Source organism: Alsobacter ponti (assembly GCF_024294805.1).
Taxonomy (GTDB): Bacteria; Pseudomonadota; Alphaproteobacteria; order Rhizobiales; family Beijerinckiaceae; genus Alsobacter; species Alsobacter ponti.
This window is the reverse complement of the sequence record NZ_JANCLU010000014.1, coordinates 57,672-113,088: the sequence shown is the minus strand read 5'-3', so window position 1 is coordinate 113,088 and position 55,417 is coordinate 57,672. Positions and strand designations below refer to the sequence as shown.

The window sequence follows — 55,417 nt, the reverse complement described above, 5'->3', positions numbered from 1 at the left end:
CGCCTCCAGCCTGGTGGAGATGGCGCTGGGCGTGGCCATCGGCGCGGTCACCTTTACCGGCTCCGTCATCGCCTTCCTCAAGCTCGACGGGCGGATGAGCGGCAAGCCGATCCTGCTGCCGCAGCGCCACGTCATCAATGCGGCGCTGGGCGCGGCGCTGGTGCTGGCCATCGCGCTCTTCGTCACCACGGAGAGCCACGGGCTGTTCTGGCTGATCGTGCTCGGCAGCTTCGCGCTCGGCGTTCTGATCATCGTGCCGATCGGCGGGGCGGACATGCCGGTCGTCGTGTCGATGCTCAACTCCTACTCCGGCTGGGCGGCGGCGGGCATCGGCTTCACGCTGGGCAACCTGGCGCTGATCATCACCGGCGCGCTGGTCGGCTCCTCGGGCGCGATCCTGTCCTACATCATGTGCAAGGGCATGAACCGCAGCTTCATCTCGGTCATTCTCGGCGGCTTCGGCGGCGAGACCGCGGCGGCCGGCGCCGGCGAGAAGGAGGCCCGGCCGATCAAGCAGGGTTCGGCCGAAGACGCCGCCTTCATGATGAAGAACGCCTCCAAGGTGATCATCGTGCCGGGCTACGGCATGGCGGTGGCGCAGGCCCAGCATGCGCTGCGCGAGATGGCCGACCTGCTCAAGAAGGACGGCGTCGAGGTCAAGTACGCCATCCACCCGGTGGCGGGCCGCATGCCGGGCCACATGAACGTGCTGCTGGCCGAGGCCAACGTGCCCTACGACGAGGTGTTCGAGCTGGAGGACATCAACTCCGAGTTCGGGCAGACGGACGTCGCCTTCGTCATCGGCGCCAACGACGTCACCAACCCGGCCGCCAAGACGGACCCGACCTCGCCGATCTTCGGCATGCCGATTCTCGACGTCGAGAAGGCCAAGACGGTGCTGTTCGTGAAGCGTGGCATGGGCTCCGGCTACGCCGGAGTCGAGAACGAGCTGTTCTTCAAGGACAACACGCTGATGCTGTTCGCCGACGCCAAGAAGATGGTCGACGAGATCAACAAGTCCCTCGCCCACTGAGCGGACTCTTCTCCAACCGATCGACCGACGGCCGGGCTCGCGCCGGCCGTCGCCGTTTCAGGCGCGCGCCGGACGTCAGCGGGACGGCGTGTCGGGCACCCACACATAGCCCTCGTCGTCGACGATGTGGCATTCGCGCAGCCCGTGCGGCTTGTCCATGCTCCCGGCCATGACGACGAAGCCAAGGGCGCGCGCCGCCGCCTCGGCGGCGTCGGGGTCGCGGCCGTGCAGCCGCAGTTCGGCCCCCACGCCGCGCGCGTCGCCGGCGGCGAGGCTGCCGTGCAGGGGGTGATCGCGATAGGTGTGGTCGGCGTGCAGCATCCACTCCGCCGCCCCGCGCCGCAGCACCGCGAAATCGGCGTCGCCGTAGACCAGCGTGGCGTCCAGCACCTCGCGGGCGAATTGCAGCGCGCGCGCCATGTCGCGCACCAGCAGATTGACGGAGAGGCCGGTCAGCGACCGGCCATAGGCGTCGGCCGGCATCCACGGCTCGCCCGTCCGCAGCTTCATCGCGCTCGTCCCCTCTCCCCGCGGGCGGGATGATGGGCGGCGACGCGGGCGGGGTCAACGCGGGCGCACGCGATCGCGCGGGCCGCACGGCGCGTCCGTGCTGGCAGTGAGGATTGTCAGGAGCATTGGGCGACGGCGCGACGGCCGCCGCCGCGGGGCGGCGTCAGAAGATGTTCCGGCCGCCGCCGCCGAGGCGGGCGAGGCCCTGCTTGGCCACCGCGTTGTTCTGGTCGATGGTGAGCGCGCGCTGGTAATTTTCCTGCGCCTTGGCGCGGTCGCCCTTGCGCTCGTAGGCGACGCCCAGCCCGGCCCAGCCGTCCGCGTTGCGATTGTCGACGTTAAGCGCGGCGTTGTAGTCCTCGATGGCCTGGTCGTACTTGCCGACCACGACGAGGCTCTGCGCGCGGGCCATGTAGGGCGCGCCGGCGAACGGGTCGCGGTCGATGGCCGCGTCGAAATCGTTGATCGCCTGCTGGTGCTGGCCCTGACGCTGATAGATCAGTCCGCGCGCGTGGTAGCCCTGCGCCGATTCGGGGCTGAGCTTGATGGCGGCCGACAGGTCGACGAAGGCCTGGTCGAAATTGCCCTGCGACCGCAGCAGGTTGGCGCGGCCGAGATAGGCCGGGCCGTAGTTGGAATTGGCCTGGATGGCGCGGTTGAAGTCGGCCAGCGCCTGGTCGTTGCGGTTGATCTGGCGCAGCGCCAGCGCGCGGTTGGTATACGCCGCCGCGTAGTTGGGATTGATCTCGACGGCGCGCGAGAAGTCCGCGATGGCGTCGCTGAACCGCCCGATGCGAGCATAGGCCGCGCCGCGCGTGTTGTAGGCGTTGGCGTCTGAGGGGTTGGCCTTGATGACCTCGCTCAGCGACGCAATGTTGACGGCCTGGGCGCCGGACTTGTCCTCGACGATCTCGGCCACGCCGGCCCCCGCGTTGACGCCGGTTCGCCCGCCGAACGAGTCGCAGGCGGAGAGCAGGCCGGCCACGGCCAGCAACGCCAGGGCTGCGGCGGCGCGGCGGCCGCCCCGCAAGGCGGCGTCATGGCGATCGGGGGACGCGGGAGCGGGAGAACGGCGGCGCATCGGATCGGTCCACCTGGATCTGCGGCCACACGGGGGCGCGGCCTGTTCCAAACGTTCAGGCGCCCAGCGACCGTCGGTCGGGGCGCCTGTCGGGCGTCTGAAGCGGGGCGAACCCCGGCGCGCTCAGCGCGCGGCGACCTTCGGCTTGGGAGCGGGCAGCAGACCCTCGCGCTGGGCGCGCTTGCGGGCCAGCTTGCGCGCGCGGCGGACGGCCTCGGCCTTCTCGCGGGCCCGCTTCTCGGACGGCTTCTCGTAATGCCCGCGCAGCTTCATCTCGCGGAAGATGCCTTCGCGCTGCATCTTCTTCTTGAGAGCCTTGAGGGCCTGATCGACGTTGTTGTCACGAACGAGAACCTGCACGCGGTCTTTCCCGTATCTTGAGTGAAAGCGATGAGGCGGGGCGTCCGAGCGGGGCGCTGCGCCAAGAGCCGGTGCGATAGCAGAAAGCGGCGCCGGTGTCCACTTGCCGCCCGCAAAAAATGCGCGGCTCGCGCTGAGGGAGCGCCGCCGGCGGCATCAGCCGCGCAGCACGCGCGTGACATGGCCCATCTTGCGGCCGGCCCGCGCCTCCGCCTTGCCGTAGAGGTGCAGATGGGCGTGGCCGTCGCGCAGCATGTCGAGCCAGCCCGCCGCCTCGTCGCCGACGAGGTTGCGCATCTCGATTCGGCCGAGCCGTGCCGGCGAGCCGAGCGGCCATCCGGCAATTGCGCGCACGTGCTGCTCGAACTGCGACGTCTCGGCCCCCTCGATGGTCCAGTGGCCGGAATTGTGGACCCGCGGCGCGATCTCGTTGACGAGAATGCGCTCGCGCCCGTCCTCTGCGAGCGCGAACATCTCGACGGCGAGCACACCCACGTAGTCGAGCTTCGTCGCGATGCGGGCGGCGTGCTCGACGGCGACGCGCGACGCCTCCGGCCCGAGCGCGGCCGGCACCGTCGTGAGCGCCAGGATGTGGTGGCGATGCACGTTCTCGCACACGTCGAAGGCGGCGACCGTGCCGTCCGCGCCGCGCGCCGCGACGACCGAGACCTCGCGCTCGAACGGAACGAAGGCCTCCAGGATCGCCGGCTGCATGCCGATGGCGTTCCACGCCTCTGCGAGATCGACGCCGGGCCTCACCATCGCCTGGCCCTTGCCGTCATAGCCAAAGCGCCGGGTCTTCAGCACGCTCGGGCGGCCCAGCTCCGCCGCCGCGCGCTCCAGGTCGGCGAGGCTGTCGACGGCACGATAGGCGGGCGTCGAAAGGCCGATGGCGTTGACGAAGTCCTTCTCGGCCAGCCGGTCCTGCGTGGTGGCGAGCGCGTTTGGGCCCGGCAACACCGGGACGCGAGCCGACAGGAAGGCCGCCGTGGCGGCCGGCACATTCTCAAACTCGTAGGTGACGACCGCGACGTCGGCCGCGAAGGCGGCCAGCGCCGCCTCGTCGTCATAGGCGGCCACGGTGCTGCGCGCCGCCACCTGGAAGGCGGGGCTCGCTTCGTCCGGGCAATAGACGTGACAGTCGAGCCCGAGCGGAGCGGCGGCCAGCGCCAGCATGCGCGCCAGCTGTCCACCCCCGAGAATGCCGATGCGGTCGCCGGGCTTCAGCATGTCAGGCCTCGTCGCTCGGCCGCTCGGCCACCGAGGCGGTCTGCCGGGCGCGGTACTCGTCCAGCCTCGCCGCGACGTCGTCGTCGGACACGCCGAGGATGGCGGCGGCCAGCAGGGCCGCGTTGACCGCGCCGGCCCGGCCGATGGCCAGCGTGCCGACCGGGATGCCGGCCGGCATCTGTACGATGGAGAGCAGGCTGTCCTGTCCCGACAGCGCCTTGGACTGCACGGGCACGCCCAGCACGGGCAGGCTGGTCATGGACGCCGCCATGCCGGGCAGGTGCGCGGCGCCGCCCGCGCCGGCGATGACCACCTTGAACCCTTGGGCCTTGGCCCCCTTGGCAAAGGCGACCAGCCGGTCGGGCGTGCGGTGCGCGGAGACGATCAGCGCCTCGTGGCCGATGGCCAGCGCGTCCAGCGTCTCGGCGGCGTGGCGCATCGTGTCCCAGTCCGACTGGCTGCCCATGATGATGGCGACTGGTCTGCCCGCCGCGGCCATTCGGTGCCTCCGTTTGACGCGCCCCGCGCGCGACCTTAAATTGAGGGCGCGGAGTATAGAGGCCGGCCTTTGAGGCGCAAGCGCCCGCCGCGCGTGTTTAAGATTCCATACTTTAGGTCTTTCCGGAGCCGATTTGAGCGACTTCCCCTCGGACGCGGTCGTTTCTTCCGACCAGATCATCGCCCGCCTGAGCCAGTCCCTGCGCGACGCCGAGGCGCGCATTCGCGAGCTCGAGAGGCTGGTCTACATCGACGAGCTGACGCGCGTCCTCAACCGCCGCGGGTTCCGCCAGGAGCTGGCGCGCTGCGCAGCCTACGCGACGCGCTACGAGGAACCCGCGACGCTGGTGCTGCTCGACGTCGACAGCTTCAAGCAGGTCAACGACACCTACGGACACCCCGCCGGCGACGCCGTGCTGGCCCAGGTCGCCAACGTGCTGAACCGGACGGTGCGCGCGTCCGACATCGTCGCCCGGCTCGGCGGCGACGAGTTCGCGCTGATCCTGATGCACGCCCAGCCGGAGGGCGCGCGACGCCTGGCCGACAACCTCCAACGCCGCGTGCGCGAGGCGCCGGCCAGCTGGGGCGGCCAGATCATCCCGGTCGAGGTCACGGCCGGCGTCGCGCCGATCCTGCCGAACCGCGCGCCGGAAGAGGCCATGGAGGCCGCCGATCGCGACCTCTACGCCGCCAAGCGCAGCCGCAAGGCGCTCGCTGTCTGATTTCGCGCGCGCCGCTCAGGCGATGATGTCGGGCGTCAGCTGGTCGGACAGCGCGATGATCCTGTCCTTCAGCCAGAGCTTTCGCTTCTTCAGCCGCTGGATCTGCAACTGATCGGCGGCGGTGATGCCTTCGAGGGCGTTGATCGCCGAATCCAGATCGCGGTGCTCCTCCCGCAGCATCGCCAGCTCGGACATCAGCTGTTCGTCCTGCGGTTCGCTCGGTGTGTTCGTCATCGCGGGTGCTGCACTGCATAAAGGGCGGCGCGACCGGCCGTCCAACCCCGTCACTATGGCCGCGCCGCCGGGATGCGGCAAGCTGTCTCGGTCGTCCGCGCAAGCCCCTGAACCTCCACGCGCTCAGTCGCGAGCGCGACGGTGGAGAGAGGGCGCGATGCACGCAAGAAGGGGTTTCGTCCCCGGCCGGCCTGTGGCAGGATGGTTTCGCAAGCAACCAATGGGAGGTTTTGCATGGCCTTACAGTCCCATCTTGCAGAGCTCGAGCGGAAGCATCAGGCGCTCGAAAAGGAGATTGAATCCGAGACTATTCGCCCCGCGGGTGACGATTTCAGGCTTGCCGAACTGAAAAGACGCAAGCTCCAATTGAAGGACGAGATCGAGAGACTGCGACAAGACATGAGCCAGCCCACGCTTCATTGAGGCGGCTCGATTCCCGGTGACATCCGGCCGCCGCGGCGACGCGGCGGCCTTTTTTGTGACGCCGGTCAGACGGCGAGCGCCATCTCGCGCAGCCGGAACTTCTGGATCTTGCCCGTCGAGGTCTTGGGCAGCTCGGCGAACACGAAATGGCGGGGGCACTTGAAGCCGGCGAGGTGCTGACGGCACCAGGCGGCCAGTTCGTCGGCCGTCGCCGCGTGCCCCGGCTTCAGTTCGACGAAGGCGCACGGCGTCTCGCCCCATTTCTCGTCCGGCTTGGCGACCACTGCCGCCGCCTGAACGGCCGGGTGCTTGAATAGCGCGTCCTCCACCTCGATGGAGGAGATGTTCTCCCCGCCCGAGATGATGATGTCCTTCGAGCGGTCCTTGAGCTGGATATAGCCATCCGGATGCTTCACGCCGAGGTCGCCGGAGTGGAACCAGCCCCCGGCGAACGCCTCGCGGGTCGCGCCGGGGTTCTTCAGATAGCCCTTCATCACCACGTTGCCGCGCATCATCACCTCGCCGAGCGTCTCGCCGTCGGCGGGCACGGGCCGCATCGTCGCGGGGTCGAGCACGTCGAGCCCGTCGAGCGCGAGGTAGCGCACGCCCTGGCGGGCCTTCTTGGCGGCCTGCCCGGCGCTGTCGAGCGCGTCCCAGTCGGCGTTCCAGTCGTTCACGACCGAGGGGCCGTAGGTTTCGGTGAGCCCGTAGAGATGCGTGACGTTGAAGCCCGCCGCCTTCATTTCCGCGAGCACGGCCTCGGGCGGAGGGGCGGCCGCCGTGAAGAACTCGACAACGCGCGGCAGCATCCGCTTCTCGGCCTCGGGCGCGTTCAGCAGCGTCGACATGATGATCGGTGCGCCGCACAGATGCGTCACCCCGTGGTCGGCGATGGCGTCGAAGATGGCGCGGGCGCGCACCTGGCGCAGGCACACATGCGTGCCGGCCACCGCCGAGATGGACCACGGGAAGCACCAGCCGTTGCAGTGGAACATCGGCAGCGTCCACAGATAGACGGGGTGCTTGCCCATGCCGCAGGTGACGATGTTGCCCGTCGCCAGCAGCGCCGCGCCGCGGTGGTGGTAGACCACGCCCTTGGGGTTGCCCGTCGTCCCCGACGTGTAGTTGAGCGCGATGGCGTCCCACTCGTCGCGGGGGAAGCGGCGGACATGGTCCTCCGTTCCCGAGGCCAGCAGCGCCTCGTACTCCATGGAGCCGATGCGCTCGCCCGGCCCGGCATATTCGGGGTCGTCGTAGTCCACCACCACGGGCTTCACCTTCGCCGCGGCGAGGGCCTGCGCCATCACCCGACTGAACTCGCGGTCGGCGATGACGACCTTGGCCTCGCCGTGATCGAGGGAGAAAGCGAGGATCGCCGGGTCGAGCCGCGTGTTCAGCGTGTTGAGCACGGCGCCGGTCATCGGCACGCCGTAGTGGCACTCCAGCATGGCGGGCGTGTTGCCCAGCATCACCGCCACGGTGTCGCCCTCCCCCACGCCCAGCGCCTCCAGCGCCGAGGCGAGCCGGCGAGCCCGGGCATGGAACTCGCGATAGGTGCGCCGCAGCGCGCCGTGAACGATGGCGACCCGGTCCGGATAGACGTCCGCGGCGCGCTCGAGGAAGGTCAGCGGCGTTAGCGGCTGGTAGTTCGCGGGATTCTTGTCGAGATCAGTGTCGTACGACGAACGAGCCATGGCGGAGCCTCCCTCGAGGGCGGACGCTAGCGCTCCGGCTCGCGCCCTTCAATGCTCTCGCCGGGTCAGCCGTGCAGCAGCTCGCGCACCGCGTCGGTGACGAGGCCGAGGCCGACCAGCAGCGTCAGTCCGTACACCACCATGTAGAAGCGCGTCGCGTCGATACGCTGGATCAGCCAGACGCCGCCGAGCGTCGCCACGATGGCGATCGGGAACAGCGCCGCCGATGAGGCGAGGTTTTCCGGCGAGAATTGCCCCAGCGCCAGATAGGGCACCGTTTTCAGCGCGTTGGTGGCGGCGAAGAACATGGTGTTCGTGCCCGCGTAGAGCGCCGGCGACAGGCGCAGGGGCATCACGTAGACCTGGAACGGCGGCCCGCCGGCGTGGGCGACGAAGCTCGTGTAGCCCGCCACCGCGCCCCAGAACACGCCGGGCGCGGGCTTGCCCGGGACAGGCGCCGGCTCCGTCTTCAGCGGCCGGCGACGCCAGAACATGGCGACGAAGACCACCGAGATGAGGCCGACGATGAGCCGCACCACCGCCTCCGACACCTGCGCGGCGATCAGCCAGCCGAAGCCGATGCCGAGGATCGTGCCCGGCAGCATGATGGCCAGCAGCCGCTTGTCGAAGGTGCGCCGGTAGGCCCACACGCTGACCATGTCCTGCACGATGAGGATCGGCAGCATGATGGCGGCGGCCTTGACCGGGGAGACGGCCAGCGAGAGCATCGACATGCTGAGCAGGCCGAGGCCGGAGAACCCGCCCTTGGACAGGCCCATCAGCACGACCGCCGGCACGGCGACGAGATAGAAGAACGGTTCGGAGATCAGAGGAAACACGGGGGAGTCGATCCAGAGGCGGGGCCGCGAATTTGCGGCCCCTCGCGCCGGCGTTCAAGCCGCGTTCTTGCATGGCTTCCCCCGGCCGAGCGGGGTCGACGAAGGGCGAACATCGAAAGTCGCTCCTGACGGGTCGGGGCGCGGGTGATACCTGATGGCAAACCGCCCCGCCGACGCGGCGGCGTGCGAACAGCGTTGTCGAGGGAGAGCGACATGACCCCAGGGAATGCAAGCCGCTACGGCGACACCTACGCGCGCTGGAAGGCGGACCCGCAGGCGTTCTGGCGGGAGGCGTCGCGGGCGATCGACTGGATCAAGGCCCCCGACGCGGTGTTCGACCCCGGGGCCGGGCCCTATGGCCGCTGGTTCCCCGACGCCACCTGCAACACCTGCTGGAACGCCGTCGACCGCCATGTCGCCACCCGCGGCGCGCAGCCGGCGCTGATCTACGACAGCCCCGTCACCGGCGACAAGCGCACGCTCACCTTCGCCGAGCTGAAGGGCGAGGTCGAGACGCTGGCCGCCGTGCTCCAGGAGCTCGGAGTCGTAAAGGGCGACCGCGTCATCGTCTACATGCCGATGATCCCGGAAGCGGTGCTCGCCATGCTGGCCTGCGCCCGCATCGGCGCGATTCACTCCGTGGTGTTCGGCGGCTTCGCCGCCAAGGAGCTGGCGACACGCATCGACGACGCCGCCCCCAAGCTGATCCTCACCGCCTCCTGCGGCATCGAGCCGAACCGGATCGTGACCTACAAGCCGCTGCTCGACGAGGCGATCTCGCTGTCCGCCGCGCCGCCCCAGTCCGTGCTGCTGCTGCAGCGCAAGCAGGCGCAGGCCACCATGGTCGAGGGCCGCGACCATGACTGGGCGACGCGCGTCGCCGACGCCAAAGCCGCCGGCCGCGCCGCGCCCTGCGTCGAGGTGGCGGCGACCGATCCGCTCTACGTGCTGTACACGTCCGGCACCACCGGCAAGCCCAAGGGCGTGGTGCGCGACAACGGCGGCCACATGGTCGCGCTGGCCTGGTCGATGGGGAATCTGTACGGCGCGCGGCCCGGCGAGGTGTTCTGGGCCGCTTCCGACGTCGGCTGGGTGGTCGGCCACAGCTATATCGTCTATGCGCCGCTGCTGGTCGGCTGCGCCACCGTGGTCTACGAGGGCAAGCCGGTCGGCACGCCGGACCCCGGCGCGTTCTGGCGCGTCATCTCCGAGCACGGCGTCTCCATCCTGTTCACCGCGCCGACCGCCTTCCGGGCCATCAAGAAGGAGGATCCGAAGGCCGAGCACCTGAAGCGCTACGACCTGAGCCGCTTCCGCGCGCTGTTCCTGGCGGGCGAACGAGCCGACCCTGACACCGTGCAGTGGGCCGAGGACATCCTCGGCACGCCGGTCATCGACCACTGGTGGCAGACCGAGACCGGCTGGGCCATCGTCGGCAATCCGCTCGGGCTGGGCGCGCTGCCGGTGAAGCACGGATCGCCGACCGTGCCGATGCCGGGCTACGACGTGCAGATCGTCGACGAGGGCGGCAAGCCGGTGGGGCCGAACACGATGGGTTCGATCGTCATCAAGCTGCCGCTGCCGCCGGGCGCGCTGCCGACGCTGTGGCACGCCGACGACCGCTTCCGCGAGAGCTATCTCGCCGCCTATCCCGGCTACTACACCACCTCCGACGCCGGCTTCGTCGACGAGGACGGCTACCTGTTCATCATGGGCCGCACCGACGACATCATCAACGTCGCCGGCCACCGCCTCTCGACCGGCGGCATGGAGGAGGTGCTGTCCTCGCACCCGGACGTGGCGGAATGCGCGGTGATCGGCATCAAGGATTCGCTCAAGGGCGAGCAGCCCTGCGGCTTCGTGGTGCTGAAGAGCGGCGTCAACCGCTCGCCGCTGGAGATCGAGAAGGAGATCGTGCAGCTCGTCCGCGACAAGATCGGCCCGGTCGCGGCGTTCAAGATCGCGATCACCGTCAACCGCCTGCCCAAGACGCGCTCGGGCAAGATCCTGCGCGGCACGATGAAGAAGATCGCCGACGGCGACAGCTGGTCGATGCCCGCCACCATCGACGATCCGGCGGTGCTCGACGAGATCGCCGAGGCGCTGCACCAGAAGGGGGTCTGACCCCCGCGCGTGTGAGGCGGGCCGGCGGGCTCGCGGCCGCTCAGGCGGCCGGCGACCTGGCGGCGCCGGCCATCTTGCCGGCGATGGCCCAGTAGACCCAGCCGGCGACCGCGCCGGTCAGGAACAGCAGCAGCAGCAGCTTCGTCTCGGCGCTGTCGGGGCCGTGGGAGGCCGCGTGGCCCAGCCAGGCGATGGCGGCGGTGAGCAGCCCCGCCGCGCCGGAGTACCAGACGAACGAGCGCAGTCCCGCCACCTCGCCGATGATCGCGGCGAGCACCGGCGGCAGCACCACAAGGGCGGTGGCGACCGTCCAGAACGCGAGCGCGACGGCCGACCAAACCCGGTCGGGGGCATCAGAACTGACCAGCGCGGCGAAAAGGGCGAGCATCCCGCCCAGCGAGAAATCCGCCGCCAGCTCGCGCGTCGCGGGGACGAAAAGACCGGCCACGACGAGGAACACGACCCCCGCCGCGATCGAGGCCGCCAGCCCGACGAGGATGACGAACAGGCGGCGCAAGGGTCAGGCCTCCGAGCCGAGGAACAGGCCTTCGGGGCCGATGCCGCTCTCCGCCATCATGCGGGCGCGGGCGCGCAGCTTCTCGGTCTCGCTCTTGAGCTGGCCGCAGGCGGCCAGGATGTCGCGGCCGCGCGGCGTGCGGACCGGCGAGGCGTAGCCGGCGCGAAACACCACCTCCGAGAACGACTCGATGCGCTCCCAGTCCGAGCACTCGTAGCGCGTGCCGGGCCACGGGTTGAACGGGATGAGGTTGATCTTGGCCGGGATGCCCTTGAGCAGGCGGACCAGCTCGCGCGCGTCGGCGAGGCTGTCGTTGACACCCTTCAGCATCACGTACTCAAACGTGATGCGGCGCGCGTTGGACAGCCCGGGGTAGGACCGGCAAGCCTCCAGCAGCTCGGCGATCGGGTATTTCTTGTTCAGCGGCACCAGCTCGTTGCGCAAATCGTCGCGCACCGCGTGCAGGCTGATCGCCAGCATCGAGCCGATCTCCTCGCCGGCGCGCGGGATCATCGGCACCACGCCCGAGGTCGAAAGCGTGATGCGCCGCCTGGAGAGCGACAGGCCCTCGCCGTCGGACACCACCTCCATGGCGTCGCGGACGTTCTCGAAATTGTAGAGCGGCTCGCCCATGCCCATCAGCACGACGTTCGAGACAGCCCGCTCGGCGTCGGGGATCAGGCCGTCGGTGGGGCGGGACGCGCCGGGCCAGTCGCCCACCCGGTCGCGCGCCACCATGAGCTGCGCCACGATCTCGGCCGTGGTCAGGTTGCGCACCAGCTTCTGCGTGCCGGTGTGGCAGAACGAGCAGTTGAGGGTGCAGCCCACCTGGGACGACACGCACAGCGTGCCGCGGTCCGCCTCCGGGATGTAGACCGCCTCGATCTCCGCCCCGCGATCATGGGGGCCCGTCGAGGCCATGCGGATCAGCCACTTGCGCGTGCCGTCGCGCGAGACCTGTTCGGACACGACCTGCGGTCGGTCGAGCGTGAACCGGCGAGCCAGCTCGGCGCGCAAGCCTTTGCCGACATTGGTCATGTCGTCGAACGAGGCGGCGCCGCGATGGTAGATCCAGTGCCACAGCTGGCCGACCCGCATGCGCACCTCGCGCTCGGGCACGCCGACGCCGCGCAGCGCCTCGGCGAGTCCCTGGCGGGTGACGCCGACCAGCGACACGGGGCCGGCGGTCTCGACCCCGGCGGGAGGAATGGACGGCGACGCAGCCGGAGCGCGCGCCGCGAGGGCGTCTGTCATGGGCGAAGGCATGGAGCGTGGTTCCTGTGGCGCGCTCCATAGCACGACAACCGTGGCGCGCCTATGGCGGGCGCCGGAATCACCCTCCGGGACGAATGCGCGCTCAGGGGCATTCCTTGCGCACGCGGTCCAGCGCCTGCGTGGCGCCGGCCAGCGAATAGCGGTCGGTCGACTCGTTGCCACGCACCGACGACACCTTCACCGTCAGGCTCTGCGCGCGGCGCATCGCCTCCACGAAGGCGGCGTCCTCGGCCGCGTTCTTCACCCAGGCGGCCGAGCCCTTGGTGACGATGGCGAAGTGCTGCGCGCCGAAGCTGGCCGACCCTTCGCCGCCGTCCTTGGCGGGGAAGCCGAGCACGAAGCTGACCTCGTTGCGCACGCCCTCCGCCGGCCGGGTGGAGATGAAGAGATAGCCGGCGTCGCGCTTCAGCGTGGCCGGGGCGCGATCCTTCGGCTGGGCGAGCGCGTAGCAGACCTTGCCCTTGGCGGTGTCGGACGCGTACGCGCCCCAGTCGCCGAACTTCTCCAGCAGCATCGGCTGGCCGCCGCCCGGCGCGGACGGCTTGGCGGCCGCCGCGGGCTTGGCTCCGGCCGGCGGTTTGGCCGCGGCGGCGGGCTTGGCCGGTGTCGCCGCCGGCTTGGCGGGGGTGCCGGGCTTCGTCGCCGTCGCAGGCTTGGCCGGCGTGGCGGGCGGCTTCGTGGTGTTCTGCGCGGCGGCGGGGCCGACGGCGACGGCGAGGGCCAGGGTCAGGCCGGCGGCGCTGGCCAGGAAGGAGGACGAAAGGGAGCAAGTCATCGGTTTACTCTGACTCCGGCGCGCGGGGGCGCGATTCCGGCTTGGAAACGCCGTTCTGACCAGACACATCGAATATGGTAAAATTTCCCTGAATGTGGCGCTTTCGGTTCCGTCCGGGCTGCAATCGTGCGAGCATGGCGGGGACGGTGCGGTCTCCCCCAGATCTGGCGTTCGCCCCGGGTGATGTTCGCGGGGGACGGGCGAAGCATGGATTTGAGGACTGCCGATTGACGTCCCACGCTGAACTGGCGGCGCTCGTGGCCGCGGTCGCGCAACGGCGCGACCGGGAAGCCTTCGTCCGCCTGTTCGACCATTTCGCGCCGCGTCTCAATTCCTATCTGCAGCGGCTCGGCTCGCAGCCGACGCAGGCCGAGGAACTGACCCAGGAGGTCATGGTCACGCTGTGGCGCAAGGCCGACCAGTTCGACCCCACCCGCTCCTCCGTGCCCACCTGGCTCTACCGAATCGCCCGCAATCGCCGCATCGACAGTCTGCGCCGGGCCCGCATCGAGTTCCTCGATCCGCTCGACGAGGCGATGGAGATCGGCGAGGACCCCGACACCGACGGCGCGCTCGACGCGGCCCGGCGCGAAGACCGCCTGCGGCGGGCGCTCGGGAGCCTGCCGGCCGAGCAGCTCGAGCTGGTGCGCCTCGCCTTCTACAGCGGCCTGTCGCACACCGAGATCGCCGAGCGCGAAAACTTGCCGCTGGGAACCGTGAAGTCGCGCATCAGGCTCGCCTTCACGCGGCTGCGGCGATTGCTGGAAGCCGATGGAGTGGTCGAGGCGGGATGATGCGCGCCGTTTTGTGCAAGGAGTTCGGGCCGCCGGAGAGCCTGGTCGTCGCGGAGCTGCCGGAGCCGACGCCGGGCCCGGGCGAGGTCGTCGTCGCCATCGCGGTGGCGGCGCTCAATTTCTTCGACACGCTGATCATCGAGAACCGATACCAGTTCAAGCCCGACCTGCCGTTTTCGCCGGGCGCCGAGTTCGCCGGCCGGGTCGTCGCGCTCGGGAAGGGAGTGCGTCCGGACTGGCTGGGCGCGCGGGTCGCCGGATTCGCCGGCTGGGGCGCCTGCCGCGAAAAGCTGTCGGTCGCCGTGGACAGGCTGGCGCGCATCCCGGACGGGCTGTCGGACGAGGCTGCCGCCGGGCTCTCGGTCACCTACGGCACCACGCTCCACGCGCTGGCGGACCGGGCGCGGCTGCGGCCGGAGGAGACGTTGGCCGTGCTCGGCGCGGCGGGCGGCGTCGGCATCGCGGCGGTGGAGATCGGCAAGCTGATGGGCGCGCGCGTCATCGCCTGCGCCTCATCGCCGGAGAAGCTGGAGGTCGCGCGCCGCCATGGCGCCGACGACCTGCTCGACTACGCCGCCGGCGACCTCAAGGAAGGCCTGCGGCGCCTGACCGGCGGCGCGGGCGTGGACGTGATCTACGATCCCGTGGGCGGCGCGCTGGCCGAGGCCGCGCTGCGCTCGATCGCGTGGAAGGGTAGGTTTCTGGTGGTCGGCTTCGCGGCGGGCGAGATCCCGAAGCTGCCGCTCAACCTCGTCCTGCTCAAGGGCTGCGACGTGCAGGGCGTGTTCTGGGGTGCGTTCACGGAGAAGGAGCCCGAGGCCAACGCCGCCAACGTCGCAAAGCTGCTCGCCTGGGCCGGCGAGGGCCGCATCGCCACGGCCGAGTCCGCCGTGTTTCCCCTCGAGGAGACCGGCAGAGCCATCCGCCTCATCGCCGACCGCAAGGCGACCGGCAAGGTGCTGGTGCGGATGTAACGCGGCCCGGGTCGGCCGCCCGCGAACGTCTCGCTACACCAGCGGGTAGGCCGCCTCGACGACGTAGGGGCCGCCGCCGACCGAGGCGCGCGAGGAGAACAGCACGAAGCGGTCGGCGGTGAAGCTGCGGGTGGGGAAGCGGCCGCGGGCGGAGAGGAAGTCGGCGGCGTGCCAGGGCGAGGTGTCGCGCAGGCGCGCCAGCGTGACATGTGGCGTGAACTTGCGCTTGTCGGGCGGCAGGCCGATGCGGCGCACCAGGCGCTCCTGCTCGGCCTGCAGCTCCACCAGAGCCGGGGTGGGCGCGATCCTGGCCACCAGGGCGCGCGGCTTGTCGCCGCCGAACACGTCGAGCCCCTCGATGGTCAGCGTCAGCGGGCGGCGGCGGCGAATGTCGCCCAGCAGGGACCACACGTCGCGAGCCGCCGATTCGTCGATGTCGCCCATGAAGCGCAGAGTCACGTGATAATTCGTCTCGTCGATCCAGCGCGCGCCCGCGAGACCGCCCTTCATGATCGACAACGATGCGGCGACATCCTGGGGAACTTCGAGACCGGTGAAGAGACGGAGCATGGCGCTGTCCCCTTGGTTTCGGGCGAGGCGGCTAACGCCGTCCGGCCCCGGAAAACCGAAATCGAGGGCTCCAAACGGAGCCTCGACCGTTGCGGTCGGGTCGAATCTGCCCGCGCCCGCCGTGATTCTCAACCCCGCCGCGCTCCGCGGAGTTGCGCCGGCGGGTTGCTTTCCACCGCGCGGACAACCCGATGCAAGAGCCGTGTACGGTCGCGGACCGTCCGGGTCGCCTTCAGCGCGCCTGGGCGGCGTATTCGGCGTTGGGGCGCATGTCGACGGCGGAAGCCATGCGGTTCGACATGTTGAAGAAGGCGGCGACGGCGGCGATGTCCCAGATGTCGCGGTCCGAGAACCCGGCCTGGCGCAGGGCGGCGCGGTCGGCCTCGACGATCTCGTGGGAGGCGCGGGTCACCTTGGTCGCGAAGGCGAGCATGGCGACATGGCGCTGCGACAACTCGGCGGCGCGCCAGTTCATCACCATCAGTTCGCCCAGCTGCGGATCGCCGGAGAGCTGGCGGACGGCCGCGCCGTGCGCGGTGAGGCAGTAGAAGCACCGGTTCTCGGCCGACACCGCGACGGCGATCATCTCGCGCTCCAGCTTGGAAAGGCCGGAGGGCGCGAGCATCAGGTCGTTGTAAAAGGCGGCGAAGGCCTCGAGCTTGGCGTTGTCGTGCGCGTAGGCGCGCAGCACGTTGGGCACGAAGCCGATCTTCTCCTCGCACTTGGCGAAATAATCGCGCATCGCGGGCGACAGCTCGGCCAAATCCAGCGCGAGCGCCATGGGGCGGTGATTGTCCTGGGGCGCGGGTTTTTCCCCGGTCTGCGGCCTGTCCTTCGCCATTTTCCTCGCTCCGACACCGATCATTGTCATGGTTTCGCACCTCGAGCCTGACTAGCATGGGCCCGGGCCACCGTGGAGACACCTTGGGGCCGGGGCGCAACCGCGTCCATCCAGGGGGAAGGGAACCGAACCATGCTGATCCGCGACAAGGATGAGCGCCGCGTACTGACGGCCGCCGTGCTGGAGGCGCTGGCGCGCCTCGACCCCGCCGTGCCGCCGGACTTCGTCGATTCGCTGTTCGGGCGCGTCGCGATGGAGGACCTCGCGCAATACGAGGCCCCGACGCTGGCCGCCTTCGCGGCCTCCGCCTTCTCGCGCCTCGCCGAGCGGCCGCCTGGCCATGAGGACATCCGCCTCACCGACGCCACCGCCCGCGTCGGCGGACGCCAGCACGACATCACCGTGCTGGAGGTGGTCAACGACAACATGCCCTTCCTGCTCGACTCGACGCTGGCCGAGCTGACCGAGCGCGGGCTGGAGATCCGCTTCGTCACCCACCCGATCGTGGCGGTGGAGCGCGACTCGGAGGGCCGGCTGCTGCGGTTTGCCGGCGAGGCGCTGGCCGGCGCGCAGGCCGGGACTCGCCGCGAAAGCCTGATCCAGGTCCACCTCGAACGCCTGTCCCCTGAGACCCGTGCCGCGTTGGCGGAGTCGCTGGCGCGCGTCTACGCCGACGTGCGCGTCGCCGTGCGGGACTGGGCCGCCATGCGCGGGCGCATCACCGAGGCGGTGCATGCCTATCGCACCAGCCCGCCGCCGCTGCCGGCCGACGAAATCGCCGAGGCGGTCGCCTTCCTCGACTGGCTGGCCTCGGACCACTTCACCCTGCTCGGCGTGCGCGAATACCGCTTCCCGGAGGGCGACATCCCGGCGGACCCGGTGGAGGGCACCGGCCTCGGCATCCTCTCCAACCCCACCGTGAGGGTGCTCAAGCGCGGCAAGGAACTCGTGGTGATGACGCCGGAGATCCGCGCCTTCCTCGAGGAGCCGGCGCTGCTCATCGTCACCAAGGCGAGCGTCAAGTCGCGCGTCCACCGCCGCGCCTATCTCGACTATGTCGGCGTCAAGCTGTTCTCGCAGGACGGGAGGCTGGCGGGCGAGCTGCGCGTGGTCGGGCTGTTCACGGCCAGCGCCTACACCAGCACGACGGCCGAAATTCCCTATATCCGCCACAAGGTGGCGCGAGTGATCCGCCGCGCCGGGCTCGACCAGGCGAGCTATTCCGGCCGCGCCCTGCTCAACGTGCTGGAGAGCTACCCGCGCGACGAGATCTTCCAGATCGACGTCGACACCCTGCTCGCCTTCGCCACCGACGTGCTGAGCCTTTACGAGCGGCCGCGCGTCCGCGTTCTGGCGCGCATCGACAGGTTCGACCGCTTCGTCTCGGTGCTCGTCTACGTGCCGAAGGACCGCTACGACACCGCCGTGCGGATCCGTATCGGCGAGGTGCTGGCGCGGCTCTACGAGGGGCGCGTGTCGGCCGCCTACCCCGCTTATCCCGAGGGGCCGCTGGCGCGCACGCATTTCATCATCGGGCGCGACGGCGGCGCCACGCCGCAGGTCGACCGCGCGCGGCTGGAGGCGGCCGTCGACGCCGTCACCCGCACCTGGGGCGACGCCCTGCACGAAGCGCTGCTCGAGACCACCGACGCCGGCCGCGCCCGCGCGCTCGCCGCCCGCTACGGCTCCGCCTTCTCGGCCGGCTATCGCGAGGCGTTCGGCCCCGCCGCCGCCATCGCCGACATCGGCGTGCTGGAACGGCTGAGTGACGAGCGCCCGCAGGCGGTGCGCATCGGCCGCCGCGAGGGCGACGAGCCGAGCCGGGTATCGCTGAAAGTGTTCAGCCGCGGCCGGCCCATGCCGCTCTCCGAGCGCGTGCCGCTGCTCGAGAACCTGGGCTTCAACGTGCTCAACGAGCGCACCTATCGCGTCAGCGCGCCCGAGCCCGACGCGCCCACGGCGTGGTTGTACGACATGGCGCTGGAGCGCGCCTCCGGCCAGGCGGTCGATCTCTCCGGGCTGCGCGGGCGCATCGAAGCGGCGCTGATGAGCCTGTTTCGCGGCCGCGCCGAGTCGGACGGCTTCAACGCGCTGGTCGTCGAGGCGGGGCTCGGCTGGCGCGACGTCGCCATCCTGCGCATGCTGTCGCGCTACCTCCAGCAGGCGCGCGTGCCGTTCAGCCAGGACTACATGTGGTCGACGCTGGTGAAGCACGCCGGCACGGCGGAGCGCATCGTGGCGCTGTTCCACGCCCGCTTCGACCCCTCGCCCGAGGCGGAGGCCGGGCGCGACGCCAGGCAGGCGCAATTGCGCGCCGAGATCGAGGCGGCGCTGGGCCAGATCGACAGCCTGGACGAGGACCGCATCCTGCGCCGCTTCGTCAACCTGGTCGAGGCGGCGGTGCGCACCAGCTTCTTCCAGCTGCGCGACGACGGATTGCCGCGGCGCACGCTGGCGATCAAGTTCGAGAGCGCGCGGGTGGAGGACCTGCCGCTGCCGCGCCCGCTCTACGAGATCTTTGTCTACTCGCCGCGCGTCGAGGGCGTCCACCTGCGCTTCGGCAAGGTGGCGCGCGGCGGGCTGCGCTGGTCCGACCGGCGGCAGGATTTCCGCACCGAGGTCCTCGGGCTCGTCAAGGCGCAGCAGGTCAAGAACGCCGTCATCGTGCCAGTGGGGGCGAAGGGCGGCTTCGTGCCGAAGCGCCTGCCGCCCGCGAGCGACCGCCAGGCCTGGATGGCCGAGGGCGTCGCCGCCTACCGCGAGTTCGTCGGCACGCTGCTCGACCTTACCGACAATCTCGCCGACGCCGGGCCGACGCCGCCGCCGCGCACCGTGCGCCACGACGGCGACGACCCCTATCTCGTCGTCGCGGCCGACAAGGGCACCGCCACCTTCTCCGACATCGCCAACGCGCTGTCGATCGAGCGCGGCTTCTGGCTGGGCGACGCCTTCGCCTCCGGCGGCTCGCAGGGGTACGACCACAAGAAAATGGGCATCACCGCGCGCGGCGCGTGGGAAGCCGTGAAGCGGCATTTCCGCGAGATGGACGTCGACATCCAGTCGACGCCGTTCACCGTGGCGGGCGTCGGCGACATGTCGGGAGACGTGTTCGGCAACGGCATGCTGCTGTCGCGCGCCACGCGACTCATCGCCGCCTTCGACCACCGCGACATCTTCCTCGATCCGGACCCCGACCCGGAGACCTCGTTCGCCGAGCGGGCGCGCATCTTCGCGCTGCCGCGCTCGTCGTGGCGCGACTATGACGCGTCGCTGATCTCCGAGGGCGGCGGCGTGTTCTCGCGTTCGCTGAAATCGGTGCCGCTGTCTCCCGAGGCGCGCGCCGTGCTCGGCATCGAGGCCGCCGAGGCGACGCCCGCCGAGGTGATGCGCGCTATCCTCAAGGCGCCGGTCGACCTGCTCTGGTTCGGCGGCATCGGCACCTATGTGCGCGCCTCGACCGAAAGCGACGAGGCGGCCGGCGACCGCGCCAACGACGCCCTGCGCATCACCGGGGCGGATGTGCGCGCCAGGGTGATCGGCGAAGGCGCCAATCTCGGCGTCACCCAGCTCGGCCGCATCGAGGCCGCCCGCAAGGGCGTGCGGCTCAATACCGACGCCATCGACAACTCGGCCGGCGTCAACACCTCGGACGTCGAGGTCAACATCAAGATCGCGCTGGCCGCGCCCGAGCGGGAGGGCCGGATCGACGAGGCGGCGCGCAACGCCCTGCTCGCCGCCATGACCGACGAAGTCGGCGAGCTGGTCCTGCACAACAACTATCAGCAGACGCTCTCGATCTCGCTCACCGAGCAGCGCGGGGTCGAGGAGATGGGCTTTGCCCGTCGCCTGATGCAGGCGCTGGAGGGCGCCGGCCGGCTCGACCGTGGCGTCGAGTTCCTGCCCGACGACGCGGCCCTGTCCGAGCGGCAGCGCAGAGGCGAGGGCCTGACGCGGCCCGAGATCGCCGTGCTGCTCGCCTACGCCAAGCTCGCCCTCCACGACGCGCTGATCGCCAGCCCGGTGCCCGACGATCCCTACCTCGCGACCGAGCTGACGCGCTACTTCCCCGCGACCCTGGTCCAGCGCCTGCCGGACGCGGTGGCGAGCCACAGGCTGCGCCGGGAGATCGTCGCGACCCAGCTCGCCAACGCCATCATCAACCGCGGCGGGCCGACGCTGGCGACGCGCATCGCCGACCAGACCGGGGCGGACGCGCCAAGCGTCGCCAGCGCCTATGCGGCGGCGCGCGACAGCTACGACCTGCAATCGCTCGACGAGGACATCGGTGCGCTCGACGCCAAGGTGCCCGGCGCGCTGCAGATGCGGCTCTACCGCGCCGCGCAGGACCTGATGCTGTCGCGCCTGGTCTGGTTCGTCCGCCACATCGATTGGGCGAGCGAGACGCTCGACGTCGTCGTCGGCCGCTACCGGGACGGTATCCGCGAGGTGGCCGCCAGCCTCCCGCGGACGCTGGAGCCCGCGCTGGCGGCGGCGATGGCCCGCCGCGTGGCCGACCTGTCGCGCGAGGGGGTGCCGGAGGAGTTGGCGCAACGCATCGCCATGCTACCGGCGCTGGAGGCCGCGCCCGACATCGTGATGGTCTCGGCCGCCACCGGAAAGCCTGTCGCGGAGATCGCCGCGACTCATTTCGCGGTGGCGACGCGGGCCCGTCTGCCGGAGATCGTCGCCGCCTCGCGCGACGTCAAGCCGGGCGACTACTACGACCGGCTGGCTCTCGACCGCGCGCTGGCCACCATCGAGTCCGCCCACCGGGCGCTGACGATGGAGGTGGCGGCCGCCGCGCGGGGCTCCGGGACGGAAGCCGTGGCGGCCTGGGCGGCGGGGCGTGGCGCGGCGGCGGAACGCCTGCTCGCCAATGTCGAGACCATCGCCGCCTCCGGGCTCACGCTCTCGAAGCTCACCGTCGCGGCGAGCCTGCTGGGAGACCTGGTGCGGCCGTGACGCCCGCGCCGAAGGCGGCTGCCGCCACGGCGTCGATCTCGGCGGCGACCAGCTCCGCGTGGGTATGGTGGGGCATGTGCCCCGCCCCGGCCAGCAGGGTCAGCCGCGACCCGGCGATCTGCCGCGCGATGGCGCGCGAATGCAGCGTCGGCGACACGGTGGTGTCGGCCTCGCCGTGTACGATGGCGGTGGGCGCCGCGATTTCGTCGTATCGTTCGAACTGCGCCGTGACGTGGCCCAGCAGGTCCGCCACGTCCTGCGCGTTGGCGCGGAACTCGGCCGGGCGCAGCACCAGCCACGTGGCCCCGCGCGCGGCGTAGTCCGGCGGCGGCGCGTCGGGATGGAACACGCTGGCGACGGAAGGCTTCAGCAGGGCGGAACCGACCGGGGCGGCGATCGCACCGGTGAAAACGCGGCCCGTGAGCGCGCTCGCCGCCGGTCCGTAGTACCAGGAGACGCCGCCCGGCCACGGATGCGTCACGGGTGCGACCAGCACCAGCCCCGCCACCAGCTCCGGACAATCCAGCGCCAACCTTGTGGCGAGCGCGCCGGACCAGCTGTGCCCCACCACGATGGCGCGCTGCACGCCGAGCCGCCCGAGCGCCTCCCGGATCAGCGCCGCCTGCCGGGCGGGAGCGGCGTCGGCCCGCCCGCCCGGCCGGTCGCTCCAGCCGTGGCCCGGCCGGTCGAAGGCGAGCACGCGGTAGCGCCCGCGCAGCGAAGGGGCGAGAGCCATTGCCATGTCGCGGGCGTTGCCGGACGCGCCGTGCAAGAGCGCCACGACAGGCGCGTCGGCGCGCGCGCCGGGAATGTCGATGACATGCAGCCGACCCCCGGTCACCTCGACGAAGCGGCCGTCCGGCGTGTAGGCGCGACGGGTCCAGGCGACGAAGCCGACCGTGTAGAGCGCTCCGGCGGCAAGCGTGACGATGGCGCCGGCCGCCAGTTCGGCGAGGAGCGTCATCGGGCGGGTCCGGCCCGGGTCAGATGTCGCGCCCCTCGACGTCGGGAGCCATGCGATCGACGGCTTCCTTCAGATCGGGCATGTGGGGGTTCACCGCGAGCGCGCGTCGAAAGGCGTCGAAGGCGCGCTTGTCGTCGCCATTGTTGCGCAGGATGGCGCCGATGCCGGCCAGCGCGCCGAAATGGCGCGGCTCCAGGATCAGCACCTGCTCGAGATCAGCCATGGCGCGCGTCGTATCGCCCATCATGAAGAACACCGTGGCGCGCTTGTTCCAGCCCTCCGCCCAGTTGGGCTGAAAGGCGACTACCCGGTCGAGCAGTTCGATGGCGAGAGGCTGATCGCCGCCCTGCAAGGCCTCCAGGGCGCGGCTCATCAGCAGGTCGGCCGTGTCGCTGCCCGAGCGCAGCCAGCGCCGCTCGATGGCGCCGACGATGCCCTTGGCCTCGACGGGATCCTTGGTGGCCTGCAACCGGGCGAACAGGTCGTCGAGGGTGAAGGGCCGTGGGCGCACCGGGGCGGCCTTCTCGGCCGCGGGCGGACGCGCGCGCGATGGCGGCGGGGCTTCCGCTTGAGCGGCGGCGAGGTCGAGCGTCGCGCCGAGCGCAGCCGCCGACAGGCCCAGCCGCAGGGCCGAACGCGCGAGCAAGGAGAACGGACGCCTCATACCGACAAGTGTAGGGCGCGGCGCGCGTCTGTCAAAAGCCGCGCGTTCACCTCCGCGCGAGCGGGTGCAAGACGAACGAAAACAGGGCGCCGCGAAGGCGCCCTGCCCGTGATCGACCGGAAGCCTGGCTGCGGCCGGGCGTCAGCCCTGGCGCGCCTTGTAGCGCTTCTGGGTCTTGTTGATGATGTAGACGCGGCCCTTGCGGCGCACGATCTGGTTGTCGCGATGGCGCGTGCGCAGCGACTTGAGGGAGTTGCGGATCTTCATCGGTCTCGTCTCGTGTTCAATCCGGCCGCGGAGGACCTGAGCATTCGTCGGGCCCTTCTAGGGAGAGAAGCCCGCAAAATCAAGCCGCAAAATGGGGCGCGGCCGGCGCGGCCCACAGCGGCGGGGCGGCGAAGCCCGGCCTCAGCCGCCCGCCCCCGGGTTGGCGGCGCGGTCCTCGGGGCTCTGCCAGACGCGCAGATAGTCCAGCTCGAAACGCGCCTCGGCCGGCGTGTTCTCGTTGGTGGGTCCCGGCCACTTGCCGCCGACGGCGAGGTTGACGAGCAGGTACATCGGCCCGCGCAGCCCCTCCGGGGTGGGCGCCGAGCCCATCTCCTTGCCGTCGAGATAGATAGTCACCTTCTGCTCGGTCCAGTGCAGGCCGTAGATGTGGAAATCCGCCGCGAGGTCCTGCGTCTCGCGACGCACCAGCAGCACGGCGCGCTTCTCGCCCCCGTCCACCGCATGGATGGTGGAGTTGAGGAAATTGGTGCGCTGGCCGAACACCTCCGCGATGTCCAGCTCGCCCAGCGAGCCCTTGTCGCTACGCAGCATCCACACGGCCGGCCACATCGAGCGCCCGCGCGGCATCTTGGCGCGGAACTCGACGAAGCCGTAGCGGAACCGGAACGAGCGGTAGCTGGTCAGCAGGCCCGACGTGTAGCGCATCCCGCCGAGGTCCTTGAGCAGGTTGTCAGGGGTGCGCCGGGCGACGATGGAGAGCACGCCGTTTTTCACCTCGAACGGGTCGATGCCGGGCGTGACGCCCGACTCCGTCTTGTAGGTGGGGTCGACGTAGAGCTGCTCCTCCTTGTTCGGCGCCATGGTGCGCGCGCCCCAGAAATAGGTCGTGCTCCAGCGTCCGCCTTGGCCGATCGACACCTTGGGCGCGTCGAACTCGTCCTGGAAGGAGAGGCTCATCCCCTTGGTGATGTCGGGATTCGACGACGTGAACTCGGCCGGCGAGGCGGGCGCCGGCGGCATGGCGCGCGGCTGCGGCTGCGGGCGCGCCTGCGCCAGCTCCACTTGCGCGGCCGGAGCGGCGACCGCCGGCGGCGCGGGCTGCGCCAGGGCGAGGACCAGGTCGAGCATCACGAAGCCTCCGGTGGCGGGGCCACCGCCGGAGCGGTGGCGCCGTGGATGGTGTCATATTCCCGGCTGTCGTAGCCGACCAGTCCGGCCAGCATGCCGGCCCCGAACGCCGCCCCCGACAACGCCTCGGCCAGCCGGCGGCGGCCGAACGGCCAGGCTATCGCCGCGTGGGCGAGGCCGAGGCCGGTGCGCGCCACGCCCTTGCCGGCGCGCAGCGCCAGAGCGGCGGGGCCGTCGCGCTCGATGCGGCTGACCAGCGCCAGCGTCGCGCCGACGCGGAAGCGCCGGCGCAGCAGGTAGGCGAGGTTCGTCCGGCTCGCGGGCACGCTCTCCCAGGCGATGGCGCGCGGAGCGGTGTGGATCGCCACGCCCGCCCGCAGCGCCCTGATGAAGAAATGCTGGTCCTCGCCTCCGGATCGGTCGAAGCGTCCGTCGAAACGCAGGCCGAGCCGCCGCAGCACGACCGTGGCGATGAGGACGTTACCGCTATAGCCCCATTGCAGCGTCTGGCCTTCCGGAAACGGGCCGAGCTCCAGAAACCGACCCTGGGCGAACCAGTCCGGCGTTCCCGCCTCCAGTTCCGACAGCACCGGGCCCTGCACGATCTCCGCGTCGAGCGCGCGGGCCGTGGCCACCAGCTCGTCGAGCCATTCCGGGACGGGGCGCTCGTCATCGTCGAGAAAGGCGACGTAGTCGGCCTCCTCCGGCACGAGATCGAGGCAGCGATTGCGTGCGCTGGCGACGCCGCGCCGGGTCTCCACCGCGTAGCGCAGCGGCCACGGGAAGCCTGCGCGCTCCGCCTCGACCGCCGGCCCGGCGGAGCCCGATGCGTCGTTGTCGACCACAATAGCGCTGATCGCCGCGCCGCCGCTGCGCGGGAACACCTGGCCCGCCAGCGCCCGCAGCGCCCGCGCCGCGCCCTCGGGACGGCGAAACGTCGTCATGCAGACGGCGACGCGGACCTCGCGGTCCGCGCCCTGCGGCGAAAGCCCGTTCATGGCGCCGGCGCCCGCGCGGCGCGCGAACGCACCGCCAGCATCACCCCCACCGTGACGAACAGCGTCCAGATCAGGTCGTTGCGGAACAGGATGCGCGACTCGGTGAGATTGGCGACCAGGAAGAACGCCATGAACACCAGCGGAAACGTGGCGTAGAACCGCCGTTCGCCCGAAAGCAGCAGGCGCAGCGCCCTCGCCGTCGAGACGACGTAGGCGGTCACCACCAGCGCCACCAGCACGACGCCGCCGTTGAGCAGCGTCTCGGTGATGCCGTTATGCGAATAGAACGGCCGGTAATGGACGACGCTGGCCACGAACTCCACCTGCGAGGAGAAAGGGATCCAGAACGCCTCGTAGCCATAGCCCAGCAATGGCCGGGCCCCGACATATTGCAGCGTGATCTCCCACAGGGGCAGGCGGCCGGAGATGTCGGCGCTGCGTCCGACGAGCTGGAAAAACGGGTCGAGCCCGTCGACCACCAGCACTTCCAGCACCAGCAGGGCCAGCAGCCCGAACCCGGCGAGGGTGAGCGGAATGGTGCGCCCGGGCGATTTCTGCGCCAGCCGCGCCCACAGCATGACGCAGACGAGCAGCGCCATGTTGACGAGAGCCGTGGCCGAATGCGCCTTGACCAGCGCCAGCAGCGTCGCGGCGAGCGCCGCCATGAAGAACACGCGCAGGGGCCCGCGCGTCAGCCCGATGGCGTAGATGAGCACCACGGCGCCAATGGCCGCGCCGGCGCCCAGGCTGTTCTTGTGGACGTAGAGCCCGCTCCATGCCCCGGCCCACACGCCGTCCATGACGCCCTTGCTCGGCACGGCCAGCGCCAGCACCGTGCTGCCGAGGCCGGCCAGACCGTAGATCAGGCCCAGCACGACGATCAGCTGGCGCATGTCGAAGCGCATGGCGAGATAGAAGCCGAGCAGGCCGGTGCCGAACACCGCGATGGCCGGCGAGAGCGTCGCGCCGCGGTTGACCGACCAGTAGAGCGAGGCCAGGGGGAACGCCAGCAGCACGAGGAAGAGCGGGGCGGCCAGCGCCGTGCCCGTCAGGCCTCGCCGCCGGCCGACGGAGAGCACCAGCAGGCCGGCGTAGAACGCCGCGAACACGCGCGCCGCAGCGGGCGAGGCGTTGGCGCCGCCGAAATCCATGTCAGACCGGAAGAAGACCTGCAGCACCTGCGTGGCGAAGACGACCCCGCCACCCACCAGGAACGCGAGTTCGAGCGTGCTCGTCCCCGGCCGACGCGCCACGGCCGGAGCGCCGATGGGCAGCGCGTAGCTCATCGCGCGGTCCGCCTCGCGCGGTCCTTCGCGCGCGGCCTGCGGAGGGTGAGGATCATGCCGGTTCGTCTCTCGACCTTTCCGGATGGTTTGGGCGGCTGGCTCTGCCGAAGCGCGCAGCGCGCCATCAGCCAGACGGCGTGCAGGTTGGTGACGAGGTAACGCTTGAACAGGCGGCGCGGTTCAAGCCAGACCCGCCAGGCCCATTCCAGACCGGCCTTCTGCAAGGCCTCGGGCGCGCGCGGGTTCTTCTCGGCCAGCCAGTCGAAGAGCCCGCCGCAGGTCTTGATCCAGGTGATGCGGGGCAGGCGGTCGCGCGCCAGCAGCGCGAAGGCCTGCTCGCGCGGAACGCCGAGGCCGATCCACAGCACGTCGGGCGCGGCGAGGCGGATCTGCTCGATGACCTCGTTGGTCTCGTCGTCGCTGAAATAGCCGTCGCGCCCGTCGACCACGAGGCCCGGATAGCGTTCGCGCAGGCGCTGTTGCGCGGCGCGGTTCTCGTCCGGCCGCGCGCCGAGCAAATAGAAGCGCAGGCCGTGCGGCGCGCCGGCGCGCGCGGCATCGTGCACGAAGTCGGTCGTGGCGACCCGCTCCGGCAGCGCCGGGCCCGGCTGCAGGCGGGAGGCGAACACCAGCGACATTCCGTCCGCGTCAACCGCGTCGAAGCGGTCGACCAGCGCTCGAAACCGGGCATTGCTCGCATAGAGCGACAGCACGTTGCCGTTCGCCGAGGTGAGCAGCCGTGGCGGCAGGCCGACCCGGCGGCGTGTGCGCCAGTCGTCCATCAGCGTCTCCGCCCACTCGGCGCGGCTCAGCACGGTGATGCGCAGGCCGCCGACACGGACGCGCAGAGGCTCGGCGCTGCCGCGCGGCCAGACGTCCGTCGCCGACCGGTCTGGCCCAGGGAGCCAAGCGAGGTTGGATATGTCGGTAGTGCGGTTCGGCAGCGGCGCGCCGGACATGTTCTGGCCGTCTCCGTTTTCGTCCCGGCCGCATGCAGCGATCCCGGGCCATGAGCGTTGTTGAAGCGAGCAAGCGGGTAGGACCGCGAGAAGCGTTCCCGACCGACAATGCGCGACGGCCGGGTTTGGTGGCATCGAACGCCCGCATTTTCGCACTGCACCATTTCGAACCGAAGGATGGCCAATGAGCGAAGCGACGACTGGACCGGGCGGCGACCGAGAGCCGGCGCGGGGCGCGCCGCCCCACGTCTGCGTGGTGACAGCCGCCCACAATGTCGCCGACTTCATCGGCGAGACGCTGGCCAGCGTGCTCGCCCAGAGCCTCAGGGACATCGAGATCATCGTCGTCGACGACGGCTCCACGGACGCCACCGCCGAGGTCGCGGCGGGACTCGGCGACCCGCGTATCCGCGTCATTTCGACTCCCAACCGCGGCGTCAGCGCCGCGCGAAACCGGGGCCTCGCGGAATGCCGCGCTCCCTACGTCCTGTTCCTCGACGGTGACGACCTGCTGACGCCCGACGCGCTGGAGCGCATGGCGGCGGCGCTGGACGAGCGGCCGCGCTGCGTCGCGGCGGTGGCGCTGCTCGCCAAGATCGACCTCTCCGGTCGGCCGCTGGGCCGGCCCGACCCGGCCCGCCTCCCCTCCCGCGACATTCTGCGTCAGCTCGTCGGGCGCAATTTCATCGTCAACGGCGGGGCCATCTGCATGCGGACCCACGCCGCGCGCGCGGTCGGCGGCTTCGATCCGCGCCTGCGTCTGGGCGAGGACTGGGACCTGTGGTGCCGGCTCGCCGCGCTCGGCGAGTTCGCGATGATGCCTGACCTCGTCTCGGCGCTCTACCGGGTGCGGCCCTCCGGAGCCAACGTGCAGCTCGGCGGCACCGCGCTGGCCCCGAATTTCGAGGCGGTCGAGGCGGTGTTCTCGCGCCCCGAGATCCGCGCCAACCTCACCACCGAGGAACTGCTCGCCCGCCGCCGCCTCGCCGAGCTCAACGCCTACTGGAGCGCCGCCCGCAACGCGCTGGTGCAGCGCCGGCTCGGCCACTTCCTCGTCTATCTCGGCGTCGGCTTGTGGCGCTATCCCGACAGCCTGCTGCAAGGCCGGCTGATCGCCCGCTACGTCGCCGGCGCGTTCCAGATGTCCCGCTCCTGACCGCGCCATGCTCAAGAGCAGCCTGATCTATCTCGCCGGCCGCTACGGCGCGTCGGCCATCACGCTCCTGGCCATCGCCGCCTACACGCGGCTGGTCAGCCCCTCGGAGTACGGCGTCTATTCGCTCGCCTTCACGGCGGCGACCCTGCTCTACAGCTTCGCTCTGTTCTGGCTGCGCGACGCGCTGATCCGCTTCACCCCCACCTACGCCGAGCGCGAGGACGTGCTGATGAGCCAGGTCGCCGCCGGCTACCTCGGCGTCGCGGCCGTGACGCTGGCGGCGCTGGCGGCCGCGTCCTTCGCGCCCCTGCCGGCGGAGGCGGCGCGGCTCGTCCGCCTCGTCGTTCCGCTCTTCCTCTCGCTCGCCCTCTGCGAAGTCAGCCTCGCGTGGCTGCAGGCGCGCTTCCGGCCGGCGCGCTACGCCACGCTGTCGCTCACCCGCACGACCGTCGCCGGCGTCGTCGGTTCGGCGCTCGCCTGGAGCGGATACGGCGCGGAGGGCATCGTCGCCGGCACGGTGCTCGGCTACGTGCTGTGCGCGCTGCCGGTGCTGGCGGAAACGCGCCACCTCGTCGCCTGGCGAAAGGTAAGCTGGGAGCGGCTGCGCGAGATCGGCGGCTACGGCCTGTCGTTTTCGCTGGCCGGGGCGCTGATCGCTTTCATCGCCTTCGCCGACCGGTACATCATCGCCTGGATGCTCGGGGCCGAGGCGGCCGGCTTCTACGCCGCGCCCTACGACCTCGCCTCGCGGAGCCTCTACGTGCTGATGCTGGCGGTGAACCTGGCCGGCGCGCCGATCATCTTCCGCGCCTATGAGCGCGACGGCCTGGCGGCGGCGGAAGCCGCGCTGCGGCGGCAGTTCGTGCTGCTGCTCGGCGCGTCGCTGCCGGTGGCGACGGGGCTGGCCATCATGAGCCCGTTCGCGACCGGCGTGCTGCTCGGCGAACGCTTCCACACATGGGGCATCGCCCTTATGCCATGGATCGCCGCCGCGACGGTGCTGCAGGGGCTGGAGACCTTCTTCTTCAGCTTCGCGTTCTCGCTCACGCGCAAGCCGCTCGGCCAGACGGTGGCGCTGGCGGCAACGGCCGTCGTCAATGTCGGGCTCAACCTGGCGCTGATCCCGCGCTTCGGACTGGCCGGCGCTGCCATGGCGACGGTTCTGACCTACGTGTTCGGCATCGCCGGAAGCTTCGCGGCGGGGCGGCGGCTCATTCGCCTGCCGCTGCCGCTCGGCGAGGCGGCGCGCATCGCGCTGGCGGCGCTCGTAATGGCCGCGACGCTGTGGCCGTGGCGGGAGGCGACGGGGTGGCCGGCCTTCGCGTGGGGTCTGCTGGTCGCCTTGCCGGCCTACGGCCTTGGCCTGTTGGCGTTCAACCCGGGAAACCTGCGCGGCGAGGTAGCGTCTGCCCTGGCGCGACGCCGGGCGCGTCGATTGGACGAGGGCGCGGCGGAATCGGCGTGACCGGTCCCGCGCGAGACCGTCAGGTTCAGCCGTGGACCAGCATGGTGACGGCGATGACGACGCCGAGCGCCACCAGTGCGAGGGCGTAGTCGAGAAGGATGCGTCCTTTCGCCAGCGTCATAGTCCCTCCACCGTTCTTGTTGTCCTGCTCATGTTGACCCAAAAGATCGACATTAGCAAGACGTTAACGGTGTCGGGGCACGCCGGGTTGCATCACTCGGCGGCGACGGCGGCGTCGGGCAGATCGCCGCCGGCTTCGACGAGGTCGGCGAGCGTCGCCTTCTCGAGTTCAGCGAGCATGGCGTCGTAGGTGCGGGCGAACAGCTTGCGCAGAGCGCAGGCGCCCTCGTCGGCGCAGTCGGCGCAGCGGCGATAGGCCGTGCGCGAAAGGCATGGGAGCGGCGCGACCGGCCCGTCAATGACCCGCAGCACGGCCGCGAGGTTCATCTCCGACGGCGGCTTGGCGATGCGATAGCCGCCCGCCTTGCCCCGGCGGCTCACCACCAGGCCTGCGCGCTTCAGCTCCAGCAGGATCTGTTCGAGAAAGGGCTGGGGAATGGAGTCCGCCACGGCGATGTCACGGATTTGCAGAGGCTCGTCGCCCGCGTTCTGGCAGAGCCTGAACAGCGCCTTCAGCGCGTAGCGCGCCCGTTGGGAGATCATGTCCGACGTCCTGCCTGACCGCTCCGGTCCCAGATGGCCGGACGGTTCTTGCCGCCCGGTTTAGGCCCGCTTTCCCGCCGGCGCAAGCTGAAGGTTGCCGTTTCCAAGAAGAAGGTCGCGCCTTCGTGAGGCACGGTAAAGGATCGCCGCCGGCAATTGCAGTGCAACATTTCGGCCGTCTCGCGCATTTCTTCGGAAGCGACCGCGCCGCCGCGCGGCCATGCTTTGCCCGATTGCGAAGGACCCCGATGCTCGACGACATCCGCCAGATTATGGGCTATGCGCGCCTCGACCAACTCTCCCGCTACGCGCTGCGGGTTCTCGGCCGTCCCACGGCGCGGATGTCGGACTTCCTGTTCGACGTTCCGCCGGAGCTGACCGAGGCCCTGTCCGAACTGGCGCGCGGTGTGCGAGGCCCGCAGGCGCGGCGCGCCGTGTTCGTGCACGGCGTGCTGCCGCGCTCCGGCACAAACTACCTCGCGGACGTGCTTGCGCTGCATCCCGAATTGCAGCCCGATCCGGGCCGGTTGTGGGAGTTCCCGCTGTTGTACGTCGCTCCCGGCGCGGACGCCCTCCAACGCGAATTCCAGTTCATGTTCAAGGAAAACGCGAAGGTGATGCATCGCCACGAGATGATGGCCTATCTCGCGTCGGGCTGGATGGCGTCCCTCCAGCAGCGCAACCCCGACAAACGCCTGTTGCTGAAGAGCCCCCACATGCAGGGCCTCTCCCTGTTCCCGGCCGTGTTCCCCGACGACATCGCCCTGCTCGTCATCCGCGACGGACGCGACGTGGTGGAGTCGAGCGCCAAGACGTTCGGAGCGCGCGGCCCGATGCGCAAGAGCTTCGCGGCGCTGGCGCGCGAGTGGCAGCTCGGCTGCGAGGCGGCGCTCAGCTTCGCCGAGGGCGGGCCGAACCACCATCCCAACATCAAGGTGGTCCGCTACGAGGACCTGGTGCGTGACACCGAGGCGACGGTCCGCGACCTGCTCGCCCATTGCGGGCTCGACGCCGTGCGCTACGACTTCGACGCCCTGCACGCCTTGCCGGTGCGCGGCTCCTCGGCCAGCAAGACGGACCTGTCGAAGCGCTGGCAGGGAGAGCAGAAGTCCGCGTCGTTCAACCCGGTGGGGCGCTGGCGCGATTGGCCCGAGGCGCGCAAGCGCCGTTTCAACGACATCGCCGGCGCGACCCTGGAGCGCGCCGGCTACTCGCTCTCAGGCTGAGCGGGCGGCAAGCGGGCCGGCCACCAGCGCGGCGTCCGACGCGGCCACGAAGGGGCCGTTGCGGAAGCCCGCGCCGGCCTTGCCGTAGCGGAACGGAGCGCCTTCGGGCGTCAGCACCACGCCGCCCGCCGCCGTCACCACCGCGTGGCCGGCCGCCGTGTCCCATTCCATGGTGGGCCCGAGGCGGGGATAGATGTCGGCCTCCCCCTCGGCGATCAGACAGAATTTCAGCGACGACCCCGCCGAACGCGTATCCGCGACGGGCCGTCCCGACAGCCAGGCGTCGGTCGCCGCGTCGCGGTGCGAGCGGCTGGCCACCGCCACCAGCGCGGTTTCGCGGCGGCGAACGCGGATGGCGCGCCGGTCGCGCGCCTGGCCGACCTCTTCGCCGGGCATGACGGACAGGCGCTCGGCGTCGCGACCCGCGAGCCACATGCGCCCCAGCGCCGGCGCGTAGACCACGCCGCTCACAGGCGCGCCGTCCTCGATGACCGCGATGTTGACGGTGAACTCGCCGTTGCCGGTCAGGAACTCCTTGGTGCCGTCGAGCGGATCGACCAGCACGAAGCGGCGCAGATCCGTGGCGGCGAAACTCGCCGCGCTCTCCTCCGACAGCACGGGCACGCCCGGCAGCAGGGCGGCCAGGGCGGCGCCGATCAGCGCGTCGGCCGCCTCGTCCGCCGCCGTCACCGGCGAGCCGTCCTCCTTGGCGCGGCCCTCGCAGGCGCCGTAATGGCCCATGATCGCCGCGCCGGCGCGCGAGGCGATGTCGGCCAGGGCGTCGACAAGGGCAGGGTCGCGAAAATCGGGCACGCGCGTCTCCGTTCCGGTCTGACCGGATGCTGATTTCGGGGGAGGCGGCGGCGCGGCGAAAGCCGCGCCATCATCCTTCTAGCGCCGGTTCATCACGAACTCGACCACGCGGGCGGCGAGGTCCTCCGCCGGGGCGGCCGTCGTGTCGAGGCGCAGTTCGGGCGTCTCGGGCGCTTCGTAGGGGCTGTCGACGCCGGTGAAGTTGGCGAGCTTGCCGGCGTCCGCCTTGGCGTAGAGGCCCTTGGGGTCGCGCGCCCGGCACAGCTCGATCGGCGTGTCGACGAAGATCTCGACGAACTCGCCGTCGGGCACCAGCTCACGCGCCATGCGCCGCTCGGCCTGGAACGGCGAGATGAACGAGCACAGTACGATCATCCCGGCGTCGGCGAACAGCCTCGCCACCTCCGCCACGCGGCGGATGTTCTCCACCCGGTCCGCCTCGGTGAAGCCGAGATCCTTGTTCAGCCCGTGGCGGACATTGTCGCCGTCGAGCAGGTAGGTGCGGCAGCCGAGCGCGTGAAGTTGCCGCTCCACCAGATTGGCGATGGTCGACTTGCCCGACGCCGACAGGCCGGTGAACCACAGCACCGCCGGCGGATGGCCGTTCTGCAGGGCGCGCGCCTGCTTGGTCACGTCCGTCGCCTGCCAGGCCAGGTTGGTCGCCCGGCGCAGGCCGAACTCGATCATCCCCGCGCCCACCGTCTGGTTGGTGAAGCGGTCGATGACGATGAAGCCGCCCGTCGTGCGGTTGTCCCGGTAGGAATCGAAGGCCAGAGGCTCGGCGAGGCTCACATTGACCACGCCAATCTCGTTCAGCCCGAGCGTGCGCGCCGCCTGGTGCTCCAGCGTGTTGACGTCGAGCCGGTGCTTCAGCTGCGTCACCACGCCGGTGACGGTCCGGGTCGCCGCCTTGAAGAGGTACTGGCGGCCGGGGGTCATCTTCTCCTCGGCCATCCAGATCAGCTTGGCCGCGAACTGGTCGCTCACTTCCGGCCGCGCCTTGGGGTCGACGAGGAGGTCGCCGCGAGCGATGTCGAGCTCGCGCTCGAATGTCAGCGTCACTGCGTCGCCGGCTTGCGCCTCCGGCAGGTCGCCGTCGCGCGTCACGATGGAGGTGACGCGGTTCGCCTGGCCGGTCCGCGCGACCACGAGTTCGTCGCCGGGCCGTACCCGGCCGGAGGCCAGCGTGCCGCAATAGCCACGGAAGTCGGCGTTGGGGCGGTTGACGTACTGCACGGGCAGGCGCAGCGGCGCCTCGATGGCGGACGCCTCCACCTCCACCTCTTCGAGATGGCCGATCAGGGTTGTCCCGCGATACCAGGGCATCGCTGCGCTGGGACGGGCGACGTTGTCGCCGTCGCGCGCCGAAATCGGGATGGCGGCCACATTGGTGAAGCCCAGCCGCCCCGCAAAACGCTCGAAACTCGCCGTGATGTCGCGGAATGTCCGCTCGTCGTAGTCGACGAGGTCCATCTTGTTGACGGCCAGCACGACGTGGCGGATGCCGAGCAGCGACGCAATGGCGGCGTGGCGGCGCGTCTGCGTCACCACGCCCTTGCGCGCGTCGACCAGCAGGATGGCGAGGTCGCAGGCGGAGGCGCCGGTCGCCATGTTGCGCGTGTACTGCTCGTGGCCGGGCGTGTCGGCGACGATGAACTTGCGCTTCGGCGTCGCGAAGAAGCGGTAGGCGACGTCGATGGTGATGCCCTGCTCGCGCTCCGACGACAGGCCATCGACGAGGAGCGCGAGGTCGAGATCGTCGCCCGTCGTGCCGAAGCGCCGGCTGTCGTTGGCGAGCGTGGCGAGCTGGTCGGCGAAGACGCGCCGCGTGTCGTAGAGCAGCCGGCCGATGAGAGTCGACTTGCCGTCGTCGACCGAACCGCAGGTGAGGAAGCGCAGCATGCTGACGCCGTCCTGGGCCCGCAGCTCGGAGAGCAGGCGGGATGACGACGATGCGGAGACGGAAGCGGAAGCGTTCATCAGAAATATCCCTCGCGCTTCTTGGCTTCCATCGAGGCGGCCTCGTCGCGGTCGATCAGCCGGCCCTGGCGTTCAGATGAGGTGGCGGCGAGCGCCTCCAGAACCACGTCTTCGAGCGTGGCCGCATCGCTTTCCACCGCAGCGGAGAGCGGGTAGCAGCCCAGCGTCCGAAACCGCACCATGCGATTGGTCGGCGTCTCGCCGGGCGCCAGCGGCAGGCGCTCGTCGTCGACCACGATCATCGCGCCTTCGCGCGTGACCACCGGACGCGGCCGGGCAAGGTAAAGCGGCACGATCGGCACGCCCTCCAGGTAGATGTATTGCCAGATGTCCGCCTCGGTCCAATTGGACAGCGGGAAGACGCGGATGGTCTCGCCCTTGGCGACGCGGGTGTTGTAGGTGTTCCAGAGCTCCGGGCGCTGGTTCTTGGGATCCCAGCCGTGGCTGGCCGAGCGGAACGAGAAGATGCGCTCCTTGGCGCGCGCCTTTTCCTCGTCGCGCCGCCCGCCGCCGAACGCCGCGTCGAAGCCGTGCGCGTCGAGCGCCTGCTTCAAGGCCTCGGTCAGCATGGTCCGCGTGTAGACGCCCACGTCGGAAACGAGCGGAGACACGCCTCGCGCCAGCGCTTCCTCGTTGGTGTGGACGATCAGCCGCAACCCGTGCTCGGCCGCCATGCGGTCGCGGTGGGCGATCATGTCCCGGAAATCCCAGGTCGAGGCGATGTGCAAAAACGGGAACGGCGGCGGCGCGGGATGGAAGGCCTTCAGCGCCAGATGCAGCATGACGCTGGAATCCTTGCCGATGGAATACAGGAACACCGGATTCCGGAACTCCGCGGCCACCTCCCGCATGATATGGATCGACTCGTTCTCCAGCCTTTTCAGGTGGCGCGGCAATGCTGTCATGGGGAATCCGGGTTCGGAACCAAGCGGGAAGATCCTGCCTACAATAAATTGCCCATCCGCTTCGTTCCACCCGCCACGCGAGTAAATTGCTGCATTGCGGCATGCGCCGGTCTCGCGCCGATGCGGGGAACCGAACGGCCCTCCCGGGGATTCCTAGCTGTGTGTCGCCGCGGCGCGGCGGCGACCGACGATCGTCATCAGGCGAAACTGCAACGCGGCCCCAAGGCCCGCGCCACGCATCGTTATTGAGCCGAGGGAGCGTTCATTGCGTCGAAGCCCCGTCGAATCGGGTCCGGGCCAGGCAGGCGAGCTGGGAATGGACTTACCGGGGACCGCCCTGCACGGGCCACCCCCAAGCAACCCGCGAGAGGCGCTGGACCTGTTGGGCGTCACCCTGTTTCCGTCGCGACCCTACCAGCCGATGCCGGAAGAGTGGCCGCGCCTCTACGCCGACTGGTACAGGCGCAAGCGCCTGACGCTCGCGCTCAAGCGCGGGCTGGACTTCGCGGGCGCCCTCCTGCTGACGCTGGCGCTGTCGCCGCTCCTGCTGGCCATCGCAGCCGCCGTGCGCCTCACCTCGCCGGGCCCGGCGCTGTTCCGCCAGCCGCGCTACGGCAAGGACAACCGGCTGTTCATGATCTTCAAGTTCCGCAGCATGCGCAGCGACGTCCAGGACCCGACGGGCCGCGTGCAGACTGTCTCTGGCGATCCGCGCGTCACGCGGATCGGCAGGTTCCTGCGCCGCACCAGCCTCGACGAGTTGCCGCAGCTCTTCAACGTGCTGACCGGCGACATGTCTCTGGTCGGCCCGCGGCCGCACGTCCCCGGCATGCTGGCCGGCGGAATGCTCTATGAAGAGCTGGTGCCGGCCTATTTTCAGCGCCATCGCGTGCGCCCCGGCATCACCGGCCTCGCCCAGGTGCGCGGCTATCGCGGCCCGACCACCGACCCGGTCCACGCGCGCCGCCGCATCGCCTGCGACCTCGCCTATATCGACCGAATGTCCGTCGGCCTCGACCTGCGCATCCTCTGGCGCACCTTCGTCACCGAGTTCCTGGGCGGCTCCGGCCTGTGACGCCTCCGCCCGGTCCGCAACCCGCGGACGCTGCGCGGCGTTGACCGTGCCGGGTGGCTGCGCCGCGGTCTTCGCGGAGCGCCCGTTTTGGCAGAATGGCGAGCGCTTCTCGCCCCATCGTTCGAGGAGAGCCCATGACCAGCACGGCGGCCAGCCCCGCTTTCGGCCAAACCCCAGCCTTGCCCGCCGAGGCGCCCGCCCGCGCCGCCGCGCGGGCCGCGTCCGCCGTCCCCGCAGCGACGTTCCCCTCGGGTTCGGGCCTCCCGGAGCGGCTTTCGGTGGCGGTGGTGCTGCCCTGCTTCAACGAGGAGAAGTCGATCGCCTCGGTGATCGCCGACTTCCGCGCCGCGCTGCCGCACGCGCGGCTCTACGTGTTCGACAACGGCTCGACGGACGGCACGCGCGCGGTGGCCGAGCGGGCCGGCGCGGCCGTGTTCGGCGAGCCGCGCCGCGGCAAGGGCAACGTCGTGCGCCGCATGTTCGCCGACGTCGACGCGGACGTCTACGTGATGGCCGACGGCGACGGCACCTACGACGCGTCCGCCGCGCCGATGCTGGTGCGCACGCTGATCGATGAGCGCGTCGACATGGTGGTCGGCACGCGCAGCGGCGTCACCGACGACGCCGGCCGGGCCGGGCACGCCTTCGGCAACCGCCTGTTCAACGTCCTCTATGGCGGGATGTTCGGCTTCGACTTCAGCGACATCTTCTCGGGATATCGGGTGATGTCACGCCGTTTCGTGAAGAGTTTCCCGGCGCTGTCCGCCGGCTTCGAGATCGAAACCGAGATGTCCGTCCACGCCAGCCAGTTGCGCATTCCTACCCTGGAAGTATCGCTGCCCTACGGACGCCGGCTCGAAGGCGCGCCGAGCAAGCTCAAGACCTACCGCGACGGCTTCCGCATCCTTCGCACCTTCCTCTTCCTGCTCAAGGAGACGAGCCCGGTGACGTTCTACGGAGCGCTGGCCGGCCTCACCGCGCTGGTCGCGATCATCCTCGCAGCGCCGCTGGTGCAGACCTACCTCGCCACGGGGCTGGTGCCGCGCTTCCCGACCGCGATCCTCGCGACCGGCCTGATGATCATCGCCGCGCTGCTGGCGACCTGCGGGCTCATCCTGGACTCGCTCGCCTTCTCGCGGCGCGAGCAGAAGCGCATCCTGTATTTGAGCATGCCCGCCGTCGGCGCGGACGCGCGCGGGCCGGAACCGAAGTGAACCGCGCCGGCGCGCCGCGCCTCCTGTCGCGGCTGGCCCGCTTCGTGGGCGTCGGCGGCACGGGATTCCTGGCCGATGCCGGCGTGTTGAGCGTGCTGGTGGCGGCCGGCCTCGATCCGCTGCCGGCGCGGCTGGCGTCCATACTGTTCGCGCTGACGGTGACGTGGCAGCTCAACCGTCGGATCACCTTCGGCCTGTCCGGACGAGGAACGTCGCGCGAATTCGCCCACTATCTCAGCCTGGGCGCGATCTCAAGCCTGGTGAACTACGCGGTTTATGCGGGGGTGCTGGCCTCGGGCCTCAGCGCCTCGCCTCTGCTGGCCCTGGCGGCCGGCTCGGCGGTGGCGATGGCGGTGACCTTCGTGGGCCTCGACCGGATCGTGTTCCGCGCCCGCTGAGGCGCCGTCCTGTTCAGAACAGCCGGGCGGCGAGCACGCCCGCGAGCGCCACGAGGCCCGTGCTGGCCCCGACCAGAACGGCCTTGATGGCGCGGTCGCGCCCCGTCTGCGGCTCGTCCGGCCCCCCGTCGGCGATCGGCTCCGGACCTGGGCGCGCCGGCGCGAGCCGGACGGCCGGGATGTCGGCGACCGAGAGCTTAGGGAGGGACTGTTCGGCGCTGATCATGGCTGGCCCCGGGGCGGCGTTCCGGCAAATTTATACCAGAAGACGCGCAAGACGCGAGCACACGATTTCTACTTACGTAAAGGTCCCATGAAAAGGAAACGGCCAAGCTTCGGCTCGACGGAGCCGAAGCTTGGCCTTCGCTTTATGGTTCGTTCAGAAGATGAAGTCCGCCGCGTGCAGGTCGGCGACTTTCACGCCGTGCAGCACGATGGTCTCGTTGCCGGCCGTGATCTGCGCATATCCCTGCGCGTTGTTGACGGCGTTCGCGGTGACGTCGGTCATGCTGTGCAGCCCGAGCCCTCCCACCGACAACCGGTCCGTACCGGCGGCGAAGTCCATCACCTCCGACCGCGACGCGATGCTGGCGGAGGAGAACACGAACACGTCGACGCCGGCGTTGCCGATCAGCGTGTCGTGGCCGGTGCCCGGGTTGAGCCGGTCAGCTCCCGCGCCGCCGTTCATCCAGTCGTCGCCGCCCGCGCCGTTCAGCGTGTCGGCGCCGTCGCAGCCGGTGAGGCTGTCGCCGGCCGAGCCGCCGTTGAGCAGGTTTGCCCCGCTGGTGCCGACCAGATTGAGGCCGGAGTCGCTGGTCGAGCCCGTGTCCGTGGACGTCGAAGGCGTGGGCGATGTGGTGGACGAGCTCGGCGCGGGATCGCTGCTCCACACGAAGTCGCCGGAGGTGAGCTGGCCCGTCTTCAACCCCTGCAGCACGACGCTTTCGCCGTTCTTCGACAGCACGAGGTTGCCCTGCCCGTTCATCGAGGAATGCGCGGTCACGTCGCTGAAGTCAGTGAAGCCGAGTCCTGCCACGTTCAGCTTGTCCGTGCCGCGCTGGAAGTCGGCGACGAGCGTCGACCCGGCGCCGTCGCGCGGCGTCAGCACGAACAGGTCCGCCCCGCTATCGCCGAGCAGCGTGTCGTTGCCGGTGCCGCTGTAGAGCGCGTCGTTGCCGACGCCGCCGTTGAGCTTGTCGGAGCCGGCGTTACCGTACAGCGTGTCGTGTCCGGCGCCGCCGAGCAGCGTGTCCGCCCCGCCGGCACCGGTGATGACGTTGTTGTTGCCCGCGCCCGTCCCCTTGAACGCGCCCGTGCCCTTGTAGGTGAGCCCCTCGATGGTGCTGATCGCCGAAAACGACGCCAGCGTGGTCTCGACCGTGTCGAAATCGGTCACGCCGAGATCGTTGATCACGTCGCCCGTCTCATGGATGAGGTAGACGTCGTTGCCGCGCCCGCCCTCGAGCGTGTCGGCCCCGCCGCCACCTAGCAGGGTGTCGGCGCCCATGCCGCCCATCAGGCGATCCGCGCCGGCGCCGCCGTCGATGGAGTCGTTGCCGCGCGCGCCGAGCACCGTGTCGTTGCCGTCGGCGCCGCGCAGCACGTCGTTGCCGTCGTTGCCGGACATCGATTCCGAGCCCGCGCCGCCCGTTTTGCTCACCGGGTTCAGGAGAGCGCCATCCTGGTAGACCTTGACGTAGTCGACCTTCATGTTCGCGGGCCACGGCGTGCTGCCGTCCGGGTTACCCGTCCAGGTGCCGCCGACGCCGATGTGGCCGATGATGAACATCGGGGCCTTCAGCGACTCCGGCGTGGCGATGCTGCCCATGGCGACGCCGTCGAGATAGAAGGTGATCTTCTGCTCGTTCCAGTCGACGCCGTAGTTGTGGTAGCCCTTCGACAGGTCGGTTCCCACGGTGGTGCGCACCACCTTGGCGATGTCGGTGATGCCGGTGCCGTTGGTCGAATAGTGCACCGTCGAGTTCAGGTAGTTCGTCTTGTTGCCGAGGATCTCGAACAGGTCGATCTCGCCGAGCTGCGCCTTGTCGGCGCGGACCATGTAGAAGGTCGGCAGCAGGCCCGTGCCGGCCGGGATCTGAGCCCGCACCTCGACATAGCCGTACTTGAAATCGAACGCGCCCGCGCCGGTGTTGATCATCCCCGACGTGTAGGGGTGGTCGGACAGCGTGCTGAGCCAGGTGGACGGCGTCGGCTTGGCCTGGATGTTCAGGACGCCGTCGCCGATCGCGAACGGATCGATCGGCACCGCGGTGCTGCCGAACATGGTCTTGTTATCGTCGAGGAAGATTTGCTTTTCGCCGAGCTGCGGCAGCACGCGGCCGCCGCCGGGAAAGGTGGTGAGCCATGTCGGCTCGGCGCCCGGATTAAGGACGTCGGCCCGCGCAAAATCGTCCTGGAAGATAATAGATCCTGTTCGAAAGCCCATATCGGCCCCTCTATTCGCGTGAATCGGCTCAAGGCGCACCTGCCCTGTCGAGCACTGTTGTTGCCAGCTACTGCCGTGAGATTTGCGCCCGGTGCGAGCGCCAACAGGATTAGGGAGGATGAGCCTGGATGTCGACCAGTCGAACTGCGTAAGTGACCTCGATTGAGCTCACTCAATTGATCAAACGTGAAAATCGACGTGTTGCAGAATGCCCATGCCGTTGCGCATTTGCCTCACGCCAGCAGAGCTTCTACTTAGATGCTCTTTGAGCCGCCAAGGTCAGGCCTGCCGCTAAACGCAGGAGACACCTGTCGAAATCCGGGGAGCGAGATAGTCGGCGGCGGGGTCTGCGCAGGAGTGCGGGAAAGACCGTTTCTTGATGAATATTGGCTTATTATTTGATGAAATTTCATCAACCACAGAGCGCAACCGGCGAGTCCGCGAAGGAACGGAGCCTGCCTCCCGTCCGAAGGAAAGTTGATCCGCCTGCCATAAGCGCAGCAACGGCCTGTCAGGTCGTAGGGCGACGGCAGACAACTTCCAGCTATGCGTTTATATCGCCGGCCTATGCGGTCACAGCATGGCTCGAGTCGAGCGACTCGACCGAATCAGCCGGGCCGGGAGAGCGGATCGGACGGGGAATCCGCATCGCGGCGTGAAGTTCCCGTTCCTGGGCGGCCAGCAACTCCGCGACCTCCGCGCGCAGCTCGTCGAGCTGGCGCAGCGCGCGCCGCTGACGGGCGATGCGCAACTGCAGCCAGCTCGCCAGCAGGGACGCGATGGCCACGGCGAGCGCCGCGCCGGTCTGGGGGTCCGGCGCTTCGGCCAGTTTCCAGCCGAAGCCGGCGATAAGGATAAGAGACACCGCGACGGCGATCCGCGCGACGGGAGCTGCCCCGAGAAGCACCGCCACGGCGGCCGGCAGCAGCAAGGCAGGCATCAGCAGGGCGTGCCCAAGCTCGCCTTGCGTGAGGGCGTGAGCGACGACGGTCCAGTCCGCGTACAGAGGCTCCACTTTAGTCCCCACATTCCGCCCCGTCGGCCGAGTCCGCACCCCGCGGGCGCGAAGGTCGGCCATGAAGTCGTGCGGTTCGGGAACGCGCGAGCCCCGGGACTCGTTCGAGTGCCGGCCGCACCTCCCCGCCGCTGGCGGGCCCGCGCCCTGGCGCGACAGGGAATCCGAAACCCGACGGAACGCGGCGGGCGTCTTGACCGTTGTGGGTCCGGGGCGCGCTCGTCGCCTCACGGCGGCTTTTTCGTCCGCACCGTCGCCCGGCATCGCCGGGACGGGGCGACATCCACGCCGCAACTCCAGCAGGGCGAGACATGCATAATATCGTCGACCGATCGATCCTGAACCGCCCCGTGGAGACACGGCCGGACGAGAGCGGCGTCGAGTTCGATCTGTCCGGACTCGTTCAGCTCCTGCTCCGGCAGAAATGGCTGATCGGGATGGTGATCGCCGCCTCGCTCGCGCTCGGCGTCGCCTATCTTCTGTTCGCCACGCCGAAATATACCGCCGAGGCGTCGGTCATTCTCGACTCGCGCCGCGTGCAAGTGGTGCAGCCCACCAACGAGATGCCGCAGTCCGAGGGTCTGGTCGACGCCGGACTGGTCGAAAGCCAGGTCGAGACGATCCGTTCCGAGCGCATTGCGCGCGCCGTCGTTGAACAGCTCAAGCTCACCGAGGACGAGGAGTTCATCGGCTCCGGCCCGGGCCTGTGGCGCCAGATCAAAAACGGGGTCAAGAGCCTGCTCGGCCTGATGGAGCCCCACGAGCCCGGAGACAGCCCCGAACTGCTCGCGGCGCTCGACACGTTCGACACCAACCTCAAGGTGCGCCGGGTGGGCGTCAGCTTCGTCGCCTCGATCGCCTTCACGTCCGAGAGCGCGCGGAAGTCGGCCCAGATCGCCAACGCGATCGCCAACGCCTATATCGACGACAAGCTGACCTTCCGCGCCGACACGATGCGCAAGGCGTCGTCCTGGCTCGAGGACCGCATTCGCGAACTGCGCGCCCAGTCCACCGCCGCCGACCGCGCGGTCGAGGCCTTCAAGACCGAGAACAACATCGTCGACGCCGGCGGCAAGGTGCTGGCCGATCAGCAGATCGCCGACCTCAGCGCGCAGCTCGCCATCGCGAAGTCGGACGCCGCCGCGGCCCGCGCCAAGGTCGACCGCATCGACGAGTTGAACAAGAACGGCATGCAGGAAGCCGCCTTGCCGGAAGTTCTGCGCAACGATGTCATCACCAAGCTGCAGCAGCAGTACGACGACGACGTTCGCCGCGAAGCGGAATGGTCGTCGCGCTACGGCGCGAACCACCAGGCCGCCGTCGCGCTGCGCAACGAGATGGCGCAGCTGAAGAAGGCGATGCAGGACGAGCTGCGTCGCATCGGGCAGGTCTATCGCAGCGAGTGGGAGATCGCCCGCGGCCGTGAGGAGGCCCTGCGCGGGCAGCTCGACAAGATGTACCAGGACGCCGCCGGCTCGCGCCAGGCGCAGATCAAGCTGCGCGAGCTGGAGGCCTCGTCCGCCACGTACCGCTCGCTGCTGGACGTTTACATGCAGCGCTACGTCGGCGCCGTGCAGCAGCAGTCCTCTCCCATCACCGAGGCGCGCGTCATCAGCGAGGCTTTGCCGCCTCGTGACAAGAGCTGGCCGAAGACGACCATCGTGCTGCTCGGCGCGATGTTCGGCGGGGCGTTCCTCGGCATGGCGGCAGCGTTCGCCCGCGAGAAGCTGGACACGGTGGTGCGCACCTCCGCCCAGGCCGAGAAGCTGCTCGGTGTCGAGTGCCTCGGCATTTTGCCGGCGCTGGACCTCGCCAGCCTGCCTGCGCCGCACGGCGGCGGCGACGACGCCAACCGGCTGTTCGCGGCCGCGGACCAGACCTCCGGCTACGTGCTCACCGCTCCATTCTCGCAGTTCACCGAGACGCTGCGCTCGGTGAAGATCTCGATGGCCAGCAAGGGGCCCGACGGTTGCCAGGTCGTCGGCGTCATTTCCGCCCTGCCCGGCGAAGGCAAGACGACGGTGGCGGCCAATTTGGCGCTGCTGATCGCCCAGACCGGCAGCCGCGTGCTGCTGATCGACGCCGACCTGCGCACCACCTCGCTCACCGAGCGCCTGACGCCGAACGCCCAGGGCGGCCTGCTCGAAGTGCTGACCCGCCGCGCCAGCATCGGCGAGGTCGCCTGGCGCGACGCCACCACGACGCTCAGCTTCCTGCCGGCCGTGAGCCGCACCTCGATTGCGCACACCAACGAGGTCATCTCGTCGGTGCCGATGGCCGAGATGCTGCGCCAGGCGCGGCGCGACTTCGATTACGTGATCCTCGACCTGCCGCCGCTGGCGCCGATCGTCGACGTCCGCGCCGCCGCGCGCCTGATCGACGAGTTCGTGCTCGTGGTCGAGTGGGCCAAGACGCCGGAAGGCGTGCTGTCGCGCGCCGTGTCGCGGGCGGAGATGGTCCACCCGAAGATCGTCGGCTTCGTGCTGAACAAGGTGGATTTCTCCACCTATCGCACGCTGGAGGGCGCCGGCGGGCTCTACTATCAGACCCGCAAATGGGAGCGCTACGGCTACGGCCCGACCTGAGGGCCGCCGCCACCGTATCCCCGCCCGCCGCCGTGCCGACCACTCGGGCGCGGCGGCGCGCTCGCCTCCGTCCGGAGTGGAAGAGACACGATGAAGCTGATCCGCGCGTTCCTGTCCCGCACCCCGGCGCTCGCGCTGCTGGCGCTGCTGATGTCGGCCTTGACGCTCAGCGTCGTCTACGCGGGCGGCTATGCCGCATTCGGCGGCTCGACCGCCGCGCTGCGCGGCCAGATCGCCCAGGCCTTCGCGGCCGGCGACCTGCCCCGCCAGACGACTGACACGCCGGACCGGCGTAACGGCTCGCTGACCTACAACGACTGCCTGATCCTCACCATGGCGGCCAACGATTCGCAGCCTCGCCTGCTGAAGACGATCACCCCCGCGCCGGTGGAAGCCATCGACGACCGCGCGCTCGACTCCAACACCTGCGAGATGCTCTACCGCTACGTCGTCGAGGGCCGCGTCTCCGAGTTCCGCAGCTGGCCCTACCACCGCTATGTCAGCGCCTTCGTCGCTCCGGTCGCCGCGCTCGCGCCGGTGCTCGGCGTCGCCGGCCTGCGGCGCGCGCTGGAGCTCCTCAACTACGCGGCCGTGGCGCTGATCGGCCTCGCCGCCGCGCTGAGTCTCTCGCGCCTGCCTCCATCGGAGGAGGCCGCGCGGCTGCGGATGGCGGCGGGCTGCATCCTTTCGCTGGTGCTGCTGGGATTCTTCGGCATGGAGTTCTACTCCATGAACCTCTCCATCGGCCTCGCCGAGCCCGTGGTGTTCGCGCTGCTGGCCATGCTGCTGTTCGGCCGCGTGCTGGACTGGTCCACGGTCCGTTTCGGCGCGTGGGTCAGCCTCGCTTTCGCGCTCATCACCTCGCTGGAATTCTGGACCGGGCAGATCCCCTTCGCGGCCGCCGCCGGCGTGGGGCTGATCGGCCTGCACGTCGCGACGCCGGACGACGCGCCGCGCGCGGCCCGGCGCGCCCTGGAGTTCCTGTTCGTGGCGGGCGCGACCATCGCCCTCACCTTCGCGCTGAAGATCGCTGTCGCGAGCGCGGTGTTCGGCGAGAACGTACTGGCCAATTTCATGCACCAGCTCGAAGTGCGTGTCGGCGACCGTGAATACGGGCTCGTCAACCTTGTGCTCCACATGGCGGGGCGGGCTGACCATATCGGCCAGGGCTCCCTGACGCTGGGGCTGCTCAGCGGGCTGGCGGCGGCGCTGGCCTTCGCCTGGGGGCTGTGGCGCGTGGCGTCGGCGCCGCCGTCGGAGGAGACCGCCGTGGCGCGGCTGCGCATCGGCTTCCTGCTCGCCTCTGTGGCGGTGGTGCTGGGCTGGCATCTGTTGTTCCGCAACCACTCCACGATCCACTCGGAATTCATGGTGCGGACCTTCGCATGGGTCTGGGCCGCCGGCTGGATCGGGCTCGCCGTCGGGTTGCGCCTTCCGGCGGCTCGCCGAACCTGGCAGGCGGTTCCCGCCAAGTAGCGACGCGCAAAAAGCGAGTCGGCATTTCACCGCGATGGTCTAGGCTGGCGCGCAGTCACACCCGAGCGCCCCGCCCTTGCCGTCCTCTCTTCCAGCACACTCCTCGGCCGCTTCCGAAGTCCTTTCCGATTCGCGCTACGCCTGGCTGCGTCTGGGCGTCGCCCTGCTGCTCAGCACGGTGGGCGGCGTCGGCATGTGGTCGGTGGTAGTGGCGCTGCCGGCGGTGCAGGCCGAATTCGGCGCGGACCGCGCCGGCGCGGCCCTGCCCTTCACGCTCACCATGCTCGGCGTGGCCTTCGGCGGCGTGCTGATGGGCCGCGTCGCCGACCGATTCGGCACGATGGCCACCGTCATCGCCGGCGTTGTCGCCCTCGGTCTCGGATACGCGCTGGCCGCCGCCTCCGGCAGCCTGCTTCAATTCGCCCTGGCGCAGGGCCTGTTGATCGGCGCGCTCGGAAGCGCGGCGACGTTCGGGCCGCTGATCGCGGACGTGTCGCACTGGTTCGTCCGGCGGCGCGGCATCGCGGTGGCGATCTGCGCCGCCGGCAACTACCTCGCGGGCACGTTCTGGCCGCCGGTGGTGCAGCATTTCATCGAGACCTCCGGCTGGCGCGCGACGCATCTGGGCATCGGCGCCTTTTGCGTCGCCGTCATGCTGCCGCTCGCCTTCGCCCTGCGCCGGCGCCCACCGCGCCACGACGCCGCCTCGGCGGCGCGTGAGGCCGGACGCCGCTCGATCGACGGACTGTCGCCCGCCGCGCTGCAGGCGCTGCTGTTCGTGGCGGGGCTGTCGTGCTGCGTCGCCATGTCGATGCCGCAGGTTCACATCGTCGCCTATTGCGGCGACCTCGGCTACGGCGTGGCGCGCGGCGCGGAGATGCTGTCGCTGATGATGGCGTTCGGCATCGTCAGCCGCGTCGGCTCCGGCTTCGTGGCGGACCGGTTCGGCGGCGTCGTGACGCTGCTCGCCGGCTCGGCCCTGCAAGGCGTGGCGCTGCTGCTCTACCTGTTGGCCGACGGGCTGACCTCGCTCTACGTCGTCTCGGCCCTGTTCGGTCTCTTCCAGGGCGGCATCGTGCCGATGTACGCCATCATCGTGCGCGAGTATTTCCCGCCGGCCGAGGCCGGGGCGCGGGTCGGCGTGGTGCTGATGTCGACGCTGTTCGGCATGGCGCTGGGCGGCTGGGTGTCGGGCGCCATTTTCGACCTGACGGGCTCCTACCGCGCCGCCTTCCTCAACGGCATCGCCTGGAATCTCGTCAACGTCGCGGTGATGACATGGCTGCTGACACGCCCGTCGCGGCGAGCCGCTGCGGCTTGAAACCACTGATCCGTAAGGAAAAAAGCGGGACGCACAACGTGCCCGCCAGGGGGACGGATGGTGGGCGATACAGGGATTGAACCTGTGACCCCACCCATGTCAAGGGTGTGCTCTCCCGCTGAGCTAATCGCCCATCCGTCCCGTCCGGGAGCCCGCCGAAGCGGCTCCGAAGCGGCGTGCGGGGGATATAGCGGCTCCCCGCTGGCATGGCAAGCCGCGTCTCGCGCGCGGCGAAAGGTCGATCTGTCGTCGGCCGTTCAGGCGGCGAGCAGCTTCTGCACCTCGTTCACGAGGTCGCGCAGATGGAAGGGCTTGGAGAGCACCTTCGCGTCCTTGGGGGCCTGCGAGTCGGGGTTCAGCGCCACCGCCGCGAAACCGGTGATGAACATCACCTTGATGTCGGGGTCGAGTTCGGTCGCCTTGCGGGCCAGTTCGATGCCGTCCATCTCCGGCATCACGATGTCGGTCAGCAGAAGCTCGAACGGCTCCTCGCGCAGCCGATGATAGGCTGACAGGCCGTTGTCGTAGGAGGAAACCTGGTAGCCTGCGTTCTCGAGCGCCTTCACGAGGAAGCGACGCATGTCGTTGTCGTCCTCGGCCAGCAGGATGCGGGTTGACGTCATCGGTTCAGGCACCATGGGGAACTCCACTCACTGGAACATGTGATGCACCCGCGGGAGTAAAAAAGGCGTGAAAGGGACAATGGCGCGTTAACGAGGACGAGCCGTGGACAGCGCGACGCCCCGAAGGCACACTCGACGCCCAACCCGAAGGTCACCGCCGGAATGCCGTTTCCCGACGAGTTCGATCCGCCTTTCGAGACCCGCGAGCCGGCCTTTCACGAGGCGCCGGTCATTTTCAACTCGCCCCATTCCGGGCGGGTCTATCCGCGCAGTTTCCTGACGGCCTCGCGGCTCGACGCCCTGACGCTGCGACGCTCCGAGGACTTCCTGGTCGACGAGATCTTCGCCGGCGTGGTGGCGCGCGGCGCGCCGCTGATGCGCGCCCACTTTCCCCGCGCCTATCTCGACGTGAACCGCGAGCCCTACGAGCTCGACCCGCGCATGTTCGAGGGACGGCTGCCGCCCTTCGCCAACACGCGCTCGCTGCGCGTCGCCGGGGGGCTCGGCACCATCGCCCGAGTCGTGGGCGACTCGCAGGAGATCTATGCGCGCCGCCTGCCGGTCGACGCCGCGCTGGAGCGCATCGAGGCGCTCTACAAGCCCTATCACCGCGCGCTGCAGCGCCTGATCCAGCGCACGCAGCGCCAGTTCGGCGTCGCGCTGCTCGTCGATTGCCACTCGATGCCGTCCACCCAGGGGCAGCGCGACGACCAGTCGAAGGCGGACTTCGTGATCGGCGACCGCTACGGCACCAGCGCCAGCGGCCTGTTCGCCGACGCGGTCGATCACGTGCTGCGCTCGCGCGGCTACAGCGTGACGCGCAACAAGCCCTACGCGGGCGGCTTCATCACCGAGCATTACGGCCACCCCGCGAACGGCTGCCACGCCCTGCAGATCGAGATCAACCGGGGCCTCTATATGGACGAGCGGCGGCTGGAGCGGACGGCGGGATTCGACAGCGTCGCCGCCGACATGATGGCCGTCGCCGACGTCCTGGCTGGCGAAGCCCTGTCATTGGCTGGCGGCGGCCGCCTCGCGGCGGAATAGCCGGCCCGAAAAAGAAATGGCCGCCCGGCGCGAGCCGGCGGCCAAGTCAAGGGAGGAAACGCCCAAGGAGGGCTCGCGACGCGCCTGGCGCGCCGCACGGCGGAGATGGGAACCCCAGGCCCGGAATGCAAGGCCGTTCGGCCGAGACGTTCCGGAGGGCCAATCGCCACCGTGCCCCTCAACGGGGCTGGGGCCGATTCGGCCATGCGCCGCGCGCAATCCCCTCATGCAACTTGCCGGGCTTGGGCTTGGCGAAGCGGATTGTCGGCGCTTCGGGTGAAAAGCCGCGCTTTCCGGTTTCCCTTCGCGCCGACGTGATTTATGCCTGCCGCCAGTTCGAGCACGGGACGATATGAATGACGGCTGTTGATTTCGGCGCCTTCGTGGACGACCTCGCCTCTGTGTCGGGGACGGCGATCCTCCCCTTCTTCCGCACCGCGATCGCGGCGGCCGACAAGAGCCAGGCCGGCGCGCCTTTCGACCCCGTTACCGAGGCCGACCGGGCCGGCGAGGCGGCCATGCGCCAGATGATCCGGCGCACCTTTCCGTCGCACGGCATCATTGGCGAGGAATACGGCGACGAGCGGACGGAAGCCGAGTTTGTCTGGGTGCTCGACCCGATCGACGGCACCAAGGCCTTCATCTCGGGCCTGCCGATGTGGGGCACGCTGATCGGCCTCCTGCGCAACGGCGATCCCTGCTTCGGCATGATGCACCAGCCCTTCACGCGCGAGCGCTTCACCGGCGATGGCGGCAGCGCCACCTGGCGGGGCCAGAGCGGGCAGCGCGAGCTGCGCACGCGCCCGTGCGACTCGCTGGACAAGGCCATTCTGTCGTGTACGTCGCCGCGCATGTTCCGCGGCGAGAAGCTGGAGGCGTTCGAGCGCGTCGAGCGCGAGACGCGCCTCGCCCGCTTCGGGTGCGACTGCTACGCCTATTGCATGCTCGCCGCCGGGCTCATGGACCTCGTCATCGAGACCGACCTGAAGCCCTACGACATCGTCGCGCTGGTGCCGATCATCGAGGGCGCGGGCGGCGTGGTGACGACGTGGACCGGCGAGCCGGCCGCCAAGGGCGGCTCGATCGTCGCCGCAGGCGACAAAAGGCTGCACGAGAAGGCGCTAGAGCTGCTCAACCGCTGAGTCCTCGCGGCGGGCCGCGGCCTCGCTGCCGGGGATGAAGGCGTCGAACGCCGCCCAGACCAGCGAGCGCACCTCGTCCCGCTCCATCAGGATTTCATGCTCCGCGCCGGGGAAGACGAGCGTCTTGCCCGCCTTGAGCCGCGCCCCGAAGCGCTCCGCGGCGGGGCTCAGCGTCACCCGGTCCTGCGCCGGCAGCAGCACCAGCATCGGCGCCGCCACCTGCAACGGGTAGTTCGGGTCATTGAACTCCCGCACCACCCGGAACGCGGCATGCACCCATCCGATGGTCGGCGCGCCGAGGCCCAGATGCGGGGCGGCCTCGATCACCGCGCCGTTGCGCGCGTAGCGCGCCGGATCGCGCGTCAGCGGATTGCCCGCAAAAGGATGGGTGGAGATGGACGTCTCGCCCCCTCCCGGGATGAACGACCCGCCCAAGCCGAGCACGTCCAGCGTGGCGGCCAGCAGCCTGGCGGCGCGCGGCCGCCGCAGGCGAGCGATGCCGACCATCGGAGATGTCAGCACGGAACGGGCGAACAGTTCCGGGTCGCGACGGAGGGCGCGAATCAGCACCGCCGCTCCCATCGAGTGCGCCAGCGCGAAATAGGGCGGGGGGCAGTGCCGCCGGACCACCGCCTCCATCACCGCGTCGAGGTCGCGCGCGTAGTCCTCGAAATCGTCGACATGGCCTTTGCGCGCGTTGGTCAGCAGCCGGTCGGACCCGCCCTGCCCGCGCCAGTCGAAGGCTGCCACGGCGAAGCCGCGCCGGCGCAGCTCGGCGATCACCTCGAAATATTTCTCGATGAACTCGGCGCGCCCCTGCATCACGACGACGGTGCCGAGCTGCCGTCGGGCGGTCGGTCGCCAGCGTGCGACACGCAGCCTGACGCCGCCGGCGCTGGCCACGTCGGTCACGACGGCGTTGGAGGGGATCGGCAGTCCGGGGGTGGCGACGAGGTCCACGCGATGGTCTCGAAAGGCGGGACCGCAGTGTAGCCGCGTCGCCCCGCTTTGCCAGAGCCGCTGTGCCTGAGGTTCGTCGCCTCAGAAGCGGACGTTCGCGGCGACCGGCGGCACGGGCGGCCCGTCGACCGGCGTGAGGCCGGCGATTTCGCCCGTCCCCGCGTCCACCGCGGCGAGCATACGCCGGCCGTCCGGCGCGCTGGCGCGCGTCACCCACATCGCGCCGCGCCGGCGCGGCGGCGCGATCTCCCGGAACCCCTGGCGGCCGAGCACCGCTTCGACGGCCTTGGCGTCCAGCGTCGGACGGAGCGTCCGCGCCTCCTCGGCATGGGCGGCGTTGGGCCGTCCCAGTGGCGAAGCGAGCATGAACAGGGCCGCCGCGAGTAACGCGGCGAAGCGGGCGGAAGGGGTCGGCATCGGGTGTGTGTTCCGGGCCCGTTGCGGGCGAGCCTCGCTGTTGTGCCAGCCGGTCCCTGAACGGAATTGGAAGCGGGCGTTCATCCGCCGTTCATCGCGGCGGCGGGCCCGGCGAGGGGGTCTTGAACGCCGAAAACGCCCTTCCTACATCCGGTCCAGCGCAGGCCAACACGGCTGCGCGAGATGGAACGGCCCGGCCATGACGGCGGGCCGGCCCGCATGTCGCTTCAAGGAGGATATGCCATGCGTCAGTACGATCTTTCCCCCCTGTATCGGTCGACCATCGGTTTCGACCGCGTGTTTTCCATGCTCGACCAGATGAGCGCGCCGGAGGGCGGCAACGCCTACCCGCCCTACAACATCGAGCGCACCGGCGAGAATTCCTACCGCATCTCGATCGCGGTGGCCGGGTTCACCGATGCCGACCTGTCGATCGAGGTCAAGGAGAACGCCCTCGCCGTGCGTGGCGAGCGAAAGACCGCTTCCGAGCCCAAGGCCGAAGTTCTCTACCAGGGCATCGCGGCGCGCAGCTTCGAGCGGCGCTTCCAGCTGGCCGACCACGTTCAGGTGACGGGCGCTAGCCTCGAGAACGGCCTGCTCCACATCGACCTCACCCGCGAGATCCCGGAGGCCAAGAAGCCCCGACTGATCCCGATCAACGCCTCGACCCAGGCCAAGGTGATCGAGAGCGGGGTCGCCAACGACAGCCATCCCAAGGCCGCCTGAGGGCGCGCCCGGCGTCCGGGACGACCGGACGCCATCGGCTCTGACGAGGAAGGGGACGCCACCACGTCCCCTTTTTTCATGCGCGGCGCGGCGTGTCAGTCGAGCACCGCCGGGGGCACCGGCGGCGTCTCCCGGACCGGACGCTTGATGTCGTCGAGCGGAGCGACGGGGACGGACGCGGTGACGCCGCCCTTCTCGCCGCTCTTCTCGCTCATCTTCTCGCCCGTCTTGGGGTCGATCAGCGGCTCGGGGATGCGGGTGGCGGGGGCCGCCTGCTTGACCACGGGCGGCGGGCTGGGCGCGGCCTGTGGCTCCGCCGGCCGGGCGACCGGCTTGCGCGCGCTCGGCTCGACGGCCGCGCTCGGCGGCGTGGGGACGGGCACAGGGATCGGCTTTGCCGGCGCGGCGCTTTCGGCCGGCTCGGCCGGCGGTGTCCGCGACGCGGTGGCGGGGGGCGGCAGCGGCTTCGACTCGACAGGCCGCGCCTGCGGCCCCTGCGGGATGGCGGGCGGCGGCTGCGTCGCGCCGGGGACGGGCGCCAGGGTTGGCGGCGGAGCGGCCGCGTCCGGCCTGGAAGCCTGGCGCTCGCGCCGTTGCTGCGCGGTCGGCGGAGGCGGCAGGTCGGGGGGCGGCACGTCCGCCCGCGGGGTCACAGCTCCGCGCGAGGCGAAGGGCGGCGGCTCGCCGTAGATCGGTCCGCCGGCGCGCGGGCCGCTCACGTTCGGCACCGGCGCGGGCGGCATCGGCACGGGGGCCTCGTAGGCCCCCACCATCTCGCGCTCCAGCAACTCGCCGTCGAGGGAGTCGAGCGTGTAGCGCACGCGACGACCGCGCCTGTCGATCGCGTCGACCTCGTAGATCCCGCCCCTGTTGCGCACCGTCATCACCCGCGCCGCGCCGTAGCGCGCGTAGACGATGTCGACGATCTGGGGCGGAGAGAGCCGTCCGCGCGGCTCGAGCACGACCGCGCCCGGGCCGAAGGGTCCGCCGGACGGGAAAAACGGGTCGAGCGGGCCGGCGGAAGCCGGCGACGCCGCCCCGGCGCAGCCGGCGGCGAGAAGGAGATAGAGGGCGACGCCCGCGTCGCGGCGACGCGGGACCAGGGGAAATCGCATGCGATGCTCCGGCAGTCGGACCGGTCGGGACCGTTACCGCATCGTTAAGCGCCGAATACGGCGTCCGTGCGACGCGCCCTCAGGCGGCGCGGACCGCCTCGACCAGCCCCGCGACATGCTCGGGTCGGGTCGCGAACGAGGTGACGAAGCGCAGGAAGACCTCGTCCGGCCCGATGGTGAAGCCGGGCGGCAGGCTGCCGCTCGACCACGGCGCGCCGCGGAACCCGGCCGCCTTGAGCGCACGGTCGGCCGCCGGAGGCAGCACCGCGAACACCTCGTTTGCCTGGGTCGGCCAGGCGAGCCGCACGCCCGGCGCTGCGGCGAGCCCCTCGGCCAGCGTCGCGGCCATGCGGTTGGCGTGGCGCGCATTGTCGATCCAGTGCCCGTCCGAGAGATAGCCGACCATCTGCGCGCCGAGGAGCCGCCCCTTCGACACCGTGTGCCCCGAGCGCTTGCGGCGGTACTGGAAGTTCTCGGCCAGCGCCTTGTCGAAGAACACCACGGCCTCGCAGGCGAGGCATCCGTTCTTGGTGGCCCCGAAGGACACCACGTCGACGCCGCGCTTCCAGCTCATCTCGGCGGCGCTGCAGCCCAGCGCCACCATGGCGTTGGCGAAACGCGCGCCATCGAGGTGGACGCGCAGCCCGGCGGGCTTGGCGACCGCAAAGATGGCGTCCAGTTCCGCCAGCGAATAGAGCGTCCCGGCCTCGGTGACCTGCGACACCGACACAGCCGAAGGCTGCACCGCCTTCACCACGCCGCGCGGATAGCGCTCCAGCGCGGCAGCGAGCCCCTCGGGCGTGAACTTGCCGCCGGCCCCCTCGATGCCGACGAGCTTCGCGCCGTCGGTGAACATTTCCGGCGCGCCGCACTCGTCGTCGAGCACGTGGCTCTCGGCGTGACAGAACACCGCGCCCCAGGGCGGCGTCAGGGCGGAGAGCGCCAGCGCGTTGGCGCCGGTTCCGGTCGCCACGAGGAACACGACGACCTCGTGCTCGAACGCCTCCGCCAGCATCTCCTCCGCGCGACGAGTGTGGGCGTCGACGCCGTAGGCCGGCTCCGAGCCTTCGTTGGCGTCGAGCAAGGCCTGGAGCACCTTCGGGCTGGCGCCGAGGACGTTGTCGCTGGCGAAATTCATCGGAGATTCCATGTTCGGCGTGCGGGGACGAAGGGAAACAGCACGCCGCGCGCCCGAATTCAAGCCGCCGGGGCTTTCCGATTGCCCTGCGGCCCGGTGGGTCACGATAGGTCCGTGGGGAGTCGGCCGAGTTTCCATTCATTGCGCGAGCCTGGGCACGTTACGCCAGAATGTTTCACGGAGAGCCGGATTCGCCTCTTGTGCGGCCTTCGGAAATCTGGCAATGTCCGCCCGCATTAGGACAGTCATGCTGTCCCAATTGCCGGGTCACACCCACCAGTCACGGACAGGCGTCTTGCGCAGGAACGGCTCGATTGCGAATGCGGGGAAGCGGGGCCTCTCGGCCGATCGCATCCGCAAACGCGCCACGCGCAAAACGACGGCCTGACGGGCGCATTTCCGGTTCAATCCGGTGCGCCCGCGGGGAGCGGGCGCAAGACGGAGCGCGACCGACCCTCGACATCCCACCGGCTCCGAACCCGGCCCGCCCGCCGGACGCATTCGGCTTGCGTCTTGCATGGCGGCGTCGCAGCAATTCCGGCCGGAAGGCCGGCGACGGTACACCGCGGCGACGCGGAACCTTGGGCAACGGACGAGGCGACCATGGGCGAGCGTACAGGGACCGCAGACTTCACCCCCGGGATTGACGGGAAGGCGTGTTCCGCCGCTGACATGGCGCGCGACCCGGGCCTGCCCGAGGCGACGGGCCTGTACGACCCGGCGCTCGACAAGGATTCCTGCGGCGTCGGCTTCGTCGCCGACATGAAGCGCGGCAAGTCGCACGACATCATCGAGATGGGCCTGCGCATCCTGCTCAACCTCGACCAC

52 protein-coding genes and 1 tRNA gene (2 of these 53 only partly in view) are annotated in these 55,417 nt (G+C 70.2%); 20 read left to right on the top strand and 33 right to left on the bottom strand.

Annotated features, from left to right (window positions below):
* On the top strand, window positions 1–1,033 hold the 3' portion of the coding sequence (locus NK718_RS14825) for an NAD(P)(+) transhydrogenase (Re/Si-specific) subunit beta (protein ID WP_254743757.1). 371 nt of this gene lie to the left of the window's left edge; 1,033 of the gene's 1,404 nt are visible here — the last part of the coding sequence; its start codon lies off the left edge, out of view; the stop codon is at window positions 1,031–1,033.
* Between the two features lie 75 nt (window positions 1,034–1,108).
* On the opposite strand, the gene NK718_RS14820 is transcribed toward NK718_RS14825, so the two are convergent.
* The 5 genes from NK718_RS14820 to purE all read right to left on the bottom strand — a co-directional run bounded on the left by NK718_RS14820 (window position 1,109) and on the right by purE (window position 4,713).
* Complete coding sequence (locus NK718_RS14820; RefSeq protein WP_254743755.1) at window positions 1,109–1,543, bottom strand: VOC family protein; 435 nt, start codon at window positions 1,541–1,543, stop codon at window positions 1,109–1,111.
* Between the two features lie 163 nt (window positions 1,544–1,706).
* Window positions 1,707–2,624, bottom strand: a complete 918-nt coding sequence (locus NK718_RS14815) for a tetratricopeptide repeat protein (RefSeq protein ID WP_254743753.1) — start codon at window positions 2,622–2,624, stop codon at window positions 1,707–1,709.
* Between the two features lie 123 nt (window positions 2,625–2,747).
* Window positions 2,748–2,984: a 30S ribosomal protein S21 gene (rpsU, locus tag NK718_RS14810; RefSeq protein WP_254743751.1), complete on the bottom strand. Its 237-nt coding sequence runs from the start codon at window positions 2,982–2,984 to the stop codon at window positions 2,748–2,750.
* 156 nt (window positions 2,985–3,140) lie between these two features.
* Window positions 3,141–4,214, bottom strand: coding sequence for a 5-(carboxyamino)imidazole ribonucleotide synthase (locus NK718_RS14805; RefSeq protein ID WP_254743749.1), 1,074 nt, complete (start codon window positions 4,212–4,214; stop codon window positions 3,141–3,143).
* A 1-nt stretch (window position 4,215) separates the two neighbouring features.
* Window positions 4,216–4,713: a 5-(carboxyamino)imidazole ribonucleotide mutase gene (gene purE, locus NK718_RS14800; protein WP_254743747.1), complete on the bottom strand. Its 498-nt coding sequence runs from the start codon at window positions 4,711–4,713 to the stop codon at window positions 4,216–4,218.
* A 133-nt stretch (window positions 4,714–4,846) separates the two neighbouring features.
* Here purE and NK718_RS14795 point away from each other — a divergent pair, with 133 nt between their 5' ends.
* Window positions 4,847–5,434, top strand: a complete 588-nt coding sequence (locus NK718_RS14795) for a GGDEF domain-containing protein (protein WP_254743745.1) — start codon at window positions 4,847–4,849, stop codon at window positions 5,432–5,434.
* Window positions 5,435–5,449: 15 nt separating this feature from the next.
* Here the strand turns inward: NK718_RS14795 and NK718_RS14790 are convergent, their stop codons facing one another.
* Window positions 5,450–5,668 (bottom strand): YdcH family protein, encoded by a 219-nt coding sequence (locus NK718_RS14790; RefSeq protein WP_254743743.1) that lies wholly within the window; start codon window positions 5,666–5,668, stop codon window positions 5,450–5,452.
* A 234-nt stretch (window positions 5,669–5,902) separates the two neighbouring features.
* Here NK718_RS14790 and NK718_RS14785 point away from each other — a divergent pair, with 234 nt between their 5' ends.
* Entirely contained in the window at window positions 5,903–6,091 is a 189-nt protein-coding gene (locus tag NK718_RS14785) for a YdcH family protein (protein WP_254743741.1), read from the top strand.
* A gap of 65 nt (window positions 6,092–6,156) precedes the next feature.
* Here the strand turns inward: NK718_RS14785 and NK718_RS14780 are convergent, their stop codons facing one another.
* Together NK718_RS14780 and NK718_RS14775 are read right to left on the bottom strand one after the other, a co-directional pair.
* On the bottom strand, window positions 6,157–7,785 hold the full coding sequence (locus NK718_RS14780) for an acyl-CoA synthetase (RefSeq protein ID WP_254743739.1): 1,629 nt from the start codon (window positions 7,783–7,785) through the stop codon (window positions 6,157–6,159).
* A 65-nt stretch (window positions 7,786–7,850) separates the two neighbouring features.
* A complete protein-coding gene (locus tag NK718_RS14775) occupies window positions 7,851–8,624 on the bottom strand; it encodes a sulfite exporter TauE/SafE family protein (protein ID WP_371877294.1) in 774 nt (257 codons plus the stop codon).
* 213 nt (window positions 8,625–8,837) lie between these two features.
* On the opposite strand from NK718_RS14775, the gene NK718_RS14770 reads away from it, so the two are divergent.
* Window positions 8,838–10,748, top strand: a complete 1,911-nt coding sequence (locus tag NK718_RS14770) for a propionyl-CoA synthetase (RefSeq protein WP_254743736.1) — start codon at window positions 8,838–8,840, stop codon at window positions 10,746–10,748.
* Window positions 10,749–10,788: 40 nt separating this feature from the next.
* Here NK718_RS14770 and NK718_RS14765 read toward each other — a convergent pair whose 3' ends face one another.
* From NK718_RS14765 to NK718_RS14755, 3 genes are all read right to left on the bottom strand, one after another.
* Window positions 10,789–11,265 (bottom strand): hypothetical protein, encoded by a 477-nt coding sequence (locus NK718_RS14765; RefSeq protein ID WP_254743734.1) that lies wholly within the window; start codon window positions 11,263–11,265, stop codon window positions 10,789–10,791.
* A 3-nt stretch (window positions 11,266–11,268) separates the two neighbouring features.
* Window positions 11,269–12,519 (bottom strand): dual-specificity RNA methyltransferase RlmN, encoded by a 1,251-nt coding sequence (rlmN, locus tag NK718_RS14760; protein ID WP_371877297.1) that lies wholly within the window; start codon window positions 12,517–12,519, stop codon window positions 11,269–11,271.
* Window positions 12,520–12,622: 103 nt separating this feature from the next.
* Entirely contained in the window at window positions 12,623–13,315 is a 693-nt protein-coding gene (locus NK718_RS14755) for an invasion associated locus B family protein (RefSeq protein WP_254743730.1), read from the bottom strand.
* Window positions 13,316–13,542: 227 nt separating this feature from the next.
* Here NK718_RS14755 and NK718_RS14750 point away from each other — a divergent pair, with 227 nt between their 5' ends.
* Window positions 13,543–14,109 carry a sigma-70 family RNA polymerase sigma factor gene (locus NK718_RS14750; protein WP_254743728.1) on the top strand — a complete coding sequence of 189 codons (567 nt, stop codon included), beginning with the start codon at window positions 13,543–13,545 and terminating at the stop codon, window positions 14,107–14,109.
* Window positions 14,109–15,083, top strand: coding sequence for an NADPH:quinone oxidoreductase family protein (locus tag NK718_RS14745; protein WP_254743817.1), 975 nt, complete (start codon window positions 14,109–14,111; stop codon window positions 15,081–15,083). Before NK718_RS14750 ends, NK718_RS14745 begins: the two co-directional genes overlap by 1 nt.
* Window positions 15,084–15,116: 33 nt before the next feature.
* Here NK718_RS14745 and thpR read toward each other — a convergent pair whose 3' ends face one another.
* Together thpR and NK718_RS14735 are read right to left on the bottom strand one after the other, a co-directional pair.
* Complete coding sequence (gene thpR, locus NK718_RS14740) at window positions 15,117–15,653, bottom strand: RNA 2',3'-cyclic phosphodiesterase (RefSeq protein ID WP_254743725.1); 537 nt, start codon at window positions 15,651–15,653, stop codon at window positions 15,117–15,119.
* A 232-nt stretch (window positions 15,654–15,885) separates the two neighbouring features.
* A complete protein-coding gene (locus tag NK718_RS14735; protein ID WP_254743815.1) occupies window positions 15,886–16,434 on the bottom strand; it encodes a peroxidase-related enzyme in 549 nt (182 codons plus the stop codon).
* A 192-nt stretch (window positions 16,435–16,626) separates the two neighbouring features.
* On the opposite strand from NK718_RS14735, the gene NK718_RS14730 reads away from it, so the two are divergent.
* Window positions 16,627–21,456, top strand: coding sequence for an NAD-glutamate dehydrogenase (locus NK718_RS14730; protein ID WP_254743723.1), 4,830 nt, complete (start codon window positions 16,627–16,629; stop codon window positions 21,454–21,456).
* Here NK718_RS14730 and NK718_RS14725 read toward each other — a convergent pair.
* The 7 genes from NK718_RS14725 to NK718_RS14695 form a co-directional block, all read right to left on the bottom strand.
* A complete protein-coding gene (locus NK718_RS14725) occupies window positions 21,413–22,420 on the bottom strand; it encodes an alpha/beta fold hydrolase (protein ID WP_254743721.1) in 1,008 nt (335 codons plus the stop codon). The two genes, NK718_RS14730 and NK718_RS14725, sit on opposite strands and share 44 nt — an antisense overlap.
* A gap of 19 nt (window positions 22,421–22,439) precedes the next feature.
* A complete protein-coding gene (locus tag NK718_RS14720; protein WP_254743719.1) occupies window positions 22,440–23,066 on the bottom strand; it encodes a tetratricopeptide repeat protein in 627 nt (208 codons plus the stop codon).
* Window positions 23,067–23,225: 159 nt separating this feature from the next.
* Window positions 23,226–23,351 carry a type B 50S ribosomal protein L36 gene (ykgO, locus tag NK718_RS14715; protein WP_254743717.1) on the bottom strand — a complete coding sequence of 42 codons (126 nt, stop codon included), beginning with the start codon at window positions 23,349–23,351 and terminating at the stop codon, window positions 23,226–23,228.
* A gap of 141 nt (window positions 23,352–23,492) precedes the next feature.
* A complete protein-coding gene (locus NK718_RS14710; protein WP_254743715.1) occupies window positions 23,493–24,440 on the bottom strand; it encodes a glycoside hydrolase family 16 protein in 948 nt (315 codons plus the stop codon).
* The gene (locus tag NK718_RS14705) at window positions 24,440–25,438 is read right to left on the bottom strand and encodes a glycosyltransferase family 2 protein (protein ID WP_254743713.1); all 999 of its coding nucleotides are present in this window, start codon (window positions 25,436–25,438) and stop codon (window positions 24,440–24,442) included. The genes NK718_RS14710 and NK718_RS14705 overlap by 1 nt, the downstream gene beginning before the upstream one ends.
* Window positions 25,435–26,724 carry an O-antigen ligase family protein gene (locus tag NK718_RS14700; RefSeq protein ID WP_254743711.1) on the bottom strand — a complete coding sequence of 430 codons (1,290 nt, stop codon included), beginning with the start codon at window positions 26,722–26,724 and terminating at the stop codon, window positions 25,435–25,437. The genes NK718_RS14705 and NK718_RS14700 overlap by 4 nt, the downstream gene beginning before the upstream one ends.
* The gene (locus tag NK718_RS14695) at window positions 26,721–27,683 is read right to left on the bottom strand and encodes a WecB/TagA/CpsF family glycosyltransferase (RefSeq protein ID WP_254743709.1); all 963 of its coding nucleotides are present in this window, start codon (window positions 27,681–27,683) and stop codon (window positions 26,721–26,723) included. Before NK718_RS14695 ends, NK718_RS14700 begins: the two co-directional genes overlap by 4 nt.
* A 184-nt stretch (window positions 27,684–27,867) precedes the next feature.
* On the opposite strand from NK718_RS14695, the gene NK718_RS14690 reads away from it, so the two are divergent.
* Both NK718_RS14690 and NK718_RS14685 read left to right on the top strand, forming a co-directional pair.
* Window positions 27,868–28,839, top strand: a complete 972-nt coding sequence (locus tag NK718_RS14690) for a glycosyltransferase family 2 protein (protein ID WP_254743707.1) — start codon at window positions 27,868–27,870, stop codon at window positions 28,837–28,839.
* A gap of 7 nt (window positions 28,840–28,846) precedes the next feature.
* Window positions 28,847–30,304 carry a lipopolysaccharide biosynthesis protein gene (locus tag NK718_RS14685; RefSeq protein WP_254743705.1) on the top strand — a complete coding sequence of 486 codons (1,458 nt, stop codon included), beginning with the start codon at window positions 28,847–28,849 and terminating at the stop codon, window positions 30,302–30,304.
* 213 nt (window positions 30,305–30,517) lie between these two features.
* Here NK718_RS14685 and NK718_RS14680 read toward each other — a convergent pair whose 3' ends face one another.
* Window positions 30,518–30,967: an RrF2 family transcriptional regulator gene (locus tag NK718_RS14680; RefSeq protein ID WP_254743703.1), complete on the bottom strand. Its 450-nt coding sequence runs from the start codon at window positions 30,965–30,967 to the stop codon at window positions 30,518–30,520.
* A gap of 248 nt (window positions 30,968–31,215) precedes the next feature.
* On the opposite strand from NK718_RS14680, the gene NK718_RS14675 reads away from it, so the two are divergent.
* On the top strand, window positions 31,216–32,193 hold the full coding sequence (locus NK718_RS14675) for a sulfotransferase family protein (protein ID WP_254743701.1): 978 nt from the start codon (window positions 31,216–31,218) through the stop codon (window positions 32,191–32,193).
* On the opposite strand, the gene cysQ is transcribed toward NK718_RS14675, so the two are convergent.
* The 3 genes from cysQ to cysD form a co-directional block, all read right to left on the bottom strand.
* A complete protein-coding gene (gene cysQ / locus NK718_RS14670; protein WP_254743699.1) occupies window positions 32,185–33,006 on the bottom strand; it encodes a 3'(2'),5'-bisphosphate nucleotidase CysQ in 822 nt (273 codons plus the stop codon). The two genes, NK718_RS14675 and cysQ, sit on opposite strands and share 9 nt — an antisense overlap.
* A 78-nt stretch (window positions 33,007–33,084) precedes the next feature.
* The gene (cysN, locus tag NK718_RS14665) at window positions 33,085–34,986 is read right to left on the bottom strand and encodes a sulfate adenylyltransferase subunit CysN (protein WP_254743697.1); all 1,902 of its coding nucleotides are present in this window, start codon (window positions 34,984–34,986) and stop codon (window positions 33,085–33,087) included.
* On the bottom strand, window positions 34,986–35,891 hold the full coding sequence (gene cysD / locus NK718_RS14660; protein ID WP_254743695.1) for a sulfate adenylyltransferase subunit CysD: 906 nt from the start codon (window positions 35,889–35,891) through the stop codon (window positions 34,986–34,988). The genes cysN and cysD overlap by 1 nt, the downstream gene beginning before the upstream one ends.
* Window positions 35,892–36,312: 421 nt before the next feature.
* Here cysD and NK718_RS14655 point away from each other — a divergent pair, with 421 nt between their 5' ends.
* The 3 genes from NK718_RS14655 to NK718_RS14645 all read left to right on the top strand — a co-directional run bounded on the left by NK718_RS14655 (window position 36,313) and on the right by NK718_RS14645 (window position 38,578).
* Complete coding sequence (locus NK718_RS14655; protein ID WP_254743813.1) at window positions 36,313–36,966, top strand: sugar transferase; 654 nt, start codon at window positions 36,313–36,315, stop codon at window positions 36,964–36,966.
* 134 nt (window positions 36,967–37,100) lie between these two features.
* Window positions 37,101–38,180, top strand: a complete 1,080-nt coding sequence (locus NK718_RS14650) for a glycosyltransferase (protein WP_254743693.1) — start codon at window positions 37,101–37,103, stop codon at window positions 38,178–38,180.
* Entirely contained in the window at window positions 38,177–38,578 is a 402-nt protein-coding gene (locus NK718_RS14645) for a GtrA family protein (protein WP_254743691.1), read from the top strand. The genes NK718_RS14650 and NK718_RS14645 overlap by 4 nt, the downstream gene beginning before the upstream one ends.
* A gap of 13 nt (window positions 38,579–38,591) precedes the next feature.
* On the opposite strand, the gene NK718_RS14640 is transcribed toward NK718_RS14645, so the two are convergent.
* The 3 genes from NK718_RS14640 to NK718_RS14630 all read right to left on the bottom strand — a co-directional run bounded on the left by NK718_RS14640 (window position 38,592) and on the right by NK718_RS14630 (window position 42,039).
* The gene (locus NK718_RS14640) at window positions 38,592–38,804 is read right to left on the bottom strand and encodes a hypothetical protein (protein WP_254743689.1); all 213 of its coding nucleotides are present in this window, start codon (window positions 38,802–38,804) and stop codon (window positions 38,592–38,594) included.
* A 153-nt stretch (window positions 38,805–38,957) separates the two neighbouring features.
* The gene (locus NK718_RS14635) at window positions 38,958–40,862 is read right to left on the bottom strand and encodes a family 16 glycosylhydrolase (RefSeq protein ID WP_254743687.1); all 1,905 of its coding nucleotides are present in this window, start codon (window positions 40,860–40,862) and stop codon (window positions 38,958–38,960) included.
* Between the two features lie 727 nt (window positions 40,863–41,589).
* Window positions 41,590–42,039, bottom strand: coding sequence for a hypothetical protein (locus tag NK718_RS14630; protein WP_254743685.1), 450 nt, complete (start codon window positions 42,037–42,039; stop codon window positions 41,590–41,592).
* A 311-nt stretch (window positions 42,040–42,350) separates the two neighbouring features.
* Here NK718_RS14630 and NK718_RS14625 point away from each other — a divergent pair, with 311 nt between their 5' ends.
* The 3 genes from NK718_RS14625 (at window position 42,351) to NK718_RS14615 (ending at window position 47,421) form a co-directional block, all read left to right on the top strand.
* On the top strand, window positions 42,351–44,624 hold the full coding sequence (locus NK718_RS14625; protein ID WP_254743683.1) for a Wzz/FepE/Etk N-terminal domain-containing protein: 2,274 nt from the start codon (window positions 42,351–42,353) through the stop codon (window positions 44,622–44,624).
* 90 nt (window positions 44,625–44,714) lie between these two features.
* On the top strand, window positions 44,715–46,100 hold the full coding sequence (locus NK718_RS14620; protein ID WP_254743681.1) for a hypothetical protein: 1,386 nt from the start codon (window positions 44,715–44,717) through the stop codon (window positions 46,098–46,100).
* A gap of 76 nt (window positions 46,101–46,176) precedes the next feature.
* On the top strand, window positions 46,177–47,421 hold the full coding sequence (locus NK718_RS14615; protein ID WP_254743679.1) for an MFS transporter: 1,245 nt from the start codon (window positions 46,177–46,179) through the stop codon (window positions 47,419–47,421).
* A gap of 58 nt (window positions 47,422–47,479) precedes the next feature.
* Here NK718_RS14615 and NK718_RS14610 read toward each other — a convergent pair.
* Window positions 47,480–47,554, bottom strand: a tRNA-Val gene (locus tag NK718_RS14610).
* 124 nt (window positions 47,555–47,678) lie between these two features.
* Window positions 47,679–48,044 (bottom strand): cell cycle two-component system response regulator CpdR, encoded by a 366-nt coding sequence (cpdR, locus tag NK718_RS14605; RefSeq protein ID WP_254743811.1) that lies wholly within the window; start codon window positions 48,042–48,044, stop codon window positions 47,679–47,681.
* 162 nt (window positions 48,045–48,206) lie between these two features.
* Here cpdR and NK718_RS14600 point away from each other — a divergent pair, with 162 nt between their 5' ends.
* Both NK718_RS14600 and hisN read left to right on the top strand, forming a co-directional pair.
* Entirely contained in the window at window positions 48,207–49,091 is an 885-nt protein-coding gene (locus tag NK718_RS14600) for an N-formylglutamate amidohydrolase (protein WP_254743677.1), read from the top strand.
* Between the two features lie 356 nt (window positions 49,092–49,447).
* Window positions 49,448–50,233: a histidinol-phosphatase gene (gene hisN, locus NK718_RS14595; protein WP_254743675.1), complete on the top strand. Its 786-nt coding sequence runs from the start codon at window positions 49,448–49,450 to the stop codon at window positions 50,231–50,233.
* Here hisN and NK718_RS14590 read toward each other — a convergent pair.
* Together NK718_RS14590 and NK718_RS14585 are read right to left on the bottom strand one after the other, a co-directional pair.
* A complete protein-coding gene (locus NK718_RS14590) occupies window positions 50,213–51,193 on the bottom strand; it encodes an alpha/beta fold hydrolase (RefSeq protein WP_254743674.1) in 981 nt (326 codons plus the stop codon). The genes hisN and NK718_RS14590 overlap by 21 nt on opposite strands.
* Before the next feature lie 81 nt (window positions 51,194–51,274).
* A complete protein-coding gene (locus NK718_RS14585) occupies window positions 51,275–51,610 on the bottom strand; it encodes a hypothetical protein (RefSeq protein WP_254743672.1) in 336 nt (111 codons plus the stop codon).
* Window positions 51,611–51,853: 243 nt separating this feature from the next.
* Here NK718_RS14585 and NK718_RS14580 point away from each other — a divergent pair, with 243 nt between their 5' ends.
* On the top strand, window positions 51,854–52,336 hold the full coding sequence (locus NK718_RS14580; protein WP_254743670.1) for an Hsp20 family protein: 483 nt from the start codon (window positions 51,854–51,856) through the stop codon (window positions 52,334–52,336).
* Window positions 52,337–52,431: 95 nt separating this feature from the next.
* Here the strand turns inward: NK718_RS14580 and NK718_RS14575 are convergent, their stop codons facing one another.
* Both NK718_RS14575 and NK718_RS14570 read right to left on the bottom strand, forming a co-directional pair.
* The gene (locus tag NK718_RS14575) at window positions 52,432–53,451 is read right to left on the bottom strand and encodes a PepSY domain-containing protein (RefSeq protein ID WP_254743668.1); all 1,020 of its coding nucleotides are present in this window, start codon (window positions 53,449–53,451) and stop codon (window positions 52,432–52,434) included.
* A gap of 79 nt (window positions 53,452–53,530) precedes the next feature.
* Window positions 53,531–54,589: a threonine aldolase family protein gene (locus NK718_RS14570; protein ID WP_254743666.1), complete on the bottom strand. Its 1,059-nt coding sequence runs from the start codon at window positions 54,587–54,589 to the stop codon at window positions 53,531–53,533.
* A gap of 672 nt (window positions 54,590–55,261) precedes the next feature.
* Between NK718_RS14570 and gltB the strand changes: the two genes are divergently transcribed.
* Window positions 55,262–55,417, top strand: the beginning of a protein-coding gene (gltB, locus tag NK718_RS14565; RefSeq protein WP_254743664.1) for a glutamate synthase large subunit. The gene runs 4,494 nt beyond the window's last position; only the first 156 of its 4,650 coding nucleotides appear in the window; the start codon lies at window positions 55,262–55,264; its stop codon lies beyond the right edge, outside the window.

Coding starts and splice junctions, on each gene's coding strand:
- NK718_RS14820 (WP_254743755.1), bottom strand. CDS start 1,543: ATGAAGCTGCGGACGGGCGAGCCGTGGATGCCGGCCGACGCCTATGGC.
- NK718_RS14815 (WP_254743753.1), bottom strand. CDS start 2,624: ATGCGCCGCCGTTCTCCCGCTCCCGCGTCCCCCGATCGCCATGACGCC.
- NK718_RS14805 (WP_254743749.1), bottom strand. CDS start 4,214: ATGCTGAAGCCCGGCGACCGCATCGGCATTCTCGGGGGTGGACAGCTG.
- purE (WP_254743747.1), bottom strand. CDS start 4,713: ATGGCCGCGGCGGGCAGACCAGTCGCCATCATCATGGGCAGCCAGTCG.
- NK718_RS14790 (WP_254743743.1), bottom strand. CDS start 5,668: ATGACGAACACACCGAGCGAACCGCAGGACGAACAGCTGATGTCCGAG.
- NK718_RS14785 (WP_254743741.1), top strand. CDS start 5,903: ATGGCCTTACAGTCCCATCTTGCAGAGCTCGAGCGGAAGCATCAGGCG.
- NK718_RS14780 (WP_254743739.1), bottom strand. CDS start 7,785: ATGGCTCGTTCGTCGTACGACACTGATCTCGACAAGAATCCCGCGAAC.
- NK718_RS14770 (WP_254743736.1), top strand. CDS start 8,838: ATGACCCCAGGGAATGCAAGCCGCTACGGCGACACCTACGCGCGCTGG.
- rlmN (WP_371877297.1), bottom strand. CDS start 12,519: ATGACAGACGCCCTCGCGGCGCGCGCTCCGGCTGCGTCGCCGTCCATT.
- NK718_RS14755 (WP_254743730.1), bottom strand. CDS start 13,315: ATGACTTGCTCCCTTTCGTCCTCCTTCCTGGCCAGCGCCGCCGGCCTG.
- NK718_RS14745 (WP_254743817.1), top strand. CDS start 14,109: ATGCGCGCCGTTTTGTGCAAGGAGTTCGGGCCGCCGGAGAGCCTGGTC.
- thpR (WP_254743725.1), bottom strand. CDS start 15,653: ATGCTCCGTCTCTTCACCGGTCTCGAAGTTCCCCAGGATGTCGCCGCA.
- NK718_RS14735 (WP_254743815.1), bottom strand. CDS start 16,434: ATGGCGCTCGCGCTGGATTTGGCCGAGCTGTCGCCCGCGATGCGCGAT.
- NK718_RS14730 (WP_254743723.1), top strand. CDS start 16,627: ATGCTGATCCGCGACAAGGATGAGCGCCGCGTACTGACGGCCGCCGTG.
- NK718_RS14725 (WP_254743721.1), bottom strand. CDS start 22,420: ATGACGCTCCTCGCCGAACTGGCGGCCGGCGCCATCGTCACGCTTGCC.
- ykgO (WP_254743717.1), bottom strand. CDS start 23,351: ATGAAGATCCGCAACTCCCTCAAGTCGCTGCGCACGCGCCATCGCGAC.
- NK718_RS14710 (WP_254743715.1), bottom strand. CDS start 24,440: ATGCTCGACCTGGTCCTCGCCCTGGCGCAGCCCGCGCCGCCGGCGGTC.
- NK718_RS14705 (WP_254743713.1), bottom strand. CDS start 25,438: ATGAACGGGCTTTCGCCGCAGGGCGCGGACCGCGAGGTCCGCGTCGCC.
- NK718_RS14700 (WP_254743711.1), bottom strand. CDS start 26,724: ATGAGCTACGCGCTGCCCATCGGCGCTCCGGCCGTGGCGCGTCGGCCG.
- NK718_RS14695 (WP_254743709.1), bottom strand. CDS start 27,683: ATGTCCGGCGCGCCGCTGCCGAACCGCACTACCGACATATCCAACCTC.
- NK718_RS14690 (WP_254743707.1), top strand. CDS start 27,868: ATGAGCGAAGCGACGACTGGACCGGGCGGCGACCGAGAGCCGGCGCGG.
- NK718_RS14685 (WP_254743705.1), top strand. CDS start 28,847: ATGCTCAAGAGCAGCCTGATCTATCTCGCCGGCCGCTACGGCGCGTCG.
- NK718_RS14680 (WP_254743703.1), bottom strand. CDS start 30,967: ATGATCTCCCAACGGGCGCGCTACGCGCTGAAGGCGCTGTTCAGGCTC.
- NK718_RS14675 (WP_254743701.1), top strand. CDS start 31,216: ATGCTCGACGACATCCGCCAGATTATGGGCTATGCGCGCCTCGACCAA.
- cysN (WP_254743697.1), bottom strand. CDS start 34,986: ATGAACGCTTCCGCTTCCGTCTCCGCATCGTCGTCATCCCGCCTGCTC.
- cysD (WP_254743695.1), bottom strand. CDS start 35,891: ATGACAGCATTGCCGCGCCACCTGAAAAGGCTGGAGAACGAGTCGATC.
- NK718_RS14655 (WP_254743813.1), top strand. CDS start 36,313: ATGCCGGAAGAGTGGCCGCGCCTCTACGCCGACTGGTACAGGCGCAAG.
- NK718_RS14650 (WP_254743693.1), top strand. CDS start 37,101: ATGACCAGCACGGCGGCCAGCCCCGCTTTCGGCCAAACCCCAGCCTTG.
- NK718_RS14640 (WP_254743689.1), bottom strand. CDS start 38,804: ATGATCAGCGCCGAACAGTCCCTCCCTAAGCTCTCGGTCGCCGACATC.
- NK718_RS14635 (WP_254743687.1), bottom strand. CDS start 40,862: ATGTTCGGCAGCACCGCGGTGCCGATCGATCCGTTCGCGATCGGCGAC.
- NK718_RS14625 (WP_254743683.1), top strand. CDS start 42,351: ATGCATAATATCGTCGACCGATCGATCCTGAACCGCCCCGTGGAGACA.
- NK718_RS14620 (WP_254743681.1), top strand. CDS start 44,715: ATGAAGCTGATCCGCGCGTTCCTGTCCCGCACCCCGGCGCTCGCGCTG.
- cpdR (WP_254743811.1), bottom strand. CDS start 48,044: ATGACGTCAACCCGCATCCTGCTGGCCGAGGACGACAACGACATGCGT.
- NK718_RS14600 (WP_254743677.1), top strand. CDS start 48,207: ATGCCGTTTCCCGACGAGTTCGATCCGCCTTTCGAGACCCGCGAGCCG.
- hisN (WP_254743675.1), top strand. CDS start 49,448: ATGACGGCTGTTGATTTCGGCGCCTTCGTGGACGACCTCGCCTCTGTG.
- NK718_RS14585 (WP_254743672.1), bottom strand. CDS start 51,610: ATGCCGACCCCTTCCGCCCGCTTCGCCGCGTTACTCGCGGCGGCCCTG.
- NK718_RS14580 (WP_254743670.1), top strand. CDS start 51,854: ATGCGTCAGTACGATCTTTCCCCCCTGTATCGGTCGACCATCGGTTTC.
- NK718_RS14575 (WP_254743668.1), bottom strand. CDS start 53,451: ATGCGATTTCCCCTGGTCCCGCGTCGCCGCGACGCGGGCGTCGCCCTC.
- NK718_RS14570 (WP_254743666.1), bottom strand. CDS start 54,589: ATGAATTTCGCCAGCGACAACGTCCTCGGCGCCAGCCCGAAGGTGCTC.